The sequence below is a fragment of the Oceanobacillus salinisoli genome (genome assembly GCF_009733865.1).
Taxonomy (GTDB): Bacteria; Bacillota; Bacilli; order Bacillales; family Amphibacillaceae; genus Oceanobacillus; species Oceanobacillus salinisoli.
In genome coordinates, this window is record NZ_WOFB01000002.1 from 57,672 (window position 1) to 115,342 (window position 57,671).

The following is a 57,671-nucleotide window of genomic DNA, read 5'->3' on the forward strand; positions in this document are numbered from 1 at the left end:
AAAAAATTATTTCTTCAAAAAATACATTTTCTATACATTTTCAGATTTTTCCAGGGAATACTACCGAATGTAAAAAATTAACTTACATAGAAAGGTGTGTATTCAACATGAGAAAAAGCGTTATTTTAACAGTGGCTTTAGCACTATTCCTTGGGCTAACCACACAAATGCCATATGCTTCGGCAGAAACAAAGGATCCAGTTTTTGATTCGGTATGGGGATCGAAGGATAAAAAAGAAGAGAAACAGGAACATCATGGACACTTCCAAAGTGATGCAATGGTGAAATTGCATGCAAGAGAACTCGGGATTGAAGTGGAAGGCAAAGATATCGAAACATTAAAGGAAGAGGTTCATGAAGCTTTTGTTAAGAAGGCTGCTGATGAATATGGTATTGAGTCAGAGGGTAAGGAATTAGATGCACTTGAAGAGGAAGTTCGCCAGGCAAAAGTGATGAAGAAAGCGGAAGATCTTGGTATTGCAGTAGAAGGGAAGGACCCTAAGGCGCTTGCTAAAGAAGTTCATGAAGCGAAATTAAAACAAAAAGCGGATGAAATGGGAATTTCCGTGGATGGAAAAGACCATAAAGAGCTTAAAAAAGCAGTAATGGAAACGAAATTGAAAAATGAAGCAGATGCATTAGGCATTTCAACGGAAGGAAAAGATTTGCATGACTTAGCTAAAGAGGTACAGGAAACAAAAGTAATGCAAGCAGCAAATCAACTTGGAATCGATACGGAAGGGAAGGGCGCAGAGGAAGTATTGGATGAGATTGTGACAGATTATTATGATGAAGCAAAGAAACAGAAAGTCTACCCATTTGAAGAAGATATGCATTAGAAACCAGCTGCAGAAAGCTTGGAATCCCCTTGATTCCAAGCTTTCTTTTCTATAAAGGGAATCTTCAATCATCATGCAGCCACTTATCATTCTTGAAGTATCCCGAACAACTTCCCGTTAAGGTTCTTACAGCCAGTTATTTACGTTAAAAAAATAATCACCAAAAAATGCAAATTTAGAATATTTCATAGAATCCAAGAGTATTTATAAAGATATATAAGGATTTTTGGGTTTTGATGCCTATAAGCCCAGATAATCCGAGTTTATTCGGAAATATAAGCGAAAATTAAATTTTCTAAAAAATCAACAATCTGTTAACATTAAATATGTTAGTTTTTCTGACAATTATCCATTCAGAAAAACGCAATAATTGAAGGGGGTTTTTTTATGAGAAATAGAAAATGGAAATTAGGTCTAACTTTATTCATAACTCTAGCCATGGTTTTATTCCTTGCAGCATGTGGAGGTAATGAACCATCTTCTGGTGATGATGCAGATACAAGTGGTGAAGGAAACTCAAGTGAGGAGACAAGCGCCAGTGAAGGGGAATTAGAAGATACGTATACGGTCGTAAGTGATACATCCTTTGTTCCATTTGAATTTCAGGATGAAAATGGAGAGTACACGGGCTTTGATATTGAACTTATTCATGCCATTGCAGAAGAAGCTGGTTTTGAAATTGATTTAGAGACAACTAATTTTGATGGGATTATTCCAGGTTTGCAAACCGGTCAATTTGATATAGCTATTGCAGGTATTAGCATTACAGAGGAAAGAAAACAAGTTATTGATTATAGTGATCCTTACTATGAGTCTGGTTTAGCTATTGGTGTTGCTGTGGATAATGATGAGATTAATGGATTGGAAGATTTAGAAGGAAAAACAGTTGCAACTCGTTTAGGTTCTACAAGTGCCGCATTTATTAAAGAAAATATTGAAGGTGCCAAACCAAACGAATACGAGCAACTTGACCAAGCCTATTTAGCGGTGGAGAACGGCAGTGCAGATGCGATTTTATATGATGCTCCAAATGTTAATTACTACATTAAAACTACGGGCGACAACCTAAAAGTAGTTGGTGACTTGTATCAGGCGGAGGATTATGGAATTGCTATTACAAAAGGTAAAGAAGAATTAGTAACAGCGATTAATGACGCATTAGCAGAATTAAGAGAAAATGGAACGTATGACGAAATTTATAAAAAATGGTTTGGTACGAAACCGGAATAATAATTTTATAGACAATCATAGAGGTATGCTTCGAGACAAATAAAATCCAAATAAGGCTTATCTCATATCAGATAAGCCTTATTTTTATTAAGAGGTGGAAGAATGGAAGGAAGATTTAATTGGGCTGGTGTGATTGAATTTTTACCAGAATTAGGCACTGGTCTCTATTACACGTTACTAATATCAATTGTAGGACTTATTATAGGTTTTATTTTAGGGGCGATATTTGGACTTGGCCGTATTTCCAAGAATAAGATTTTCTATAGTATTACGTCGGTATATATTGAAATTATCCGCGGAACACCAGTACTTGTACAAGCTATCTGGATTTTCTTTGCACTTCCGTTAATTACAGGATTTAACATGGCTTCGGTTACAGCGGGTATCGTTGTGATTGCCATTAATTCAGGCGCATATATTGCAGAAATTGTACGAGGAGCTGTCCAATCTATTGAAAAAGGACAAGTAGAAGCGGGACGTTCACTCGGTTTGACCCATAATCAAACGATGCGCTACATCGTATGGCCCCAAGCATTCAAGCGAATGATTCCTCCACTGGGCAATCAGTTCATTATCAGTATAAAAGATACATCGCTTTTATCTGTTATTCTCGTTCCAGAGCTGATGTTTCAAGGAAGATTAATAGCTTCCAACCACTTTAATGCGGTAGAAATTTATACAACGGTTGCCGTCTTCTATTTATTTATTACCTTAACATTATCCTATGTATTACGAATTATTGAAAGAAGGTTGGATGTCCAATGATAAAAGTACAAGATTTACACAAAAAATTTGGAGACAACGAAGTGCTAAAAGGAATCAATTGTGAAATTCAAGCCCAAGAGGTGGTCTGTGTGATTGGCCCCAGCGGATCGGGGAAAAGTACATTCCTTCGTTGCTTAAATATGCTGGAGTCGATTACAAGTGGAGATGTTACGGTTGATGGGCATAATTTAAAAGATCCCAAAACGAATATCAATATGGTTCGAACCGAAGTAGGGATGGTGTTTCAGCAATTTAATTTGTTCCCCCATAAAACTGTCATTGAAAATATTATGCTCGCTCCAGAGAAAGTACGTAAGATTTCAAGGGACGAGGCAAGAGAACGTGGTTTGAAGCTATTGGATAAGGTTGGATTATCTGAAAAAGCTGATCAATATCCATCCTCTCTATCCGGTGGTCAGCAGCAGCGTGTAGCGATTGCCCGTGCCCTAGCAATGGAACCGAAATTGATGTTATTTGATGAACCAACCTCTGCACTGGACCCTGAATTAGTTGGGGAAGTGCTGGAAGTAATGAAACAACTTGCATTGGAAGGAATGACCATGGTTGTGGTGACACATGAGATGGGCTTTGCTAGAGAAGTGGCTGACCGTGTATTGTTTATGGATGAAGGGATTATTATGGAAGAAGGAAAACCGGAACAAATTTTTTCTAAGCCAACATCCGAACGGACAAAGGAATTTTTAAATAAGGTACTGTAACACCATCATTTCCCAATAGCCAAGTTGAGGAAGATGTGTTATTCTTTAAAAGCGATGAGCTGATTTGTGTAAGTCGAAGGATCATTTTTCATGTGATGTGAACACATGGATTCATTCGCCACAAATATATTGAAGACGTCTATTGATATAGGCGTCTTTTTCGTTATGGGGAATGTTGAGGTAGTCGGATGGGAAGACAGCTTATCCACATAACGATAGAAAAATAGGCTTTCTGTGACTAACATCTGTTTATTTGCTATACTAATTCTGGTTTTTCAATATTACAGGAACCTTAAAACTTGTTATTTTCTTGTAAAATGTAGTAATACAAATCCCATAATTATTCCATATGAATCTCCTAAACTTAAATTCGGTTATACTAACATAAAAATAAAGAATAGGTGTACTATATGATAAACAAAATTTACAGCTTGGTGTTAGCAGCAATTTCTATTCTACTATTTTCCCCTGCAATATATGCGGAAAGCCCCAATCAAGAACCACCAGATATCGTAAGTAAAGCGGCCATTATGATGGAGGCCGATACAGAACAAGTATTATTTGCAAAAAATGAAACAAAGGAAATGTATCCTGCAAGTTTAACTAAAATTGCTACAGCTATTTATGCGATTGAAAATGGTAGTTTGGATGATATGGTTACCATCAGTTCCAATGCAGTAGAAGTAGATGGGACAACCGTCTTTTTGGTAGAAGGGGAGAAAGTTTCCCTAAAAAAGCTTATTCAAGGAATGCTCATTAATTCCGGAAACGATGCTTCTGTTGCGATAGCAGAGCATCTTAGTGGCAGTGTCGAGCAATTTTCAAAAGACATCAATTCTTATTTAAGACAATTTGTTGGTGTGCAGAATACAAATTTTAAAAACCCCCATGGTCTCTTTCATCCTGAACATGTGACCACTGCAGAGGATATGGCAAAAATTACGCAGTATGCAGCCAGGAATAACGTTTTTATGGATATTTTCAGTACAAAGGAACTGGAATGGAACGGAGAAACATGGGATACAACGATTCAAACTCACCATAAATTACTTAAAGGGGAATTTCCTTATGAGGGAGTGACCGGCGGGAAAAATGGATTTGTAAGTCAGTCTGGCTATACCCTAGCAACGATGGCAGAACAGGATGATTTAAATTTAATCGTTGTTACGCTAAATAGTAATTTTAAAGACGAACCCTACCAGGATACAATCAAACTATTAGACTATGGATTCGGTAATTTTGAGAATTCGAAAATTGAGGAAGGTACTAGATTTCAAACCGGGAATCAGGAATACATTACTACAGAAACGATTATCTATACACACGCATCCGATGAGAAGTCCTCGGAGGAAATAAAAGAAGGTGGGATACTTCAGTTAGAAGATGATTTGACAACCTCCACTTTTCCGCTAGAAAAAATAGAGGAAGAAAATGAAAAACAGCTAGATAGTGCATCGGTTGACAATAGCGCTCCAGCTTCTCAAGGAAATGAAAATTCAGGACCAACTATATGGATTTACTTATTGGGTATTGCTGCTGTTACGTGTACTGCTTACGTTTTTTGGAAAAAGAGAGCATTTTAGTGAAAATAGGATCCTTTCGTAACTTTTGTTGGTTTATAAATGATCTAAAATGCGTACGAGGAAATCAAAACTGCGCGCGGATGCATCCAAATCGAGCGTGGATTCTTCCCGATCGAGCGAGCGCCACATAAAGCCGCGCGAGCATACTATTGCTCTTCCCTGGTATTCAAGACTGCAGGAGTAGAAATCAGCATTGCAATCACTTCTCCTAGAAAATAGCAAAAATAAATTGTTCCTATAAAACTGTCACCAGTCAACCTTCTTGATAATATGTTATCAAAGAAGGTTATTTTTTAGGCGGAATAAGTTTAATTTATTTACAGGAGGAATACAAATGTATCCATATTATCCATATATACCTTATGTGATTCAGCCTTACCCAGTTAATCCGTATGATTTTCAGCGGTCTTATTATCCAAATGCTTATACGATGCCATCAGCAAATGAATATCGTCAGCAGCCTATTAGAGGACAAGTAACTTGGACAGAGGGTGGAGAGGTAACCAAATGTGGCATACCTTGGTCGGAAAATGAATATATGACGGCAGCCGTTGGTGAAGATTCCCCATATCAATGTGGTCAATTACTTAAAATAAGAAATATATCTGCGCCATATGGTAGAGAAATCATCGTTATGGTCGTGGATGAAACACCTGGTTTCCCTCCAAACAGAATTAATCTGCACCGAAGAGCTTTTGAAGCATTAGGAGTAAATCCTGATATTGGCGTGTTAAACGTGGAGATTATTCCATCACCTGAATTGGAAGAAGAGCAGTGGGGTAAATATTTGCTGGAAGTTACACAGGCGGCTTATCCCAATTATAATGTAACAGAGTATAATTTGATAGGGAAGACAAGGGTTTCAGAAACACAAATAAGGGAGACATACCAATTTATTGTGCAATCTCCTCAGGAAACATTACGAGTACAGGGAACGGTTACCTATAATACGGAAACGAATCGAATTGTTTCTTTTGATATAAAGGAAGTGTGAGCATGGACTACTCCATGCATCCCTTCTACATAGAAGAATGTACTGAAATGAGGAGGGAAGGATTATCAAAAAAATTTCTTCCCTCCATTTTATAAAAATAAGGTGGGCAAAAGAAGTGAGTAGCAAAGGAGGGGATAAGGAAGCCTATTCTTTTCGTTTAAAATACGCGTTTAACTGACCGCGAAGCATCTCCTCGCGAACATTCCTTTTCTTCTCTTTAAGCATGTCTTTTTTTATTTCAGTGGTCTGCACACCTTCCTCCCGTTTATTCGCGATCTTCATTAACGTTTCAATGTCATGAAATGAATACTTTCTTGTTCCCCGTTTCGTTCTATCCGGAAAAATTAAGCCACGCTCTTCATAATAACGAATTCTCCGTTCCGATAAACCGGTTAACTCATGCACAATTCCGATTGTTATCACCTTTTTATCTTTGTAAGAAGTCAAGTTTTTTCTCCCCTCCACCCGATACTTATAAGCAAATGAAACTTTTTTTATTTAAATTTGCTATAAACCCAGCTTCTTCAAGTTTATTTATGTAGATTTTCTTATTTCTTCTATAGCACACGGAGCAGATCTCCTATCTATCTTAGACACCTCCGATTAAATTAGAATGAACAGAAGAAGATGTTAAATACTATAGATGGAGTGTAAAGTCAAAAACATTTTCAGTTAATGTGAATTTTCCTAACATTCTATAATACTATTTTAGAGTACGTCCCTAACATTGTCACGGGAAATGTAAGAAAATCTAACATGGTTTTTAAAAAATGAAAAAAGCAAGATATCCCAACATTTTAAACAGAAAATAGTAGTGATGGATACGTTAAAATGATATCTTGTTTCATTGTGTTAATATATAGAAATTGTAGAATTGTATCATACAAATTTTTCGTTAAATGAATGGAGAAATGAACTAAAATCATATTCAAAGAAAGAAGGCAGTAATCTCATGTCAGAACACTCCTCCTCTACACAATCTCCAGAAAACATCAATAAAGTAACCATTATGATTGTTTTAATCTCAGGTGCTTTTGTTGCGATTTTAAATCAAACCTTATTAGGAACGGCATTGCCACACATAATGAGGGATCTACAATTAGATGAAAACACTGTTCAGTGGCTACAATCGGTGTTCATGCTTGTTAATGGGATTATGATTCCAGTAACAGCTTTTTTAATTGGCAAATTTACGACAAGAGGATTATTTTTGACAGCAATGATTTTATTTACTCTAGGTACACTGTTGGCGGCAATTTCGCCGGGATTTTCTACATTGCTGATAGGAAGAATGCTTCAAGCATCAGGTGCTGGAATTTTAATGCCCCTTATGCAAACGATTATGATGTTAATCTTCCCGGTTGAAAAAAGGGGAACGATTATGGGGCTGTTTGGACTAGTCATTGCATTTGCCCCGGCAATTGGTCCATCTTTATCCGGATATATTGTGGAACATGCGCCATGGCGTACGTTATTTTATATGATATTGCCTATCGCTATGATCGATATCATAGTGGGCTATTTTATTCTTAAAAATGTAACGAAACAGACGAATCCAAAAATTGATGTATTATCGATTATATTATCTACCTTAGGTTTTGGTTATTTCTTATATGGCTTCAGTATTGCCGGAAGTGCTGGCTGGGGAAGCGTGCAAGTCATTATTTCCTTTATTGTTGGTGCGGTTACCCTCACTTGGTTTATTTTAAGACAATTGAATTTAGAGCAACCTATCTTAGAAATGCGGGTATTTAAATATAAGATGTTTACCTTAACAACAATACTTGGTATGATAACGTTCATGGTAATGATTGGTGCAGCAGTGGTATTACCGCTATACATGCAAAATATGCTTGGTTTCTCAGCGTTTGAGTCGGGATTAGCACTGTTGCCGGGTGCAGTCCTACATGGGATAATGAATCCGATCACAGGTAGATTATTTGATAAGTATGGTGCGAGATGGCTTTCGATTTCAGGTTTGTCTTTAATTGTTGTGACGACGTTTATGCTATCGTTTCTTACTGATCAAACATCCTTCACGTATATTGCGTCTGTTCATGCTATCCGAATGCTTGGGGTTGCTATGGTTATGATGCCAGCTACAACAGCGGGGCTAAATGTTTTACCAATCGATTTAATCTCTCACGGAACAGCGGTAAACAATACCTTCCGTCAGGTTTCCGGTGCGATTGGAACGGCATTGCCAATTACGATTATGACGACAACGGCAATTCCTGATGAAGGTGTCAATGGATTAATCCACGGTGTCAATGTATCCTTTATGGTTGCAGGGATAATAGCAGTTATTGGTCTGGTGGTTACTTTCTATATTAAAGATAGAGTACGTGATGAAGGTCCGAAGATTACTGCTAAATAAGCATAGGAAGAAGACAAGGATTCGCAATAAGAGTCCTTGTCTTTTTTTAGCACGGAGGAGTCTACGTATTCCGCCTACGCTAGTAATGGTTTTCTGATTTATGTATACTATAACCTATAAAAGGGACGTTTGAAGCTCCTTTTCACTGAAGAAAAACCTTACTTTATTATGAGTAAAAAAATACGTACTTCACCAGATTACCCGTTTTTCAACAGCACAGAGATACTCGGAGAAAGAAGGTCTCTTTGTACTGTAGAGAAATCTAATCAAACATCGATTAGCAACCTCAGATAAAAAATAAGACACAAGTAATGATTCATAGAAAGAGGCGAAATGCATGAAAGGACTTAGCGGAAAGAAGGTTGCAATTGCTGCGGCCCGTCAAGCCAATGCAATCGATATACTAATTAAAAAGCATGATGGAGAGGCATTTCACTTTCCTATTCAGGGAGAATATCAACTAAATGAATTAGTCTGCAAACAGGATGTGAAGGAGTTGGTTGATAAATCTTTTGATATGGTCATCCTTACAACGGGCATTGGTGCGGACACATTGGAGCAATCCGCACAGAAACTAAATATTCATGCCCAATTTATCGAGAAACTAAGAATGTCTACGCTGGCAATTCGTGGCAGCAAGACGTGTAAATGGATGAAAAAACATGCTTTAACTCCTCACTATGTTTCAGAGGATGGTACGATGAATAATTTAATCAAGTCATTGCCTGCAGTTGCAAATGAAACGGAAAAAAGGATTTATTTACAGACGTATAACGAGGACGATGTTGAATTAAAAAGCAGTCTTAAGCAACTAGGATATGAGGTTTATTTATCCAAACCATATTCTTATAAAGAACCAGATTCACAGTTATTAGCTGCATTGAAGGAGACGATTTTAAAGCAAACCGTACATGCAGTGATTTTTACAAGTAAAACACAGGTAAGGAATCTGTTTTCATCCAGTGATCGGGACGAATTGGCTGCTGCTTTTAATGATCATGTCTTAGCAGTGGCAGTTGGAAAAGTAACGGCAGCCGAACTAGAGAATAGTGGGATAGAAAATGTACTTCAACCGATGGAACCGAAAATGGGGGCAATGATTGTGGAATTAAGTAAACAGTTTGCGGATCACTAAATGGCCGGATGGAGGTCTAAAAAGGAAAAAACAAAAATTGGTGTTAATCGGTAACGGTATAGTTATTATACGTTGGAAGGTAGAATTTGCAATAATAAAACAACCTCAGATGATGGGGATAAGCCCTTCTTCTGAGGTTTAAAATGATTAATTCGTTACTTCTGTATTATATTTATTAAAGGCACCGTGCATGACTGGTCCAACATATTCATTGAGTTTCCAGCCATGTTTGATTGCTGCATTCACAAATGCTTTAGCATCGGCAACAGAATCTTTTACGGATTTCCCGTTTGCTAAATTCGCTGTAATTGCAGCGGCAAATGTACATCCAGCACCATGGTTATAGGTTGTGTTAATTTTTTCTCCCTCTAGAACGGTAAACTCTTTTCCATCATAGAATAGGTCAATTGCTTTTTCATGCTCTAATGCTTTTCCGCCTTTTACAACCACGTTTTTTGCACCTAGCTTATGAATCTTCACTGCTGCTTCTTTCATTCCATCGATATCTTTAATTGGCCCCTTTGTACCAGCCAATTGCCATGCTTCAAAAAGGTTAGGTGTTGTCACTAGTGCTTGTGGCAAGAGAAGTTCACGCATCGCATCGGTATTTTCCGGCTGTAATACTTCATCTTCGCCTTTACACACCATGACGGGATCAAGAACATATTTATCCAGATTTGCTTCTTTAAATTTTTTTGCCCCTAATTCAATAATCTCAACTGTACCTAGCATCCCGGATTTAGCAGCATCGATTCCAACAGATAAAGCTGTCTCCAATTGTTTTTCAACAAGTTGTAAGTCAACAGGTACGACATTATGATGCCAGCCTTCTGGATCCATCGTAACGATAGTGGTTAATGCCGTCATCCCATACGTATCATGTTCCTGGAATGTTTTTAGGTCAGCTGCAATACCAGCACCGCCACTCGTATCAGAGCCTGCAAATGTTAATGTTTTTTTCATTGTCATGATGAAATCCCCCTAATTTATACGAATAATATAAACCATAGCAAATTGCTAGGATATAAGTGGTTTATTTATAAACTATATACCCTTTTTAAATTAGTGTAAAGATAATAGCGTCAATTTATTCAGATATTTGGTCTGTGATGGATTGGGGCAGCTGAATTATATTTATAATGTATCTGTTCAAAGAAGCACATATTTAGTTCAAAAGCACCTAATCAGAATACGTATATTTTGTTAAAATGATAGTATAATGAGTACAGGGATTAAAGCAGCTGCAACTGCTCCAATCCCTGGCAACTACAACCCAACCGAAGAGCGGTTGACCAAAATATTGCAATTCTCCACATAAGGAAGTAATCGCCAATCCTAGTCATAGCAGGCGGTTACTTCTTTTTGTTTAAATAAACGACAATGGTCACAGTGATAGTAATTACCGCAATGATTGTATTTCCAAATTGCGCAATTAAGCTCAGTGATTCGTATGTCGTCAATCTATCACCTCCCATCAAGAGGGAAGATGATCAACCGCCCACTATCCTTGTAGTTGTCATGGTATATTCTATCATAATAACTCCGTTAATATAATCGGTAATAAGAACTAATGTTCGTATTTTGTTTAAGGAATTTGTTGACTCTACTTATAGAATGCTTCAAATATGCTCATCCTAGTAATAAATTATGTAGTAGGAGAGATAAAATGGATAATCAGCGGGAAAATGTTAATCAGTTAAATGAAGCGAGAGCAAATATATCTTTATCAGAGGAATTAATTTCCCAGGCGATTCAAAAATTCGAATCTGACCCTGTCCTGTATGAAGAAGCCATTCGCCAGGCATCGAGAGAACTCTCCCATGTCCAAACAGTACTGGATCAGTCTATGTTTACAAGCTGAAGTGTAGAGAATGTTCGGGAGTATTAGAAAAAATTTCTAGAAGACAGAGCAGTTTGTGTAAATAGCTTGAAAGGTAACGTAGCGAAGTTCTAGGTGTCTGAATAGAGCATGAAAAAGGTTGAAAGGTAACGTAGCGAGGTTCTAGGTGCCTGAATAGAGCGTGAAAAAGATTGAAAAGTCACGTAGCGAGGTTCTAGGTGCCGGAATAGAGCGTGAAAAAGGTTGAAAGGTCACGTAGCGAGGTTCTAGGTGCCGGAATAGAGCATGAAAAAGATTGAAAAGTCACGTAGCGAGGTTCTAGGTGCCTGAATAGAGCATGAAAAAGATTGAAAAGTCACGTAGCGAGGTTCTAGGTGCCTGAATAGAGCATGAAAAAGATTGAAAAGTCACGTAGCGAGGTTCTAGGTGCCTGAATAGAACATGAAAAAGATTAAAAGGTAACGTAGCGAGGTTCTAGGTGCCCGAATAGAGCGTGAAAAAGGTTGAAAGGTAACGTAGCAGGGTTCTAGGTGCCCGAAGAAAGCGTGAAAAAGCTTGAAAGGTAACGTAGCGAGGTTCTAGATGCCCGAATAGAGTATGAAAAAGAAAGAAAAGTCACGTAGCGAGGTTCTACGTGCCCGCATAGAGTATGAAAAAGAATGAAGGGTAACATAGCCTGGTTCCAGGTGCCTAAAGAGCATAAAAAAAGACAGAAAGGCAATCACTAAAAACTAAGAGAATGTGATTGCCTTTTTTAATTGCAAATTGTCTGACAAATGTACTGGGTTAATATATAATAGAGAGGAATTAGATTCAAACTATTATTGGATGATATAGGAGATCGAACATGGAAAAAATAGATGGAACAAGCCTTGGTATGGTCGAGCGAAATATTCAAAAAATGAAAGAAGTATTTCCCGAAGCTTTTACTGGTACCAAGCTAAATCTTAATAAACTGCTCACACTATTAGGAGAGAATACGGAAGAGAGTCAGCGCTATGAATTTACTTGGCATGGGAAAAATGATGCCATTCGCTTGGCCTATGAAGCCCCGACCAATATGTTAAAACCAAACCGCTCCAAGAGTATCGACTGGGATACGACAGAGAATCTATACATTGAAGGAGATAATCTGGAAGTATTACGCCTTCTGCAGCAATCTCATCTAGAACAAGTCAAAATGATTTATATTGACCCCCCTTACAATACTGGAATGGATTTTATTTATAAAGATGATTTCAGTGAAACTCTCAGCAACTACAAAACAAACAATGACACTACAGAGCTATATGGCAGATTTCATACAAACTGGTTGAATTATATGTACCCAAGATTACTATTGGCCAAAAATCTATTAACAGAGGATGGCATGATTTTTATTAGTATTAGTGATAAAGAACTCTATAATCTGAAGAAAATCTGTGATGAGATTTTCGGTGAAGAAAACTTTGTAACAACGTTTATTTGGGAGAAAAAGAAAAAGCCATCTTTTTTGGATCGAAATATTGGCTGTGTTACAGAATACATTCTCGTCTTTTCAAAGAACAATGAAAAATCGCATGCTCTTTCTATAGAAAAAACGGAAGAAGGGAAAAAATATCCATTTAATAATGCGGGAAATACGTTGGGTGTTTTAACCTTTCCAAAAGGTACAGTAAAATTTCGATTAAAGGATTCAACGATCAAAGCGCAGGATATGTCTGCAGGCAAAATCATAACCGAGCTATTGGATGATGTCGTAATTAAACATGGGGTCAATCAAAATATGTTTCGTCTTAAGGGGGAATGGCGTTACTCCCAGGAAAAGGTAAATGAAATTATTCGAAACGGAGAAGAAATTGTGATTAGTAAAGTTCCCTTTCGACCGAATCACGTAAAACCCGGTGGAGAAGTAAAAAAAATTAAAAACCTGTTTTCCATTACAGGCTATGGATTTCCAACCTATGAAGATGCGGACAAGGAAATAACAGACTTATTTGGGAAAAAATTATTTGATTATTCAAAGCCTGAAAAACTAATTCGCCGGTTAATCCAGTCCCTTTTATATCAAGATGAAAAAGCAATTGTCCTGGATTTCTTCTCGGGGTCAGGTACGACTGGTGAAGCAGTTTGGCGGTTTAATAGGGAATTTGGAGGAAACCACCGATTCATTCTTGTTCAGCTTCCAGAATTAATTGATAAAAAGTCGGTGGCATACAAAGATGGGTTTCGCACAATAAGTGAGCTTGGAAGGGAGCGGCTAATAAGGAGTAGACAAAGATTATTAAATGGCAGAAAAAATAGTGATCTAGGCTTTAAATATTTTGAATTAACGGAGAAGTAGCTTTTGGTTGTGTTAAAATGGAAAATAATGGTGGGGATAAAAAATGAATGTTTTTCAAGCTATTCAGGAAAGAAGAGAGATTACGAAGTATAGTGATCAATTGATTCCGGATGATAAGCTGAAGAAAGTAGAAGATGCTGGATATTATGCGCCAACAGGGAATAATCTGCCTTCGAAGCATATAGTCGTTGTAAAAGACCGTGTAACACTTGATAAGCTCTCGGAAACAACGCCTTATATGAAATGGCTGAAGGAAGCACCTGCTGCAATTGCTGTTACTGGAAATCCGACAGTAAGCAAATATTGGCTGCAGGATGCATCGATTGCTTGTGCTTTTATTTGGCTGGAAGCAGTAGAAGTAGGAATTGGTTCTGCGTTCGGTGCGGTTTATCACTCGGAAGATGAAGAGGAATCCATAAAGAGGGAAAATCATGTTCGTGCGCTATTAAATTTACCAGAAGAGCAGCGAGTGGTTGCGGTACTAGGATTAGGCTATCCGAAAGAGAATCCAAAGCCAAAGAATCATATTCCTAGAGAAGAAGTGGTATCGTATGAGAAATTTAGCTAATGTGGAAGCAGTGAAAGTGTAACCAGATGAGATGGTGTGTCCATTTCATTAGTTTGAAAGAATGTTTTTGGTTTACGAATTACATACATTGGGAATCAGGAAATGCTCCCCATCTGATAAAGTGAATCTTTAATGAAGTGGGGGCATACAGCCAGTAATCAGTGATAAACATGATTCCACCAGCCCAATCAATTCCAGACAACTATGGATAAAGCTGAAAAGATAGAATCTGCCGCATTTACACCTCCCTTTCTATACTTCTGGTGTATAATGCTGGAGCGAATAAGCTGTCTATAAAATTAGATACCATGGTTTAGACGAGTGTAAAGAGGGTATTCTAGAAAAAGGTGTTGTTTGTTTAACGATTCAAGTTAATAAAGAAGTATATGAATAAAGGAGAGATCGCGATGGCAGATTTAAAATACGATATTATCGAAAAGATTGCAGTACTTTCTGAATCACCTAAGGGATGGACTAAAGAGTTAAATCTCATTAGCTGGAATGGCAGAGATCCAAAATACGACTTGAGGGATTGGGCACCAGATAAGGATAAAATGGGAAAAGGTGTCACCCTAACCAAAGAAGAGTTATTAAATTTAAAAGCAACTCTAGCAGAATGGGAGTAATATAACAATCATTGACAAAAGAGTCTTGCAATTCATTTTGGGATATGGTAAAATAAAATAATCGCAATTGGATACGGGATATTAGCTCAGTTGGGAGAGCAGCTGACTCTTAATCAGCGGGTCGTAGGTTCGAGCCCTACATGTCCCATAATAAAAAAAGAGAGAGGTTAGGCTCTAGAGTCTAACCTCTCTCTTTTTTCCTGGAAAATATAAATTTTAGCAAGAAGTCGGTTCAACGTAGTTAAATTTTAACACCCCAAGTATAAGAAAAACGGATAAAAATGTCCTCGCCGTGTTTCAAGATGATTCAGTGAAGTAGCCCCCACGCAAAGCTACATGAAAAAAATTTGAATTCAAGACGTCGCTATGCTAATAGGAGAGCTATGAGTTTTTCTTAGGACGCTGGGTTTTTAAAGGTTAAATTTCATAGTAAAATAATAGAAAAATATACTGGAAGTTGGTAGATTCATATGAAAGAGATTGTGTTGGCAATGGCAGATGCTGTAAATGAGATTCATGATATTCTCATAGATATTTTTGGGTTTCATATGACCGATAAGGAGCTGCATTTTTGGATTATTGGAGTTATTGGAATGTTTACGTTTTTAGTCGTATATTTCTTCTTTAAATGGATTGCAAGAATGAAGTGGAGTATTACGATTTTGTCGTTTATCTATACGTTTACGGGAATGGTTGTTTTAGTATTTGCGATTGAGCTGCAGCAGGCGATAACGAATCGCGGAAACATGGAATTCGCCGATGCGGTTGCCGGGTTATGGGGATTTGTTGTCTTATTTATGATCTATGCGGTGGTTGGTCTGATCATTTATGGATTTAGAAAGTGGATGAATAAGAAAAGAGGCTAATGTTTGAAAAAGAACAGCTGTAAAATTCTGATGTGAATTAGCAGTTGTTCTTTTTCTTTTTATCACATAGTTGAGTAATGGTATTTCTGATGAGTTGCTACTAGTTGCGGAAGATAAAATTTAGCTTTCATGTGAGGAATTCAGCTTTCGCGGAAATAATTCAGCCATCATGCAGAGAATTCAGCTTTCGTGTGAATAATTCAACTGTTGCGGGGCATCAAACAGCTTTCGTGTAGTCTGGATTTATTACCAGATTATGGTAATAAGATACTAACTGTAATATGAAGTATTAATTATGTATACACTGTTAAAATAACGCTATTCTTACATATTTAGTAACGTGTCAGAAAATGATTCAGGGGGCACAGCAATGTTAAAGCTAAAAGAGATGGCTAAAAAACAGAAAGGGAATCTTATACTTTTAGGGGTTTATGCTTTCTTCTCGGGTGCTTCCATCCTTGGACAAGCCTATTTATTCGCTACAATTATTGACGGTGTATTCCTTAAGGGTGTTCCTTTTTCTGACATCACTACATTATTAGCCGGATTGCTGTTTGTTCTTTTTGCAAGAACGTTATTTAACTATCTTATAGGGAAAACAGGGATAAAGATGGCTTCGAGGGTGAAAAGAGGTCTTCGTCAATTTCTTCTTCGTACTTATTCCAATACAACGCTTCAGTCTTCTATCCACGGACAATCTGGACAAAAAGTAAGTGTCCTGTTGGATGCAGTAGATAAAGTGGATAGCTATTTTAGCAAATATATCCCGAAAATCTTTCAGGCAACCATCATTCCAGTATTGATCTTCATCGTTATATTTTTTGAGCATGTACCGACAGGAGTGATTATTCTAATTACTGCACCATTTATCCCAATATATATGGTGGTTATCGGTTTTAAAACGAAGGATAAATCAGAAGAACAGCTACATAAAATGGCAGCTTTTTCAGGGAAGTTTCTCGATACATTACAAGGTCTGACTACATTAAAATTATTTGGCCACTCTCAAAAACAAAAAGAAGAAATCAGAAAAAGCAGTTTGGAGTTTCGAGATGCTACGATGGATGTATTAAAAATTGCCTTTCAAAATTCTCTAATATTAGAGTTTGTTTCTATGTTAAGTATTGGATTGATTGCATTGGAAGTTGCGATTCGAATGATTATTTTTCAGGATTTGAGCTTTTATACAGGGTTTCTCATGCTCATATTGGCACCGGAGTTTTATAATAAGCTGAAAGAATTGGGCAGTGCATTTCATACAGGAAAAGGCAGTATAGGTGCAGCTAATGTGATAGAAGAGGAGCTGGAAAATACATTTGCTCCTGTTACGTGGGGAGAGGAGCACTTAGATGAAAAAACACCGCCAACTATCGTTTTAAGTAAAGCTGGTTTTCGTTATGGGGATGCTGGATTTAGTCTGACAAACATAAATCTTGTCATCCATCCTTATGAAAATGTGGCAATTGTCGGCAAAACCGGTTCTGGTAAAACAACGTTATTGCATGTTCTTGCTGGACTATTTCCATTAACGGCAGGAAAAATACTCATTAACGGAAATCCTCGGGATATGTACAAGGAAGAAGAATGGTTTGGAGGTGTAAGCTATATTTCCCAATCTCCTTATTTGTTTTCGGGAACGATTGCTGAAAATATTGCTGTCGGTTCTCGGCATTCTACGACAATGGAAGAAATCGAACATGCTGGGGAAAAAGCCGGAATAGCTGAAGTAGTACGGTCTTTGGCAGATGGTTATGATACGAAAATCGGGGAGGTAGGGAGAGGACTTTCTGGTGGAGAAAAACAGCGGATTGCGATTGCCCGAGCTTTTTTAAAACGGCCATCTGTCATTTTATTTGATGAGCCTACAACAGGATTAGACCTTTATACGGAGCGGATTTTACAGGAATCGCTGGATGAATTATCGAGGAATGCCACCGTTATTACTGTGGCCCATCGGCTGCATACGATTCAGCGTGCAGATAAAATTATGGTGATGGAGGACGGAAAAATCATTACAGCTGGTACCCATCAGGAGCTATTGAATCATGCGTTATACAAAAGGATGGTTTCTGTTCAGCAGGGAGGTGCTTAACGTGAAAGATTTAGGAACGATTGTCAAAATCATGTTTCGTGAGAAAAGGGATATCTATTTATCAGTACTGTGTGGTTTTATTGCGGGAATAACTGCAGTTGGTCTCTTTGCATCGAGTGGATATTTAATTTCCAAATCTGCATTTGCCCCGCCAATCTATACGCTAATGATTCTAGTTGCATCGGTAAAGCTGCTGGGAATTATTTCTGCAGTAAGCCGCTACGGGGAACGTTATTTTTCCCATCGCGGAACGTTTACGATGTTAAGCAATTTACGTAGTTCCTTTTATGAAAAAATCGAACCATTGGTACCCCGTGTATTTCATCAATATCGAAGTGGAGATCTTTTAGCGAGAATAGTAGGGGATATTGAAACGTTGCAGAATTTCTTCCTGTTGGTTTTTTATCCGCCAATCGTAACCGCTCTTATCTTTGTTTGCACCATTTTTATTGCTATGTTTTTTTCAATGGAAGCAGCGCTCATTATTTTTATTGGATTTATTTTGACGACAATTATTGTACCAGCGCTTTTCTTACTAAGGCAACGAAAGTTTCAGCTTAAAGTAAGGAACAGTCGCAGCAGATTTTCAATCGAGATAACTGAATTTCTTTATGGATACCGGGATTTGAAAATATATCAGCAAGTAGAAGGGAAGGAGCATCAGCTAAATCTGTCATCTGATGCGTATTTAAAGGAACAGGAAAGAGAAGAAATCCATCATTTGTTTGGCGAATCTGTCAATACCTTTCTATCCTTAAGTATATCGTTTATCGTTTTAGGAACTGGAGCTTATTTGGTTAGTGAAGGACAGCTGGATGGAATCTTCCTGGCCATGCTCGTCATGATATCTTTAACCGTTTTTGAAAATGTTACGACAATTGCAGCGTTACCTGGTCATTTAGAAGATAACAAACAAGCAGCTGCTCGCTTAAATAAGGTTGTAAGTTATGAGGAAGTGCAGGAATCAGATGTTGGGAAAGCTAAGCTAATCATACAAAGTGCTCCTTCCTTGGAGGTAGAAAATCTGACATTTACTTTTCCTGATCAGTCGAGAAAGGCGCTTTCCAATATTTCGTTGAGACTTCCTGCAGGTTCGAAAACCGCAATTGTTGGTCCAAGTGGGTCCGGAAAGTCAACACTCATGCAATTAATCATGTATTTATATCCAATCGCTGATGGGGAGATTCGTATCAATGATCAGCCCTACCGTCAACTAAACAAGGAAAGTATTTGGAAACATACGAACATCGTGCTTCAGGAAAATCATTTCTTTTTCGGAACAATTCGCGATAATTTACTGTTAGATGCAAAGACAGCGGATGATGACATCCTTCAGGTATTGGAAAAAGTAAAACTTGGCCATTTTTCTTTGGATGATTCTGTATTAGAGAAGGGGGAAAATCTTTCAGGGGGCGAAAAGCAGCGTTTGGCCATTGCACGGATTTTTTTGAAGAAAGCACCCTTATGGCTTCTTGATGAACCGACCTCCTCCTTGGATGCTATTACAGAGGCGGAAATTTATCAGCATCTTTTTTCTTTAGCAGAAAAGGATACGCTTGTCCTGATTAGTCATCGATTACAGGGATTAGAAGAGATGGATCAGATTGTCGTAATGGATCGAGGAAGAATTGTGGAGATGGGGAATTATCATGAATTGATGGAGATGAGAGGCTATTTTTACGGGATGAAGCAAATTGAAAAGAGTGTGTTTACTTGGGGAGTTACTTGAATCCTGAATAGCGGGGGCTTCTCACGCGATATTTGCAGAAAGTCGTGCACAGAAAATAATAGGAGCTGAATTATCAGCTCCTATCCCTGCTTAATACCCCTCTTGATCTCCTTCTTTAATGGATGCTGCAGCTGAAATATCCTCTTCTTCCACTCTTTCCAATTTATCTGCTTGACCGGCATTTTCAATGTCACCTGTTGCTTTGTATCCCGCAATTTCGGTATTGGAAGTAGTTCCGTAAAGTCCCATTCCACCAAGTTTGACGTTAATTTTTTCATTCGTTTTTTCTTTGTTGTTCTTTGCCATTTATTCCACCTCCTATCGGTAATTTAACCAAAGGAGTTGAAAATTATAGATGTTAAATAGGGCAACATGGATTCACTCGTCTTCCTCTATAGCAGGTGAATCTTTTAGTGCTGCCCAGAAAGAAATGACAATGGCCGCAATGGTAATAATAATTGGAGCAACAAAAATTAAAAAGTCATCAAACAAATCCTTCACTCCTTTTGTTCCTTCGTTCCTCGTACATAATTTTTATTGAATAAAAACAGTTTTAACACAAGATATAAAGAAGGCAGTAGTAAGGCCAGGCCGAGAATAAACACAACCACCAGCGAGATAGCCATCGCTCGATTTGTAAACCCTTCGTGAATCGTCAAATGTGGGTAGAGTAGGTATGGATAATGGGAAATGCCATATGCGTAAAAAGCAAGTGCAAATTGTCCAAATAAGAGCCAAACTGCTGTCCCATAATTTTTGCGTTTCCAGATGAACCAAACGGTTAGTGCCCAGAGCAAAAAGGATAATCCAAACACCCACCAAAGGTCCACTAATCTCTCATAGTGCTCAGGATTATGAAAACGTAATTCATATACAATACCACCAGCTGTTACAATCAAAGGCAATGCCCAAATCAATGCATACCGGCGCATGAGTTTTGTTGCTTCGTCATCGCCTGTCTGGTTAGCATACCAAGTAAGAAACACAGCGGAAATATATAAAACTGCAACAATGCTCAATATGACAATTGACCATGATAATGGACTGGTAAACAATGCCCAGTAATCAAGAACGGGATTTCCGTCTTCGATAAAGACAAACCCACCTTCTGAAATCGCCAGTACGGTAGATAAGGCTGCAGGAATCAATAATCCTGTTAATCCATACAAAAAAGCATAACCCTTATGTCCCTTGGAACCATATGTTTCAAAAGCATAATAGGACCCACGGATGGCCAGCAAAATGAGTCCAATACTTCCAGGAACAAGGAAAATGGTTCCGATATAATAAGCAGTTTGTGGAAAAAAACCAACAATACCCACGAAAAAGAATACGAAAAATACGTTGGTAATTTCCCATACTGGTGAAAGGTAACGCTGGATTACTTTTGATAAAATATGCTCTCTACCGGTGATGATACTATATGCATTAAAGAAACCTGCACCATAGTCAATCGAACCGATGATCACATAACCAAACAGAAATGTCCAAAGTACTGAAATTCCCAAAATTTCTAAGCTCATGACGGATCAGCCCCCTGTTCGATTCGTTTAAGTTCAGCCTCAATTGGGTTTTGTTTAAATATACGGCGTAAAACTACGATGGTACCGACACCAAGGATGATATATAACAATCCAAAGAGAAGAATCATGACATGGACATAATCACTGGTCGTTGCTGCTTGATCCACTGTCATAATACCCCGTAATATCCATGGCTGTCTTCCAACTTCAGCCATCCACCAACCGAACTCAATAGCAAGGAGGGATAATGGACCGCCAAGGACAATAATCCAGCGGAACCCTTTTGATTTGATAAAGGCCCAGCCCCGTTTGATTCCAATCCAATATACAAAGGATAATAAAATCATGAAAACACCGATAGTTACCATCGAATCAAAGAAATAATGGATAATTAATGGTGGGGTTTCTTCTTCAGAAAATTCATTTAATCCAATAACCTCGGCTGACGGATTTCCGTGAGCGAGTATGCTTAGGGCAAAAGGAATTTTTATTGAATATTTGACTTCCTGATTTTCATCCAGCACGCCATACATAAGAAGGGGGGCATAGCCTTCTGTTTCAAAATGCCATTCAGCAGCAGCTAATTTCTCCGGCTGATATGCGGCAAGATATTTTCCAGAAAAATCCCCATTAACCGCAGTCGCAATTGAAAAAATAAGACCAATTTTCATCGTTAAGTATAGTGCTTTTTTATGATAAGGATGTTTCGATCCTTTTAATAATTGGAATGCGGCAATGGATGCAAGTACAAATGCTGCCGCCATATAGGCAGTAACCACGACATGGAAGACCTTGGTTACCATTGCAGGATTAAACATCGCTGCAATGGGGTCGGCATTGACAAGCTGTCCATTCACCATATCAAAACCAGCAGGAGAGTTCATAAAAGAATTGACAATGGTGATAAAGAATGCCGACATTCCTCCACCAATAGCAACGGGAATAAGCAATAGTAAATGCTTGCGCTGATCAGCAAATCGATCCCATGTGTAGGCATAGATTCCTAAAAATATAGCTTCAAAGAAAAATGCAAATGTTTCCATAAATAAAGGAAGGGCAATGATTTGACCTGCCAGTTCCATGAAGTTTGGCCAGAGTAAGGACAACTGCAGTCCAATAATGGTACCTGTTACAACCCCCACTGCTACGGTTACAAGATAACCCTTGGACCAGCGTCTTGCCATCAGAATGTAGTGTTCATCATTTTTACGGATTCCCAGCCAATGGGCAATGATAATAAGCAATGGAACTCCAACACCAATCGTTGCATAAATCACATGAAAGGTCAGGGTCATTAACGTTAAAAAACGGCTGGCTAGAACCGGGTCTTCCAATATCATCATCGTCTCCTCCTTTAACTCGTCCCGGGATCTATCGCATTTAAAAAAATAAGTTGATAAAGTAATTCGCAGGCACAAAATATAGGTTTAGTGTTTGCGATTTCTAATTAATTATTATGTGTTTTATGGATTTAATCCCATTTTAAGCTAAAGGCTCTATTGTCAGTTTTGTTACTTTTAATTGTAGTTGATATAAATTGCGCGCGAGCACGAGTCAAGTCGCTCGAAAACGCAACCAAATCGAGCGGGCACACAGTCGAGTCGCGTGGGCACGAAACCAAATCGCGCGAGCGCCACATCAAATTGAGCGAGCAGGCAACCAAATCGAGCAAGCACGCAATCCAGTCGCGCAAGCCCGCAACGAAATCGCACGACCACCACATCAAATCGCGCAAGCAGGGGTGCACAATTGCCCGGAGACTAGAATTGGGCAAAGCAGTCCTTATGTCGCAGTTTATCAAATTAGAGAAAACCACCAATTAAAAAAAGAATCTAAAAAAATGCAGGAGCTCTACTTGCTCCTGCATTTTATTCTCTATTCAATGGGGAATGTATATTGTTTTTCTCTTTGGAATTCTCCGTTATGGTAAGTTCGCTCGTGAAAAGTAACCTTATTTTCTTTGTCAATCAGTAAAACCGTTGATGACCTTGTTCCATATTCGGGGGACTTAATAAATAAAGAGGAAAGCATTCGTTCCAGCTCCAGTCCAACTCCAGTATCAGGTAGATCATTATCCGGTGCTTTCTCCGAATCGGAAATTATTTTAAATAATTCATTTACATCCAGGTTATTATTTTCTCTTATGTAATTATGCAGCATGTTTTTCCCTTTAATGACTTTTGGCCATGGTGTGTTCAACGTGTGATTACTTAAGCCATGGGTGCCCGGAGTAATGGTATGTAGCTCATCCAATATGTTATTGTAATGGAATAATTGTTCCTGATTACCAATGAGGACATTAAACCCGGCATATTGATCCTTATTTTTTTGCAGTGTATCCAGACATTCTTCCGGTGTTTGACCACCAGCTAAATAGGTACGTACAATCTCTCCACGTGATATTTTACCGGTTTCAGATAAATTAGGGTCACGATAATTCGTTAATGCTGCAAAACGACCTTGTTTGGTTACACCAAGCCATGTTCCCATTTGCAGTAAATCACGGCCAGCAAGAATGTTTGGGTCATCCTCCCAGTATGAAGCAGGAGCAGTTGGCCGCTTATAAAACTCATCCCGGTTTGCAGCCACAATCAGTTTATATGTTGGATGATCATGAAAATGGAAATTTATTAAACACATTCGTATCTTCTCCCCTTTTGTCATATTATACGAATTGGTAAGCCCGAATACAAAAATAATACCTCGTATGTCCGAAGAAAAGCATGTTGAAGGTTGGAACGGCATACAGGGATATGTCAGGAATTGCCAATCATCGACAAGAGCACGCCATGAAGCGTTAGGGTACATCCGAAAGTTCAGATAGTACATACAACATATATCAGTTTTCCTTCATTGTCCCTGAAAAAAATTCAATTTAAAAATAATTTTCCCTATTGACATATCCCCCTTTTCTATCCATAATAAATTACAATAATACTTTGAACGTTAACGAAGGAATAGTATGTGAACCTTGCAGTGTCAGAGAGTGGAATTTATTGAGCTGAGAGATTCCGCCACGGGCAACTCACAGAACCTGCCTTTATCAGTCCCATGCTAAAACATGGGCGTTTCTTCAGCGTTATTTGAAGGAAAGCGGGATGTGTAAACACACATCCAAAAATGGTGGTACCGCGGAAGCAGAAGCTCTTTCGTCCTTTAAATGAAGGATGACTGGGCTTTTTTTGTTAGGGAAATTTAAGCAAAAGTTTTCTTCATAAGTTTGATTGCTTTTTAATTCTGAAATGATGACATAATCATGATCGACAAATTATCTCCCGCTTGGAATTCGCACCATTTAGCGAAATTACTCTTTTTTTACTTATCTTTTATCTCAAAAAATTTTAAAATAGGAGTTAAGAATAATGGCAAAGGAACGCATTGTTGTTAAAATCGGAAGCAGTTCACTGACAAATGAAAAAGGGGAAATTGACCTGGTGAAATTGGAAGACCATGTCCATGCCATCGTTGCATTGAGACAGAAAAATCATGAAGTGATTCTTGTTTCATCCGGGGCAGTTGCTGCAGGTTTTAAAAAGCTTGGCTACTCCTCCAGACCCGTTACGATAAAAGGGAAGCAGGCAGCTGCAGCAGTAGGGCAAAGTCTGTTGATCCAAACGTACTTGGAAAAGTTCCATTCCTATGATATAACGGCTGCTTTGGTTTTGCTTACCCGTTCGGATTTTTCCAATCGGGAAAGGTATAAAAATGCATTTGCTACGTTAAGTGAGCTACTGGATCGGGGAATTTTACCAATTATAAATGAAAATGATACCGTTTCGGTGGATGAGTTAACGTTTGGAGACAATGATATGTTATCAGCATTAGTTAGTGGATTTGTCCATGCCGACCGATTAATTATTTTAACGGATATAAATGGAATTTATGATGGGAACCCTCGAACCAACCCGAATGCAAAGAAATTCGACTATTTGGAAACCATTGACGAGGAGATGTTCCAGGCAGCAGATTCCACCGGATCCAAAGTAGGAACAGGAGGAATGAAATCCAAACTGCTGGCAGCTAAAACCGCACTTTCGCTGGGAGTTCCAGTATTTATTGGCGAGGGAAAAGGAACAAAAAAACTGCTTGACGTGTTAGAGGGTCATGGAAATGGTACGTACATTGCAAATCAGGATTTAAGTTGGGTGAATACGAAAAAACAATGGATTGCCTTGCATTCTGAAGCCTCAGGGAAAATTTATGTGGACCAGGGAGCGGAGGAAGCAATTTTATATCATGGAAGAAGTTTACTTTCACCAGGAGTGTTTAAAGTGAATGGGATGTTTGAAAAAGGGGATGTAGTGGAGGTATTGAGCACCAGTGGTTTTCTTGGAAAGGGCCAGGTAAAATGCTCGTCCAGTGAACTGAGACAGCAAATTGAAAGGAGTGGGGTTGATTTTCGGCCACCAGCAATGGAAGTGATTCACCGGGATCAATGGGTGAAAGCGGAAAAAATAAGGGAGGAGATTGAATGAGCGAAGTTCAGTTTAAAGGAAAAAAGGCGCAGGAAGCAAGTTATGAAATGACAGGATTAACAACAGAGGATAAAAATGAGGCATTGAGCTTGATTGCAGATCAAATATTAGAAGACAGTTCAGTCATTTTGGAAGAAAATAAAAAAGATATGGAAGATGGGAGAGAGAAGGGACTTACTGATTCCATTTTGGATCGGATTTTTCTTAGCCCAGACCGCATACAAGCAATGGCAGAAGGAATCAGGCAAGTGATGGAATTGTCAGATCCAATTGGTGAAACACTGGAAACGATTGAAAAGGACAATGGATTAGTTATCCAAAAAAGAAGAGTACCAATTGGTGTGGTCGGCATGATATATGAAGCAAGGCCAAATGTAACGATTGATGCCGCAGCACTAACATTAAAAACAGGGAATGCCGTGATTTTAAGAGGAAGTTCTTCTGCAAAATATTCAAATATCGCACTGGTCAAATCGATTCATCTTGCACTGGAAAAAAGTTCTGTGCCAGTTGATGCGGTACAATTAATTAACGATACGAGCAGAGAAACGGCAAAGGAGCTTTTCCGTTTAAATGAGTATTTGGACGTCCTCATTCCAAGAGGCGGCAAAAATTTAATTGATGCGGTCGTTCGCGAATCAACGGTACCAGTTATTGAGACTGGTGCAGGTAATTGCCATGTTTTTATCGATGAAACAGCGAAACAGGATATGGCTGAGGAAATTGTTTTGAATGCCAAATTACAGCGCCCGTCTGTATGCAATGCAATTGAAACCATCTTAATTCATCCGGTTTGGTTTGAAAAATATGGGGTCACCCTGCTGGGAAAATTACATGAAAACAAAGTAGAGGTATATGCAGACGAAAAAGTATGTCATGCATTTTCCGAAGCAAAAGCTGCAACCGAAGAGGATTGGCATACGGAATATCTCGGGTTAGCTGTTAGTGTGAAGGTAATAGATAGTGTAGAGGATGCGGTAAAACATATTAACCAATACGGTACAAGACACTCTGAAGCCATTCTTACAGAAAATCATGCAAATGCGGCACTCTTTCAGCAGGCGGTTGATGCTGCTGCCGTTTATCACAATGCGTCCACGAGGTTTACAGATGGATTTGAATTTGCCTACGGTGCTGAAATTGGTATCAGTACTCAGAAGCTTCATGCAAGAGGCCCAATGGGTCTTCCGGCACTTACTTCAAGCAAGTTTTATATCAAGGGAAATGGCCAAGTAAGAAAATAAGAAACAAAAGCTATCACGGTTGTGATGGCTTTTTCTGTATTTGGAGTGGAAATCGGTAAATTGTATGAGGCCGCTGAATGGGGTACACTAAATGTAACAATTTTAAACGAGAGGTGATAATGTTGGAACAAATGATAAAATGGGATGGGGAATTTACATTTTCCGGGGTTACTCCATCTGGTCATGAAATGAAAATGGATGTAGCGGAAGAATTTGGTGGATCAAATACCGGTGCCAGACCAACAGAACTGCTGTTAAATGCTGTTGCAGGGTGTACCGGAATTGATATTATTTCGATTTTAAAAAAGATGCGATTGGAACCAGACTCATTTGAAATGGTTGTTAACGGACGGCGTGCAGATGACCATCCAAAACGTTTTACTACCGTTCATATTCACTATGCAATAAATGGAGATTTACCTGAAGATAAAGTCGTTCGAGCTATTCAGTTATCGATGGATAAATATTGTTCCGTATCCCATTCATTGAATGCAGAAATTCTTGCAAGCTATTCCCTTAACGGGGAAGATGAAATAAAATTATAAAGAAAGCATGGGGACGGTTCTTTTGCTTTTAGAAAACCTGGTGTTCGCCAAGCTTAGGCGAATGCCTTAGTTGGACTTATATAGATAAGAAAACTGTCAAAAAAGGCGAACGGTGTAACCCCGTTCGCCTTACCATTTATCCCTACTGTTCACCAAATACGTCTTTCCATTCCTCTCTTTTTGCAAGCATCTCGCGTGCGAGTTCCTGGGCGCCTTCCAAACTGTGGCTTGCTGCCCAGCCGCATTGCACTTCATTACACGCAGGAACTTCGTCTGCTTTTTGTACATCTTCTAACGTTTTCTCCACCGTATCGAGAATTTTATCATAATTATCATCGTTAAGTACGGTTAAGTAGAAACCAGTTTGGCATCCCATCGGACTTAAGTCGACGATTGTACTGTGGTGGTTACGGATTAACTCTGCCATTAAGTGTTCTAAAGAATGTAAAGCTGGCATTTCCATATGTGCTTTATTAGGTTGTTTAAACCGCAAGTCATATTTATGAATGACATCACCATTCGCACCTTCCGTTACACCAGCTAAACGAATATATGGTGCTTGTACTTTTGTATGATCAAGGTTAAAGCTTTCCACGTTCATTTTTTTAACCACTTATATCCAACTCCTAAACTATGAAATAATCATTCTATGTAAAATAGTAACATATTTAGTGGTTCCTGTAATGTAGGATTTTCGAGTCTAGAATGACTGGAAGGTTCGGATAGGAAGATTAAGGGCAGGTGTGTGGTTATAAGAAGGGAAGGTGGGCTCCATGATGAAGGTGAACAGTAAAGTGAAGGAGGTCCACTTATAAAAGATCGTTCACAAGAACCGTTTGAAAAGGAAGAGAAACAATTTCCTCATAACCCTTCATTCGCCTGAAATTATAATTTAAATTATAATAAATTCAAATATAATAAACATCAGGAGGCCATGAGATTGACAATACCTTTAAATAAAATAGTCTTAAGAAAGCTGAAAATGCGGTTAAAGGATCCATTCGTAACTAGTTTTGGCAAAACACAGGATAAGGAATTTTTTATTATCGAAGCTAAAGACCCTGATAGTAATGCTGGATATGGGGAATCGGTTGCTTTCACAGTTCCATGGTACACGGAGGAGACGGTAAAGACATCTAAGCATATCATAGAAGACTTTTTAATTCCTATATTAAAAAGTAGTATCATTCATCACCCTAATGAGGTTACCGAACTTTTTCGTCCAATTAAAAGAAACAACATGGCTAAAGCGGCGATAGAAGGGGCGATATGGGATTTATATGCGAAGAGAGAAAATATCCCCCTTGCTGAAGCACTTGGTGGAGAGAATGGATCCATCGATGCAGGAATTAGCATTGGTATAAAGCCATCCACCCAAGCCCTCATACATACAATAGAAAAGGCGCTGGAGGAAGGATATAAACGAATTAAATTGAAAATCAAGCCAGATGCAGATGTAGAAGTGTTAAAAGAGGTTCGAGCCCATTTTCCAGATACGCCTATTATGGCGGATGCTAACTCCGCATACACATTGGAAGACATAGACCACCTAAAAAAACTGGACGACTTCAACCTGATGATGATTGAACAGCCCTTGGCGCATGATGACATCGTCGATCACGCCAAGCTACAGGCACACCTTAACACGCCAATATGTCTGGATGAGAGTATTCATTCTGTTGAGGATGTCAGAAAAGCTTATGAGTTAGGGAGCTGCAAAATAATTAACGTGAAAATCGGCCGTGTCGGGGGACTGACAGAAGCAAAGCGCATCCACGATTTTTGCAGGGAACATGAAATGGAAGTATGGTGTGGCGGTATGCTGGAAGCGGGGGTAGGTCGAGCCCATAACATCGCACTTTCCACACTGCCACAGTTCGTGCTGCCTGGCGACACGTCCAGTTCATCCCGGTATTGGGAAAAGGATATCATCATGCCGGAAGTCGTTACAAAACATGGCGTCATCGAAGTTCCTGATAAACCAGGGATTGGCTATGATATCGATGAGGAAGCAATCGAATCATTTACGGAATGGGTAAAGGAGTTTCCGATGTAAAGAAAAGCGAACAGCCACAAATAGCTGTTCGCTAACTTTTTATCCCCAAATCTCTTTAGAAATATCAACAATGTATTTCAATTTCGCCCATTGCTCATCTTCCGTCAAAATGTTTCCGTGATGCGTGGAAGCGAATCCGCATTGTGGGCTGATGCATAACTGTTCTTTAGGCACATATTTTGTAGCTTCTTCTACACGTGCTAAAATGTTTTCTTTATTTTCCAGTTCCCCATGTTTTGATGTGAACACACCTAATACAACTTGCGGACCGCCATTTGGAATGTATTCCAATGGTTTAAAATCACCAGAACGGTCGTCATCATACTCCAGGAAGAACCCATTTACTTGTTCCTTAGCAAATAATGTTGGTGCGATTTTTGCATAGCTGCCTTCAAATGCCCAAGTTGAACGATAGTTTCCACGGCATAGGTGCGTAGTCACAACTAAATCTTTGGGTTTACCTTCCAGTACTCCATTGGCCACGCGAAGTGCCAAATCAATTAATTCTTCACGAGAGTAGCCACTATCATTAAATGGAATTTCCGGTGCATTAAGTCCTGCAATATACACGTCATCTAATTGTAAGTAGCGGCATCCTGCATCGTAAAATGCTTTAATGGCATCGCGATATGCTTGAATAATATCATTTGCATATTCCTCAATGTCAGGATAAATTTCTTTGTCGCGAATACCCGCATTAAAGAATTGGTTTGGACTTGGGATGGTTTGTTTTGCAACAGCACGGTCACCGACAATTTCTTTAAACTCAATAAAATCTTTTACATGTGGATGATCTGGGTTAAAGGAGATTTTTCCAACAGTGCGAACATCATATCTTTCTGTTTCCTCTCCAGCAAATTTATATCCCTGCTTTGGAACAAATCCTTCCACTCCATTTAAGTGTTCCATGAAATCCAAGTGCCACCATGTACGGCGGAATTCTCCATCTGTTACAGCTTGAAGGCCAATGTCAATTTGCTTGTCAACGATTCGCTTAATCTCTTTTGTTTCTACTTCACGTAATGTTTCGGCTGAAATGGTCCCTTCTTTAAATTCCTTTCTAGCCTTATGTAGATTCTCCGGGCGTAAAAAACTTCCAACATGATCTGCTCTAAATGGAGCTTTTACTAATGTTTTTGTCATTTAAAATCTCTCCCTATTTTTTTATTTGAACTAAAATTTATTGCCAAACTTCTTTAGCGACATCGACAATAAATTTTAATTTCTTCCACTGTTCTTCTTCAGTTAATGTATTTCCATGGTGAGTCGATGAAAAGCCACACTGCGGGCTTAAGCATAACTGCTCTAATGGGATAAAATTAGTTGCTTCTTTAATGCGTGCCTTGATTGCTTCTTTATCCTCTAATTCACCCGTTTTGGAAGTTACAACTCCTAAAACAACCTGCGCCCCATCATTTGGAATATGTTCTAATGGTTTGAAATACTGATCGCTCGTCATCGTATTCCAGGAAAAATCCATCCACTTTTTCCTTTGCGAAAAGGGTAGGAGCAATTTTGTCATAGCTGCCCTCGAATGCCCAGGTAGACCGATAGTTTCCACGGCAAAGGTGAGTAGTTACAATGAAATCGTCTGGTTTATCTTCCAGTACCCCATTTGTCACCCGCAATGCCAAATCAATCAACTGCTCCCTTGAATAAATGTTATCCAGAGACGGCCCTTCTGGAGAAGAAAGTCTTGCAAGATATACATCATCCAGTTGTAAGTAGCGGCAGCCTGCATCGTAAAAAGCTTTGAATACATCACGATAAGCTTGAATAATATCATTTGCATATTCTTCAATATCTGGGTAAATTTCCGGATTACGTATACCAGCAACAAATAGCTGGTTAGGACTTGGAATCGTTTGTTTAGCGATAGCACGATCACCAACGATTTCTTTCAGTTCCACAAAATCTTTGACAAAGGGGTGATTCGGGTTAAATGAAATTTTTCCTGTATTGCGAACACTATGTTTCTCTGTTTCTACCCCGGCAAAGGATTGACCCTGCTCTGGTTCGTATCCATCCACCCCGTTTAAGTTTTCCAGAAAATCATAATGCCACCACGTACGCCGGAATTCTCCATCAGTCACTGCTTTTATCCCTACTTCAATTTGCTTATCCACGATACGTTTTATTTCTTCCGTTTCCACTTCACGCAATGCTTCAGTAGATATTTTTCCATCTTTGAAATCTTGCCTTGCCTTTCGCAAATTTTCCGGACGAAGAAGGCTTCCTACATGGTCTGCTTTAAATGGTGCTTTAGGTAATGAATTGGACATATATCTCTCTCCTTTTCAATAGAATGAAGTTCATTATGGTAATATAGCAAAAGAACGGACATGGAATCCTGTTGCCTTTTCCGGCTTAGGACTCACCCTTAAATAAATAAAGCAAAAAACCCTCTTCCGTAAATAAGAAGAGGGTTAGATTATGTAATTAACTAGCTCTCTTCTTATCTTCTAGCATCTTGCTACTGGAATTGGCACAGTACTATTAAAAGTCCGCTGCCGAGGCTTCAAAGGGCCAGTCCCTCCACCTCTCTGGATAAGAAAAATTTCGAAATATTAAATTATAACCATTAATATACACCTCTTAAAAATGATTGTCAACACTGGAATTTTAAAAATTTAATTAAATCTTGCAATACACATATCTTGCATTTGAAAGCGGTAAAGTTAAAATTGTATTATAACAACGAAAAGCTGAAGCTGGACATAATTATAAAAAGAGGAGAAAGTACATGCTATCGCAAATAACCGATCACATACATAAATTAGTCGTAACATTTCCTATGGGCATGGGAGATGTAAATAGTTATTTAATAGAGGGGAAAAAGGGATATACCGTTATAGACACAGGAGCAAATCTAAAGGAAGCGATGGAAATCTGGCAGCGTTTTCTGGATTCAGGGATAACTCTAGAAAAAGTGGTCATCACCCATACACATGAAGATCATGTCGGACTGGCAAAATGGTTTCAGGAAACTATCGGTGTTCCTGTTATCATCCCTAAATTAGGGTTAACGGAAATGGAAAAACGAAGAAATTTGACAGTAGAGCAATTTAATCAACTTATAACTAAGTTTGGTGGTCCTGGTCTTCCTGAGCATTTTCGGGACGATACATCGATTTTTGATTTTATACCAGATGATACATTTGATAATCATCAGGAAATCCAGCTTGGTGACGATATGTATGAAACCATTTGGACGCCAGGTCATGCTTATGATCAATTTTGTTTTTATAACAAAGAGAAGAACATAATGATTGTTGGCGATCATATTTTAAAAGAAGTGTCACCAGTAATTGGATTATGGAACGGGGAGGAACAAAATCCGCTACGTGACTATTTGAAATCGCTTGAAATCATAAAGGAATACTCACCGGATATTGCATTGCCAGGGCACGGAGATTCTATCTATCATTTTCAGGACCGTGTAGTAGAACTGCAAGATCGACATGAACACCGGCTGGAACAAGCGTATGAGGCAGTAAAATACGAATACAAAACAGCGAAGCAGGTTACAGAGGAGATTTACGGTACATTAAATATTATTATTGAATTAAGTGCATTGATGGCTACGATAACAAGATTTCTTTATTTAGAAGATATCGGAAAAATAGAGCGAAAAGTAAGTGATGGAAAAGTTTTATTTCGTGCAAGCAACAGTTTATAACGTTGTTCATTGATACGCTTAAAGGAAATGGAGTTCGATTCTGAAATCATCACGTGATTAACTGGCTGTAAGATCTCCACTAATTGAGGATTCACTTTGTTTGCTTTATAATATTATTTATCGCTAAAACAACTTTTAGGGGAAATTTTATGAAGAATTCTGATGTTTTTCTAGCAACATTTAATCGTATTGAAAAAGAGTTAAAAACATTGCTCATACATAAAGACGTAGGGTTTTCCAGAGCAGTAAAAATTTTGCGAAACTCCAATTCGCTTGTAAAAAGATATAGTGACGACCTTTTGGAATTTGCTGAATTGCGAAATGCCATTGTACACAACAAAACGGATGCAGCCTATGCGATTGCAGAACCACATGATTCGATTGTTGATAATATCGTTAATATAGAAAAGGAACTGACAAAGCCAAGAATTGTTTATTCTGTTTTTGCGCGGAAAGTCTTCACTTTTCAAGAGAATGAAACAGTTGGATCACTCTTGAAAATTATCCGTGAAAAAGAGTTTACAAAGTTCCCCATTTATAGGGAGAAGGTATTTCAGGGATTAATCACTCAAAAAGGGATTACCAATTGGCTCGCCAACTCTATCGGTCAATTGAATGATGACCTTCTGGAAAGCCCATTATCTGATGTTTTGCGGTATGGAGATAAAGAAAATTATAAGTTCATATCGGGCAATAGTTCGATATATGAAGCGGTAGAAATTTTCAAAGAACAAATTGGCAACGGGAACCGCTTAGAAGCCATTTTGATTACCCAAAATGGTGATCCAACCGAGTCTCTCGTAGGAATCATCACCAATTGGGATATAATGCGGGTGAATACGTAAAGGGGGAACCGGCAATGAATTTTGTATCGATTGACTTCGAAACGGCAAATGAAAAACGCCACAGTCCATGTGCTATTGGTGTAGTGGTTGCGAATGAAAATGAGATAGTGGACGAGTTTTATAGTCTAATTAATCCAATGATGGAGTTTAGCTCCTTTCATACATATGTACATGGAATACATGATCAGGATGTAATAGATGCCCCGACATTTAGTGAGCTTTGGCCAAAGATGAGTGAATATTTAACAGAGCCTCTCGTGATTGCTCATAATGCCAGCTTTGATATGAGTGTCATTCGGAATACTTTGGATTATTTCAAGCTCCCATATCCAGAAATGGACTATCTCTGCACGGTCAAATTATCGCAAAAAACCTGGCCCGATTTGGAAAATCATAAGTTAAATACGTTAGCAGCCTATCATGGGTTTGAATTGGAACATCATCATGCTCTAGAGGATGCTCGGGTTGCAGCACAAATTTTAATGAAAGTCTTAAAGGAACATCAGACAGACTCAATTGAAACAGTATTGGAAGCTTGCAGCATGTCAAAGGGTCGAATTTTTGAACGCGGTTATATAGCACCAAAGGTAAAGAAAACGAGAAAAAAACAGAAGCTTTATCTTAAATAAAAAAGTACACATGAATGTTGTGTGCTTTTTTATTTAAGCTCTTTAGCGCCAGTTTTGTTGTCATAATTCTTCACCATTGAGCTAAAATGCGCTCAAGCATCCAAATTGCGCAATCACCAAGTCAAATCGAGCGCGCACCAATCCAAATCGCGCCAGCACCACCTTAAACGGAGCAAACACGCATCCCAACATTTAGCAATATCCGATTTTTCATATCCATGTGTTACATACTATTTCCAACTTTAACACAATTTAATGTTAAGCCAGGTGAAACGTTGGAGGTGTCGGGGTGGAATTATTAAAAGAAATGGCTGTCTTACTGGGACGAGTGGTTACGATTTTACCATTATTGCTGCTCATTACATTGTATATGGGAAGGAGGTCGATTGGCGAATTACCTATTTTCGATTTTCTCATTTTACTTGCTTTAGGTGCAGTAGTTGGTGCAGATATTGCGGATCCGACGATAGGTCATATCCATACAGCGGTTGCTATTATCTTAATTGGAGTACTGCAAAAAGTTGTAGCAAAGTGGAAAATTCGTAATCGAAAATTGGGAAATCTTATTACTTTTGAGCCTGTTGTGGTGATCAGTGATGGAAAATTTATCATTAAGAACCTGAAAAAAACGCACTTTTCCATTGATAATATATTAATGATGCTCAGACAGAAGGATGTATTTGATGTTAATATTGTAAAACTTGCAGTGCTTGAAGCGAATGGGGACTTATCCGTATTAAGGAAAGGGAGCAAATCGCCGGTTGTGTTGGAGGATTTGAATATACAGAATAAGCAGCCAGATTTTGCACTTCCAGTTATTGTAGAAGGAAAAATCTATGAAGAAGTACTCGCTGACCTGCAATTGGATGCCATCTGGATAGAAAAGGAATTACAAAAATTAAGTATTACCGATGTTAATAAAGTCTTCTATGCCGCAGTTGACAATAATAAAACATTACATGTGTCCCTGAAAACAGAAGCTGTTGATATTCCGAAAATTTATCACTAAAGCACAACAAAGGATTGTGCTTTTTATATTGCTAAATTCTTATATCTGAATTAAACTAATGGAAAGAAAATTCTATAAATGTTTAATTATAATTCCAGAGGAGTGATAAAATGACCGTTAATATGCATGGTGAGTTACATAAGAAACTGGAACGGGCAAGACGAAATACACTAGGTGACCTTTTAGAACGAACGAAGGACCGAAGTCCAAACAAAATTGCAATCGCTTACAAAAGTGTGCGGCTGACTTATAAACAACTCGATGACAAGGTAAATCAAACAGCACAAGCTTTTACATCTCACGGGATGAAAAAAGGTGATATGATTACAGTTATGTCAAAGAACAGTTTGGATTTTGTGATTACCAATTTTGCCTTAGCCCGTGTTGGTGCGGTAATGATTCCTGTAAATTATATGCTTACCATAGATGATGTAAAGTATATTTTAGAGCATGCTGGAGTAACAGGTTTGATCGCTTCCGAGGAATATGCATCTGTCCTGGACCAGGCTGCTGGTAAGCTGGATATAAATTTTCGTTACTTAATGGATACGGATGGGAGTAAACGGGAAGAACTTGTTTCATGGAAACCTTTATCATCAGTACGGAATGGGCAATCTACAGAACTTGTAGATGTAGACATTGCCGATGATGACTTGGCTCATGTGCTGTATACGAGTGGGACAGAATCCAGACCAAAAGGTGTCATGTTAACACATAAAAGTCTTATTAGCGAGTATGTAAGTACGATTGTCGATGCAAAAATCGAGACCAAAGATGTCGTCGTCCATGCATTGCCACTCTATCATAGTGCCCAGCTCCATGTATTTTTAGGTCCAAGCATTTATGTTGGTTCCAGTGGAATTATCCTTGGTTCAGCAACACCTGAGGCTATTTTAAAAACAATTGAAAATGAAAAAGTAACATCACTATTCTGCCCGCCTACCGTTTGGATTGGTTTGCTCCGTCATCCTGATTTTGATAAATGGGATTTGTCCTCCTTACGAAAAGGGTACTACGGTGCAGCCATTATGCCGCGGGAAGTAATCAAGGAATTAAGTGAACGTCTGCCAAATGTAGAGCTATGGAACTGTTATGGGCAAACAGAAGTAGCACCACTAGTAACCGTCCTACAGCCAGAAGATCAATTAGATAAGTTAGGCTCTGCTGGAATGCCCGTCTTAAACTGCCAAACAAAAATTGTAGATGAAAATGATCAGGAAGTTGACCGTGGTGAGATTGGAGAAATCGTTCATCGGACTCCGCACGCCATGAAGGGATATTTACATGATCCGGAAAAAACGGCGGAGGCTTTTCGAAATGGCTGGTTCCATAGCGGTGATTTAGGTGTTATGGATGAAGACGGGTATATCACCATTATTGATCGGAAAAAGGATATGATTAATACTGGTGGTGTCAATGTTTCGAGCCGGGAAGTGGAGGAAGCTATCTACCAAATGGACGGTGTTTCTGAAGTTGCAGTTATCGGTATACCTGATGCGTATTGGATTGAAGCGATAACTGCAATTATTGTTCCAAAAGACGGATATACATTTTCACATAATGATGTGATGGATTTTTGTAAACAGAAACTGTCAAAGTTTAAAGTTCCTAAATATGTTGAATTTACAACGAAATTACCAAAGAATCCAAGTGGGAAGGTCTTAAAACGTACATTAAGAGATGAATATGAAGACTTGACGAACAAATAGCTTGAAGGAGCGTTACCAATATAGGTATCGCTCTTTTTTTTTTCTTATTATAAAAGTCATATATACATACATTGATAAATTATAGAAAAACTAAAAATGGAGGTGTTTATATGACAGATAAAAAAGCCAGAAACAAGCGTGTCAATTCAAGCATTAATCCCCAAGGTTTAACAGAGGATGTGGCTGATCAGCGTCCAAAATCACAATTAGAACAGCGGGCAAAGAAGAAAAATACAAAGATTTGAACAAGAGGTGAAACGTCATCGACAATACACTAAAGTATTTACGCGAATCCTTAGCCAATTATAGTGAAAATGAAGTTTGTCAGCATATTCTTAAAAAAATAGAACAAAGTCATTATGAGAATGAAGAAGAATTTGTTGAGGATTTAGATGAAGAGGAAATGGCATACTTAGACAATGTTTTAGAAAATGAACTGAACTATGCAAAGAATGTCCAAAGTGATGAAAGAGTACAGCAGCTGACAGAAGTTTTTGAGTTATTATTCTAAAACATTGGTAGGAATTTACTATTGTCATACTGGGTGAGAAAGTGTAATATATAGGTACAAGCTACATTGTTCGTATTTAATTAAGTTTTAACCTCTAATTGGATAATAGGGAGTTTTACATCGGAATCCTAATGCCGTGCCGTCGTACTAGAGCGGAAGGCAGGAAGATTTCTGCGAACACCCACTTTGTGAAGTGGTGGTTTAAAACTTTTTATTATATAAATACGGCAATTGTGGCTGTACTACATAGGTAAATGTTAAGGCCAGTTTCCTTTTTGGAAGCTGGCTTTTTTGCACGTACGGATTTTAGCTAAGATGTTGGTTCGACTTAGCTAAAATTTTTACGTCCCAAGTATTAGAAAACAACAAAAATGTGATCGTCGTGCTGCAAGGCTATTCAGTGAAGCAGCACATCCCAACATAAAAGGATACTAGTTCTTTTCACAACCATTTTTATAACAACCTTTGCTAATTGAACAAAAAATTAGCGACGCATTCCCCTTTAAAATCATTGATTTAGTGTGCTTAATCTCTAAGGTCTTTCCTTCTCTTGTTCGATGTATTTTTTATAACATCATTGGTTGCTCCGCCAGTTCTTAAAATCATATAATTTCTGCTCCAAAAATATGGTTTCCAATCATACTTTTTTAAATGCGTTTCGAATTCTTTTATTTAGTTGAAGAGGTTCACAAGGTTGTTCCTCTAAGGTAAAATGAAATTGCAAGGAATATTACAAAAAATAGGAGGGGAATGGTGTGAAGGTATTTATCCAATATTCAGTTATCTTTGGTATTTTCGTGCTTCTTTTTACATCTATTGGTCTTCAAAACCTAGACGCTGCATCACAGTCAACCACAATTGATCCGTTAATTGAAGAGGGTATAGGAGAAGGATTAAGTGAATTTGAAGTAATCATAACCTTTCATGGAGATGAAGAACCGACAGAAGAAAATATAATTTTACTAGAAAGTATAGGTATTACTGAAGGGGTTTCGTTGTCTTCCCTTCCAATGGTAGCGGCAATATTAACCGGAAATCAGATTAGAACACTACAAAATCATGATTCAGTTCGATCTATTTATTTAAATTCAGAACTAGAATACTTCAACGAGGATTCAACGAATATTACCGGGGTAGATAAAGTACGAACGGATAATGACTTCCGAGAACAAAATGGGGGGATGCCTGTATATGGTGAAGGTATAGGTGTAGTTGTTAATGATAGTGGAGTCGATGGAACTCATCAAGATCATGCTTTTGGTAATCATCTAGTTCAAAATGTTATGGCGAACGTGAATCTGAATAGTCTATCCCCTGAACTATTACCTATCACCTATTTGGAGAATGTACCAAACACTGACACGAATTCAGGACATGGTACACATGTAGCAGGGACAGTGGGTGGAACAGGGGAGATGTCAGGTGGAAAGTATGAAGGTGTAGCTCCTGGTGCAGACTTAATTGGTTATGGATCAGGCGCAGCCCTGTTTATATTGGATGCCATTGGAGGTTTTGATTATGCTATAACCCATCAAACAGAGTATAACATCCGTGTCATTACCAATTCGTGGGGTTCTTCTGGAGACTTTGATCCAGACAATCCTATAAATATTGCAAGTAAGAAAGCGCATGACCGTGGTATTACAGTTTTATTTGCAGCTGGAAACTCTGGTCCTGGGGAAAATACACATAATCCCTACGCAAAAGCTCCATGGGTAATATCTGTTGCTGCAGGAGATAAAGATGGAACATTAGCAGACTTTTCATCACGTGGAACAAAGGATGCTGGTGGTACTTTTGAAATGAATGGTGAAACTTGGACATGGAAGGACGAACCGACTATAACTGCACCAGGTGTTGATATAATCTCCACAAGAGTAATAGCACCTGTTTCTACACTAGCAATAGACAAGGATGCAGAATTAATCGATCCTGCACATGTACCGTATTATACAACAATGAGTGGAACATCCATGGCAACCCCCCATGTGGCTGGTATTGTTGCGTTGATGCTGGAGGCGAATCCATTATTATCTCCGGCAGAAGTGAAAGAATTACTACAACAAACAGCAACAAATATGCCAGGATATGAATCTTGGGAAGTTGGTGCCGGATATGTTAACGCTTATGCAGCAGTAGATGTAGCATTTGATACATCAAAAGACTATGGAAGCACAGTTAATATGTTTCAAACGTTTAACAGTGATGTAGAATCTAGTACATCTACAGAAGAATTTGAGGTAGATTATAATCCTTTGACAGATGTTTCAGATAATCAGTACACATTTGAAGTAGAAGAAGGATTAGGTAGTCTTATAGCAAAGGTAGATGCAGAGGGGTTACTTAGTCTGACAGGTAACCCGGTTAATTTAGTATTAATCGCCCCGGATGGAACAGAATATAGTTCAGGAATAAGTATCCTATTTACACTCTATGGGGATAGAACGGTGTCAGTGAATGCGCCTATGGCTGGCACGTGGAAAGTTGAACTCCGCGGTCTAAGAGGTATTGAGGACAATCCTTTTGGTACTGCTTTACCTGAAACAGTTCAAGGTACGTTAGCCTTTACGGAGGTAAGTGGTTATTCAGGATTAGATGATATAGAGGGACATCCTGCTTCTGCAGCAATTAAAATGGGAGTATCAGAGCGTCTTATTGATGGGTACTCCAACGGTAAGTATAAGCCAGATCACATTTTAAAAAGGGGGGAATTGGCACAATATTTAGTAATGGGAGCTGGAATTCGCCAATCCCTCACCAATGAAGAAGGAGAATCTCCATTTATATCATCAGTTCTTATACAAGGTGCAGCATTAAAAGATGCAGAACAAGACCAAGATGGGGTTATGTTGTCGAACAGTAACGAAGATTTCAATGAGAATCAAGGTGTCATCAGAGCAGAACTTGCTTATTCTCTTGTGCAAAGTCTTGGACTTCAGAATATGGCTCAAGAAACGGACGGTGAAGTTACGGTACAATATGGGGACGAAAGAGTTGTTATTGAAGACGCAGCGGATATACCGGAAGAATTAAAAGGATATGTACAAGTTGCATTAGATTTGAATATTATAAATGCATATTTTGATGTGGAACAAAATCCTTATGACCTTGAACCGACCGTTACAGCAACTTTTTCACCGCTTGAGGAAGTCACACGTGGAGATTTTGCCGTAGCGATAACACGCTTTTACAATGCATTTTTGAATAATTAATGTTTCTAAGACCAGCTTTATTAGAAAATTGCTGGTCTTTTCTTTTTACCTGTAGATATTATTTCTAAACTGTAGCAGGAATAATTAACAAGGTCTGCATAATAAGTTATTCTTTTCAGTTATGATAATCAATTTGTATTATCTTTCCAAGAAACTCGGTGCTATGCTTTACATGAGGAGGGGAAAGATATGAGTTTTCGCTATGTATGTATTGATCATGTTCAACTAGCTGCCCCGGCTGGCGGTGAGGAAGCAGCGAGAAAATTTTATCAGGATTTACTTGGTTTTCAGGAAGTAGAAAAACCTGCTTTATTAAAGAAAAATGGTGGGGTATGGTTCCAGGCAGGAACAGTACATATTCATATTGGGATGGAGAAGCCATTTACACCTGCTAAAAAGGCACACCCAGCCATACGAGTTAAAAACATTGAAAAGATGAAAGCATACCTAATAGAGAATCAGATTGAATTTCAAGAGGATCATAAATTGCCTGGAACTGTCCGTTTTTATTTATCAGATCCATTTGGGAACCGAATGGAGTTTTTAGAATGAGAGCAAGATTAACTCATCGCTTTCAGATGAAGACAGCAGCATTAGTATTCAGCATGTATGTTGATTGGTTTAATTGTTGGGACAATTGTAGCTGCATTTATGGGGGAAAGTTGATTTTACTGCTGTAACAGTAGCGTCCTATTTCCATATGGCACAGCCATTCCGGTAATTGTCATTCTATTCAGATTGGTTTTGAAATAGAGGTAATCCATACTTTAGACAGGAATATACTAAATTAAGGTTAACTTTATAGTGGGGAATAGAATGAGAAAAAGAATTTTGAAGATAATAGCTATCATTTTTGCAAGTATTATTACTGCTTATCTTGGCTGGATTGATATAATTAATAGAGAAATATAATGTGGATAATATTATTATTTTACACGGAAATTCTATGGTGCTTCCACTGTACTGTTGACAAGTGGAGAAGGATCTGCCACCCGAGGTAAAAAGGCATCATAGCAGATAATAGCTATACAACCGTCAAAGAAGAGTTGCCCTTTCAATTAATACATCTTTATAATCTGCCAGCATTTCCATTACTTGATTTGACAAGCTGGATGACCAAGATTCGGTCAGGCTTTAAGTTTGACGAGGCATCAGTAATTGATCAAGTTAAAAATAATACGTTGCCATTTCTCATGTTCATGGGGAAGAGAATGAACTAGTTCCAGTAGATATGGCTTACCAATCGTATGAAGCAGCGGGTGGAGATAAGGAACTTTGAATTGTTCCTGGAGCAGGTCACACGGACGCATGTGAAGTGGCTACAATAGAATATCAGGAAAGGTTATTACACTTTTTAGAGAAACTAACAGATTAAAAAACTGCTAATCCATTGATTAGCAGCCCTAATTACCACTAGAAACCTTCTTTATGGTGAGTACCTTTTTCCGGTTTTTAAATGAGGAATTCATACTATGTAGGATCATTCCGACAATCACAAGCCCCATTCCAATGAAGGATAATAAGCTTGGTATCGGCAAACTTAAAAATAACACTTCCCCAATTAAGGCAAATATTACTTCCCCGGACTGTGTTGCCTCTACGCCAGCGAGTTTCTGATTATCATGACGAACCAGTTCTGTAGCATAGAAGAATAAGGCCGTTGCGACTATACCGGAAGATACAGCAACGATCAACGTTTGCATTATTTGACTAGGAGTGGGCAGCCCATGGGCAATTCCTCCGTAGATGGATAAAAGCACCCAAAACGGAAGCGATGCAATCGTCATCCCAAGAATTCGCTCAAATGTATTTAACTCTCCGTTAACGACTTGCATCATTTTTCGATTACCAAGTGGATAGGCAAATGCAGAAATGATTAATGGAACCACACATAAGATAACACTTATGATTGTCACCGATGAAGTATGGTCCATTTGCATAATGAATACACCGATTAGAATGATGAAGGAGATTAGTATACTTTGAACAGGTATTCGTTGCTTTTTGTTTTTATCCAAAAAAGGAACGAGCAGAGACCCCGCAACAATCGTTAGCTGAAAGGTTGCTGCCACAAGCCATCCTGGACCATACACTGTTGCGAACGTCAGTGGTGCATAAAATAGACCGAAACCCACTGTACTCCAAACAAGCCATGGTAATGGATTATTTTTTAAATGCAGTAATACGGTTTTGACATTTTGCTGATATCCGACAATGATCAGTAGAATTGGCAGCATAAACATAAATCGTAATGATGCACTCCACACCCAGCTGCCACCTTCCAATTCCATGGAACGGTTCAGTACAAACGTCACAGAAAAAAACAATGCCCCTAAAAGTCCAATTAAAATTGCCTTCATACAATCACCCCACAAATAAAGCAGCTATTACCTATCATAGCAGAAATTGGAGTGGAATGATGGAAAATTGCCAAAATTATATATTAAATTTTAAATACATACATAAAGGATGCTCTTGTTTTCATATAATGGAAAGAATGTGCGTATGCCCTGATAGAGAGTGTTCAAAAAGTCCGGTGAAAAGGACACATCTATATAGGGGACCTTCTACTAAAACCGCCCACGTCCTTGAAAAAGAAAAACACTTTTTCTGCGTGCGATGTACCGCTGACGAAGTGTTCCTTGTCCTGTGGGCAACGTAGAAGTCACCACAACACGCGCAAGCTCGTTGGCTCGCTTTTCCGTTGCTCACGTATTAACTGCATACGTTCCGCTACTCAAAGCTTCGCCGCCTCGAACTTCTCGGTCCTTTTCATCCTCCTTTTTGAACACACACTTATAGGCTGTATTTATAAAAGAAAATGCAGGAAGATAGAGATTTTTGACGAATAATATAGATATAGTTCTACAGGCGCATTTCAGGGAAAAGGAGCGTGTAACCATTGAATAGTATGTCGGAAAGTTTTTGGAGTCTATATATTACTATTTTCTCACTAGCATTCATAACTAGCGTGGTTTACTGGGTTATCCGAAGATATAGTCCATTAGCAGCTATTGCGTTAATATTATCCCCACTTTTACCATTAGTAGCCTTTGTCTATACGGTGCAGAGAACCTCAGGAAACGAATATGAATATTTGAGGGAGCAACTTCAATCAAATGATTGGCTCGCTATTTCTTTAACTGTCGGATATGTTTATATCGCATCATGGTTACTATTCGTCCTCGTAGATGTATGTATAAAAATAGGCAAGATACCATACGTGAATGAAAAGCTAAAATGGTTTTGGAATAAATGCCATTATTATGTAGACCTTGTTTTTCATTGGATTCGTGATAAGTGGCCCGGTATGAAAAAAACAGAGAAGGAAACGTATGAAGAACCAAAAAGAGAAAGTCAATGAAAGAAGGTAGCATACTAATGAAAAATCCAACACTTCCATTAACACAAAGAGAACGAACAAATTTACGGAAAGCAAAAGTGAAGTTAGCGGAAATTGCTGATATAGAACTGGATCTCCTAAAAGCAGTTTTGGATACGACGCTGAATCGTGCAAAAGAACTTAAGGCACTTGCTGTTTTTCAGCGCATTCCGTCCATTGGCTATCATCTTGCAGATAAACTTGTATATCAGGTGAATCTGTATTCACTGGAAGAAGTAAAGACAAAGGATGCTGCAAAATTATTGGATCAACTGGAAATAAAATTAGGTGTATGGACAGATCCTTGTGTGGAAGATCAATTACGCTGTGTTATTCATTATGCTAATCATCCGGACTTCCCGAAACCTTGGTATGAATTCACAGGAGAAAGAAAGCGTTTTCGCTCATTGAATGGCTATCCGAGCACCAGACCGGCCAAAGCATGGAATGAATAGTTCTCTAATAAACGGTACTTAGAATAGAGGAAGGTCTTGCTTCAGGTGAAGAGAAACTTATAGAGGATGTTCAAAAAGTCCGGTGAAAAGGACACATCGATAGAGGACCTTATACTAAAACCGCCCACGTCCTGTGGGCAACGTAGAAGTCACCACATCCTGTGGAAGCTCGTTGGCTTGCTTTTCCGTTGCTCACGTATTAACTGCATACGTTCCGCTACTCAAAGCTTCACCGCCTCGAACTTCTCGGTCCTTTTCATCCTCCTTTTTGAACACGCACTTATAAATGTTTACACTGATAGGAAGTTTTACTTTATTGAATCTATCGAGATCTTAAGACGGGTTCTTGAACTTTGCCGCGAATGAGTGCAAGGGCTATAAGCCAATTATATGAGTTCATCTCATATTGTGTGGGAAACCGGTAAGGCATTGCAGATGGTTACTTGGCAGTTAAGTTAGGAGGATAACATGCGATATATATCGGAGTTTACCTTTTCATTTATGGTTACTTTCGTTTTGTTGTTATTCTTTAATGACCTTATATTCACTGTTCTATCTGCACCTTTTACTTTCTTATTAAATGTATTAGAAATAGATGTTGGATCGGAAGCAGGTATCTTTTTTCAGCTATTATTTTTAATTGGGCTGTTTGCTTTTTTGTATATCGTGATAAAAAAAATAAGATGGTTTATGGATAGACAAAAATTCCCCTTATTTTGGTTGAATTTTGCCAACCTTATTATTCTACTAGTCATTACTCATGCTATGGCTGCTCCGTACTTTTATACAGATAACTATCTAAAAGCTAAAGGAAATGAGTTAGTTCATGATTATTATCAATTATTTGAGGGAGGCATTACGGATGCAGAGATGGCTGAAATTGCAGAAAAGACACTTGTCATGGGAAAAAGGAGAACAATTGAGTATGACTATCCAACAACTGCATTACAGAAAATTGAAGATGAAGATATTACACGAAAGCCTCATCATTTTCTCTATCATGTTGTTCTTACTGAAGTAGTCGATACCGGAAATGGACCTAAAGAGCATACCGTAGAATACATCTTTACGATTAAATGGGAGAAATACCGATTTCTAATTAATGGGATAGAATATGTTGGATAGTCCACTGTTTACTGAATCACTTCCTTATAAAGGCAAACATACAATAGATAAACGGCAAAAGGAGTGTATATAGTGGTAAGGTATGTGTGGGGTGTGGACTCGTCGACCAATGTAACACCAGAGCTATTAAGCTGTGTTGAAAATAATTATGGGAGGCCGGTATTTTGGGCGCGGTATTTGACAACCGTACCAAATGCATCAGAAGGACTTACGACAGAAGAGATCAATTTTTTAAGGGGAGAAAACATTAAAATACTCCCTATATACAATGACTTTAGGGAAGCTGTTGGTTACAGACAAGGAGCAGTAGCATCTGCAAATGCAACATTTCATGCTGCGAGGTTAGGGTTTCCTAGGGGAACTTATATTTTTGCAAATGTAGAGAGATTTTTTAATGTAGATCCTGCTTGGATAAGAGGATGGGTGGAATCCATGTATAACAGTGGATACAAAGTTGGAATCTACAACGACCCGGTAGAAGGTGATTTTGATGAAGCATTCTGTCAGGCTGCAAGAGAAAATAACCAAGTTCAAATCCAGTCTGTTTTATGGAGTGCAGAACCGGAGATTGGAACCACCTCGCCAAACCAGGCTCCTTCCTTCAATCCCGAAACTCCAAACTGTGAAAGCAATGTATGGTTATGGCAGTATGGAAGAGATTCAGAAGCATGCCCTATTGATACCAATCTTGCAGATGATCGCATATTGCCTTCCCTTTGGTAGTGGCAGTCTAAAGCTGTGCAATGGGTTAAACAATCCAGGTAAGCCTCTGATCAGATATCATCTATCTGGTTCAAATTTACTATACGTGCGTGTTCAAAAAGGAGGATGAAAAGGATCGGTCGGCTAAGATCGCAACGTCCTGGGACTGCGGTTACTCGTTCCACCGAAAACATTTGTTGCGAACGCCGACACTAGCACGTCCTGTGCGCCCTAAAGTTCGAGGTGGCGAAGCTTTGAGTAGCGGGCCCCGAGCGTGTTGTGGTGACTTCTACGTTGCCCACAAGAAAGGAACACTTCGTTAGCGATACATCGCACGCAGAAAAAGTGTTTTTCTTTTTCAAGGACGTGGGCGGTTTTAGTAGAGGTCCCCTATATAGATGTGTCATTTTCACCGGACTTTTTGAACATCCTCCATACGGAAATAATGGCTTGTTCCTGGATTGTTTTCGCTATAAGACGGACAAGGTATAGAAGCTACAAAACCGAGAACACTAAAGATGTTTTGTAAGGTAAGTTATGTCATAAACAGGCGGATAAAGTAAAAAAAATTAATCCTCAAACGACAGAAATAGACCTATCATAACGAATTAAAATAATAGATGAAATGATACTCATTGGAGAAATCCAGAATATAGATAGTGAGTGATATTTTTGTGTGAAAAAGTAGTGTCCTTTCCTCCTGTATTGCCGGAACACCCTAAAGTACTTATCCTGGGTTCGATGCCAAGTGTTCAATCACTGGAAAAGCAACAGTATTATGGAAATCCCCGGAATCATTTTTGGCCGATATTATTTGAATTGTTTGGCGTTGAGGAAATAAAGGAATATGATAAACGAATTGAATTTGCAAAGCAACATGGAATTGCTTTGTGGGATACGATTGCTGCTTGTTACCGGGAAGGGAGTTTGGATGCTTCGATTTCAGATGAGGAACCAAATGATATTTTAGGGATCGTAAAGAATTATCCAACCTTGCGACTGATTGCCTGTAATGGGACAAAGGCCTATGAAACCTTTCAAAAGAACTTCGATACCAAAGAATTGGAACAGGTTCACGTCATGAAAATGCCTTCCACGAGTCCGATCCCTGGGCGTTATACTAAAACCTTTGCTGAAAAAGTACAAGCCTGGCGGGAGATTTTAAATCATATATGAGCAGGTTCCTCAATAAGATATATAGTGTGTTAAAATAATGCGGCGGGGTACAGGAAACGAGCCGTAAGTTCCGCCAACTTACGGCTCGTACAGAGTCCTGCAACATTAGGCTACTCGTTTATCAGGGTTTCCCGAAAAAAAGTAATCACTTAAACCAGACGGTAAATAGTGAATTACTTTTTTTCTTGGCTGTTCACAATTAACAACACGAGCGTCGCAAATCCCAGCATTAACTCAATGGTTTTGTCAATTGGAATCAATCGCTTCAACCCCTTTCATCAGGGTTTAAGCAACCAAATGTTTTTTATCTTGCAGGACCTGTTCTATATATTATACTATATCTAACTTAATAACTGTTTAAATAATCAGAAAATGAGAGAATAATACTAGGAGAAATCTTGCAAAGCAATGTTAACAATAGAGAAATTTCCTAGTAATTTTTGGTTTCTGTTATAAAATGCCTACCAGAAATTAGGAGATTTGGATGTGTCTTAGCTGATTATGTTATCTTAATAGCATCCTATCACTTTGGAAGGTATAAAGTTTTTTCCGCATGATGTCCACTTTTAATCCAGTGATTCCACTTGGGTGACATTCTAATAGCTTCGTCGGAAGAACACCAATTCCTGCTCAAGCCTAGCCGTCCATTTACCTTTAGTAATCGATTGCTTTCCGATCCAATCAACAATCTAAATAGCAATGATAATAATATAAGTTGATTAGTTGAAAATCTAGCTTAGTGAATTTACGGAGCGGTAGAGAAGATACACCCATCATCTTGTTTTCTTATTGCGATGAATAGGAGATTTACGTATAATCAGGATAAATTTAAGTTCAGTTAGCTAAATAAAAGGGAATATGACAGTAATGGGAGGTTTTCAAATGAGGAAACATATCGTATTACAGACTGATTTTGGTTTAAGTGATGGTGCAGTTAGTGCAATGTATGGTGTTGCCTTATCGGTGGATCCTTGGCTCCAATTATTTGACTTAACACATGATATTCCTCCTTTCCACATTTGGGAAGCTTCCTACAGACTATACCAAACCATTGATTATTGGCCAGAAGACACGGTGTTTGTATCGGTTGTTGACCCAGGGGTAGGTACAGATCGCTTAAGTGTTGTAGTGAAAACAGAAAAGAATCAATATGTTGTTACTCCTGACAATGGTACGTTAACCCATATTAAGGATAGCGTAGGAATTATGGAAGCACGTGTGATTGATGAGAAAGTGAATCGATTGCCAAACTCTGGAGAATCCTATACTTTTCATGGCCGGGATGTCTATATTTATACTGCCGCCAGACTTGCCTCTGGAATCATTACCTTTGAAGAGGTTGGGCCTGAACACGATGTTAAAGATTTGGTTTTGCTTCCACTTAATGAAATGGCAGTGAAGGATGGGGTCATTACAGGCAATATTGATATTTTGGATGTTCGATTTGGTAACCTTTGGACAAATATAGATCGGCATGTATTTAAAGAGGCTGGCATTCACTATGGGGATTTTTTGGAAGTAACGATTGAAAATAATCAACGGCATCTATATAAAAATATGATCAAATTTGGAAGGTCGTTTGCTGACAGTCGTTTAGGGGAGCCACTTTTGTTTGTGAATTCCCTTGATAAAATTGGTGTCGCCATTAATCAGGGATCATTTGCCAAGGCATATCATATAGAAACAGGGGCGAACTGGAAAATAAGTTTTCGGAAAGTGGAAATGTAATAAGACATTTCCTTAGTGTAGGTACAACACCAACTTAGCATTTAAAGTTAGTCAGGAATTGATATCTAATATAGCATAAAATTCCTCTGAAAAAACTTCAATCTTATAGAAAAACAGTCATCAAAAAGCTAAACTCTCTGCATATGCAGGGGGTTATTTTATTGCAAAAAAGTCAATGATTATTACTATAAACTACCATTTATAATGCCTTTCACTTGTCGAATTTTCTAGTATAATGGAACTATAATGCATTGAAGGGGGCGGATTGGTGAAAAAGAAATTTTGGGCTAGAATATTTATTGGACTATTAATTATTTTATTCATCATAAATTTTGCGATTGGTTTTTATTTATATGATTTAGCCATTGAAAGAAATGTAAAAGACTTCCTTGTTGGTAATGAAGATTTGGAAGTTTCGGCGGAAGCAATGGAAGTATTTACAGCAGGCGGTTGGCGGGATTGGGTAAGAGACCAGGATTTTGAAGAGTGGGAAATGGAGTCCTTTGATCATCTCACCCTTCAAGGTTATTTTCTTGAAGCAAAAGAGCCTACCAATAAAACAGTAGTATTCACTCACGGCTACTTGGGACGTGCGAGCGACATGGGGTTATTTGGCCAATATTATTACGAAAACCTCGGATATAATATGTTTACTGCTGACATGAGAGGGCATGGCAATAGTGAAGGAGATTACATTGGATTCGGCTGGCATGATCGACTGGATTTGGTTGATTGGGTAAACCGTATCGTTGATGAACTGGGAGAAGATACGGAGATAGTCCTCCATGGCGTTTCTATGGGAGCAGCAACGGTTTTAATGGCAAGTGGGGAAGATCTTCCTGATAATGTAAAAGCGATTGTAGCAGATAGTCCTTATTCCAATGTATATGATCTGTTTGCTTACCAGCTGGAACGGATGTTTAACTTGCCGGAAGTGCCTATTTTACCAACAACGGGACTTGTTACAAGTATCAAAGCTGGGTATAACTTTAAGGAATCTTCCGCATTGAATCAAGTAAGGAAAGCAGAAGTTCCAATATTATATATCCATGGCGGCCGAGATTCATTTGTTCCAACCGTAATGACAGAAGAATTACTAGCAAATACGAATAGCGAAGCAGAGTTATTGATTGTTGATGGTGCGGGTCATGGAGAGTCGATTGTATTGGACAAGGAAACGTATTTAAAGAAGTTAACTGGATTTTTGAATACGTATGTAGATTGACGAAAAATGTTTTTTTGATTTAATTAACTGGCTCTAAGGTCCCCGCTTTAAGAATTCAGGATACTTCAAGAATGATAAGCGGGGGACGTCAGGCAGTAAACTTTAAGTACAATTAGTCACAGATAAATTACATATGAGCTCTATATAATAATCCTGGAGTAACTATAAATTTATAATTTCAGCAAAATTGCTAGTATGTTCTTTTTTTACGTTAGGAAAGCCCTTTTCGTAAGTTTTGCTGCTTTTTATATTCGCAGTTGATATAGACTCCTGACTAATGAAAATTCCTATCATGATGATCTCGCTTGTTCTAATGATGATAGCGTGCATTCATTCGCTCCGGCAGAATACTTACGGTTCGTGGGCACGACCTAAAGTCTCATCAAGGAAAACCGTAAGTGCGCCTCTAGTCTTCTATTAACGCTCCGTAGTTGGCTTCCTCGGCGCAAGGGAACAAAGGAGATTACTCAAGTAGTACCCGCGCTGCTAAAGTCTAGACACGAGTGATAAATGCCATCTAATGGTTGATATCCCGCATACACTGGTTGAAATGTGCTTTCTTTGTGTTGATATTTTGCACAACGGTCGACATCTGCTTCTTTATGGTACCCGCAGAAGTCGCAGTGTATTTCCGCAGCCGTAGTATTATCTCAAATTAAACTAATTCGCATTCTATATATTTAGTGAAAAAACAACAAACTTTTAGAATAACGGACAGGCACACAGAATTAGTTAAAATCTTAAAGTCCAAAGTATAAAAACTATATCAAGTATAAATTTAAACGCATGGGTTTCATTCACCTTGCGTTTTTTATATTATTCATTTATCCGCTATGTTCGTTTGTGTATTCGGTTTTATACATGTTTTATGCAAAGGTATAAGATTTTTTCCAAAATTTTATGCATAAATATAAATATTTTTTTATAAATATACTTGCATAAATAAACAGATAAAACTATAATAATGAATAATTCAAAAAATCGAAAGGGAGTTTATACATTGAAGAATGTAGCAATTATTGGTGGAACGGGATATGGTGCAGTTGAATTAATTCGATTACTTCAATCACACCAGTTTATGCATATAAAAAAAATTATTTCGAATTCACAGCATGGCGAGCAAATTGCATCTTTTTATCCACATTTAACGGAATTTTTTGATGATCCGATGGAAGAATTAGAGATTGAAAGGTTAAAAGAAGAAGCAGATATTATCTTTTTTGCTACCCCAGCTGGTGTTGCGAAAGAGCTGGTACCACAATTCCGTGGATCAAATGTACAGTGCATTGACTTATCCGGAGATTTGCGGTTAAACTCCCGTGATGAATATCAAAAATGGTATGGAAAGGAAGCAGCACCACAGGAAACATTGGATGAAGCAGTGTATGGGCTGGCGGAAATTTATAAGGAACAGATTAAACATGCAAAAATTATCTCCAATCCAGGGTGCTTTCCAACATCTGCATTGCTCGGACTGATTCCGGCAGTTGAGCATCAACTTATTTCGAAACAATCGATTGTTATTGATGGGAAAACAGGGGTATCTGGTGCAGGAAGAAAACAATCAGCAATGACCCATTATTCTGAGACGAATGAGAATGTGAAGCCATATAAAATTGGGAAACATCAGCATATACCAGAGATTGACGCTTATTTATCTGAAGCTGCAAATGAATCGATTACTACAACTTTTACGACCCATCTCATTCCAATGACACGTGGATTGATCTGTACGATGTATGGTCAACTGAAGAAACCTATGACAACCGCTGAGGTTATCGATTTATATCAATCTTTCTATGAATCTCACTCATTCGTACGGGTAAGAAAAGAGGGCGTATTCCCAACCACGAAGGAAGTTCATGGAAGCAATTTTTGTGATATTGGGATATATGTGGATGAACGTACGAATCAATTAATCATTGAATCTGCCATTGACAATCTAGTAAAAGGGGCAGCAGGGCAGGCAATCCAGAATGCAAATGTTATGAATGGTTGGGATGAGGAGCACGGAATTTATCACATTCCAATTTTTCCATAAGAGGAAAGGATGAAAAACTTGATTGAAGCAAAAGCAAAAAACATGATTGTTCTGAAGGATGGTCATGTTACAAGTCCAAAAGGTTATATTGCTGGGGGAGTACATTGCGGGTTACGAAAGAAAAAACTGGATTTCGGCTGGATTCATTCTGAAGTGCCGGCAGCGGCAGCGGGGGTATATACGGTAAATGCCTTTCAAGCTGCACCATTACAAGTTACCAAAAATAGCCTGGAGAAAATGAATACAATTCAAACGATCATTGTTAATTCGGCAAATGCCAATTCCTTTACAGGCGAACAAGGATATCAGGATGCCTTGGAGATGCAAAAGCAGGCTGCAGAGAAAATGATGGTTGAAGTGGATCATGTTGCAGTCGCATCCACTGGCATTATTGGCGAAACATTGCCAATGAACAAAATCCATGAGGGGATAGACTCGATGGTAGAGTCCAGTCACTTGGCGGCGGAAAGGTTTGAACAGGCAATTTTAACGACGGATACGGTAACGAAGCATATTGCTGTGGAATTGGAAATTGACGATAAAACGATTACCATTGGCGGGGCAGCCAAAGGTTCAGGAATGATTCACCCGAATATGGCGACAATGCTTGGATTTATAACAACCGATGCAGCAGTGGATGTAAACAGTTTACAGCATGCATTACGCAATACGACGGATGATACCTTTAATATGATTACCGTTGACGGTGATTCCAGCACGAATGATATGGTACTTGTTTTAGCTAATGGAATGCAGGGCAACCAAGTATTAAATGAAAACCATCCACAATGGGGCGAATTTGTGGAAGCATTGCAATTTGTTAGTCAAGAACTAGCGAAGAAAATTGCCAAGGACGGAGAGGGAGCAACGAAACTGATTGAGGTAAATGTATCAGGTGCCGTTTCCGAAACAGCTGCAAGACAAGTGGCAAAAGCAGTGATATCTTCCAATCTCGTGAAAACAGCGGTTTATGGGTCTGATCCAAACTGGGGACGAATTATATGTGCAGTTGGATACAGTGAACAGCCGGTACTGCCTGATAAGATATGTGTTTCTCTTGGAGACATTGAAGTGGTGAAAGATGGTGCTGTTCTGTACTTTGATGAAACGGAGGCAAGTCAATATCTGCAGCAAGAAGCGGTAACAATTAACATTCATTTGCAACATGGAGAACATGAAGCAACTGCCTGGGGCTGTGACTTAACTTATGATTATGTCAAAATAAATGCTTCGTATCGGACGTGAGGTGAGAAAAAGTGGATACTATCATACTGAAAATAGGTGGCAGTGTTTTTGAAAAGCTTTCAGCAAGCTTTTACAAGACAGTGGTTGATTTGAAACAGTCCAAGGTTTGTCATCCCATCATTGTTCATGGTGGAGGACCGGAGATTAATCAGGCATTAAAACAGGCCAATGTGGAAACTCCTTTTGTGGACGGTCTGCGTGTGACAACAGAAGAAGTATTGAAAATTGCGGAAATGGTCATGAGCGGTTCCATTAATAAACGAATGGTTGCCAAGATTCAGCAAGCAGGTGGTACTGCATTTGGATTAAGTGGAGTAGATGGATCACTTTTACAAACAGAACCAGTGGATCATTCTGGGAAATTAGGCTTCGTAGGCCAAGTGAAGAAAGTAAATGATGCCTGGCTTAAGTTAATCATGGACCAGGGAGGAATTCCGGTAATTTCGCCGATTGGGGTGGATGAATCAGCTACTCGCTATAACATCAATGGAGATATGGCAGCTGCAGGAGTAGCAAGTGTGATGAAAGGTAAACTGATTTTTATTAGTGATATTCCAGGCGTCATGGAGACGATCCAGGATAAAAAAGTTATTCATTCGAAACTATCCAAAACTCAAATCGATTCGATGATTTCCTCCGGGGTTATCTATGGCGGCATGATTCCAAAAGTGCGTTCGGCTGTAAATGCCTTATCTGGTGGCGTTACAGAATCTGTTATTATCAATGGTTTATCACCGAATGATTTGAAGGATTATATGAAAGGCCAAGTAGTCGGGACAAAAATTATGATGGGAGAGGTCCAGCATGTCTAATCTAGCTGTAGAAAACAATCAGTCAGCAATCATGAACACATACAGCCGATTTCCAGTAAAATTGGTAAAAGGAAAAGGCAGCTATGTTTGGGATGATAAGGGGAATACATTTTTAGATTACACGTCCGGTATTGCAACCTGTAATCTTGGGCATGTTCCAGAACAGGTACAAAGTAAACTAAAAGAACAGCTGGATTTGCTTTGGCACTGTTCGAATTTATATGGAATCCCAAACCAGGAAAAATTGGCAGAATTATTAACCACGAACAGTACTTTTGATCAAGTCTTTTTCTGTAATAGTGGTGCAGAAGCGAATGAAGCGGCAATTAAGCTCGCTAAGAAGTATGCAAAAGACCAGGGGAATCCGGAGCGAACGGAAATCGTTACCTTTAAAAATTCGTTTCATGGACGTACGGGAATAACGATGGCAGCAACGGCACAGGAAAAAATCCATCAAGGGTTTACCCCATTAACACAAGGATTTCGCTATTTATCTCTTAATGATTATCATGCATTAAGTGAGATAGACAATGGAAAAACAACCGCTGTCCTACTTGAAATGGTTCAAGGGGAAGGTGGAGTTCTTCCTGCCGATAAAAACTGGATGAAGGAACTTGAAAAAGTGTGCAAAGAAAATGACATTCTGCTTATGATTGATGAGGTTCAAACAGGAATGGGCCGAACAGGTTCATTATTTGCTTACGAACAGTATGGAATCGAAGCTGATGTGATGACATTGGCAAAAGGATTAGGTTCAGGGGTACCGATTGGCGCTATGCTCGCTAATAACAAAGCAGGAGCGTCGTTTCAACCGGGAACCCATGGCAGCACATTTGGTGGAAATCCACTTGCAGCAAGTGCTGGCATTGCAACGATGGAAAGTCTCCTTAAAGAAGATTTTCTTACAGAAGTGAAAGCAAAAAGCAGCTGGTTTTATGATGAATTGACTAAATTACAACAAGACTTTCAGGTGGTTGAGGAAGTACGAGGACTCGGCTTCTTAGTTGGCATACAACTGTCAGAAAAAGCGGGACCTTGGATAAAACAATTTCGGGAAAAGGGCATTTTAGTGTTAGCAGCAGGTGCAAACGTATTACGCGTTTTACCTCCACTAACAACAACAAAAGAAGAATTGAAACAATTTGTGAATACTTTCCATGAATTATTAACAGAAACGGAGGAAATTACTTCATGACAAAAGGATATCTCGTGTTAGAGACAGGTGAAGTATTCGAAGGGGATTGGCTTGGAGCAGAAAGTGATACAGAAGGTGAAGTCGTTTTTAATACGAGTATGACTGGATACCAGGAAATGATGACAGATCCATCCTATGCAGGGCAAATTTTAACATTCTGCTATCCGATTATCGGCAGCTATGGCGTGAATGAGGTAGATGATGAGAGCGCAAAGCTTACTGTTTCAGCAGTCATTATCAATGACGTATGTGAAGAGCCGAGCCATTATCAATCTACTTCATCCGTTTCAGAGCAATTGAAAAAAGCAGATATTCCAGGGTTAGCCAATGTGGATACCCGCTCCCTTGTCGCTGCTATACGAAAGCATAAGACAGTGAAGGGGAAAATTACTCAAATAAAAGAAAAGCATATGGAACTGAAAGATTGGAACAACAAGGATACCGTCAAATTGGTTGAGGATGTTTCCGTAAAAGAGTCTGAAATACATGGAGATGGTGCGTATCATGTTGTCCTTGTAGATTTTGGTTACAAGAAATCAATCATAAACGCGTTGCTAAAGGAAGATTGTAAAGTAACGATTGTTCCATATAACACTTCTTTTGAAACCATTCAATCACTAAAGCCGGATGGAATCTTACTAAGCAATGGACCAGGGGATCCGATGGAACTAAAACATGTATTTCCAACGGTCAAAGCATTAACAGAAAACTTTCCAACGCTTGGAATTTGCCTTGGGCACCAGCTTATTGCTTTAGCATATGGGGGAAAAACAGAGAAACTGCCATTTGGACATCGTGGAGGAAATCATCCAGTCAAGGATTTACAAACTGGAAAGGTACGGATGACCTCGCAAAACCATGGTTATGTTGTGGTAGAAGAGAGTTTAGATAAGAATGCATTCCAAGTTCTATTTAGAAATGTCAACGATAAATCTGTGGAAGGAATAAAACATATTCATTTGCCTGTTCTATCTGTTCAGTTCCATCCTGAGGCACATCCAGGGCCAAGTGATACAGAATATATTTTCATGGAATTCATTCATCAGGTAATTACTTCTGGAGGGAAGAAATATGTCGAAGCATAACACATTAAAGAAGGTTCTTGTGATCGGATCAGGACCAATTGTCATCGGGCAAGCTGCAGAATTTGATTATGCAGGTACGCAAGCTTGCCTAGCACTGAAAGAAGAGGGAATTGAAGTCGTACTGGTTAACAATAATCCGGCAACAATTATGACCGATGAAAGCATCGCCGATCATGTTTATATGGAACCATTAACTGTTCCATCATTGGAAAAGATTATTTCCAAAGAAAAGCCAGATGGTCTAATTGGTACGCTGGGTGGCCAAACTGGATTAAATCTTACGGTACAGCTTCATGAAAAAGGAATTTTAGAAAAATACAATGTAGAGTTGTTAGGTACTTCGGTTTCCTCCATACAAAAGGGAGAGGACCGGGAAA

General features: G+C 38.7%; 52 protein-coding genes, 1 tRNA gene, 1 other RNA gene, 1 pseudogene and 1 riboswitch (1 of these 56 only partly in view). Of the genes and pseudogenes, 43 read left to right on the forward strand and 12 right to left on the reverse strand.

Annotated elements, in window-relative coordinates; translation table 11 throughout:
* Positions 1 to 107 precede the first annotated feature (107 nt).
* From GMJ66_RS02150 to GMJ66_RS02175, 6 genes are all read left to right on the forward strand, one after another.
* Positions 108 to 839 (forward strand): hypothetical protein, encoded by a 732-nt coding sequence (locus GMJ66_RS02150; protein WP_156288707.1) that lies wholly within the window; start codon positions 108 to 110, stop codon positions 837 to 839.
* 387 nt (positions 840 to 1,226) lie between these two features.
* The gene (locus tag GMJ66_RS02155; protein WP_156288708.1) at positions 1,227 to 2,069 is read left to right on the forward strand and encodes a transporter substrate-binding domain-containing protein; all 843 of its coding nucleotides are present in this window, start codon (positions 1,227 to 1,229) and stop codon (positions 2,067 to 2,069) included.
* 102 nt (positions 2,070 to 2,171) lie between these two features.
* Positions 2,172 to 2,834 (forward strand): amino acid ABC transporter permease, encoded by a 663-nt coding sequence (locus GMJ66_RS02160; RefSeq protein ID WP_156288709.1) that lies wholly within the window; start codon positions 2,172 to 2,174, stop codon positions 2,832 to 2,834.
* Positions 2,831 to 3,553 carry an amino acid ABC transporter ATP-binding protein gene (locus tag GMJ66_RS02165; RefSeq protein WP_156288710.1) on the forward strand — a complete coding sequence of 241 codons (723 nt, stop codon included), beginning with the start codon at positions 2,831 to 2,833 and terminating at the stop codon, positions 3,551 to 3,553. The genes GMJ66_RS02160 and GMJ66_RS02165 overlap by 4 nt, the downstream gene beginning before the upstream one ends.
* Positions 3,554 to 3,963: 410 nt before the next feature.
* Positions 3,964 to 5,136 (forward strand): D-alanyl-D-alanine carboxypeptidase family protein, encoded by a 1,173-nt coding sequence (locus tag GMJ66_RS02170; protein WP_156288711.1) that lies wholly within the window; start codon positions 3,964 to 3,966, stop codon positions 5,134 to 5,136.
* A gap of 334 nt (positions 5,137 to 5,470) precedes the next feature.
* Positions 5,471 to 6,130 carry a DUF3889 domain-containing protein gene (locus tag GMJ66_RS02175; RefSeq protein WP_156288712.1) on the forward strand — a complete coding sequence of 220 codons (660 nt, stop codon included), beginning with the start codon at positions 5,471 to 5,473 and terminating at the stop codon, positions 6,128 to 6,130.
* A gap of 144 nt (positions 6,131 to 6,274) precedes the next feature.
* Here the strand turns inward: GMJ66_RS02175 and GMJ66_RS02180 are convergent, their stop codons facing one another.
* Positions 6,275 to 6,577, reverse strand: coding sequence for a MerR family transcriptional regulator (locus GMJ66_RS02180; RefSeq protein ID WP_156288713.1), 303 nt, complete (start codon positions 6,575 to 6,577; stop codon positions 6,275 to 6,277).
* Between the two features lie 505 nt (positions 6,578 to 7,082).
* On the opposite strand from GMJ66_RS02180, the gene GMJ66_RS02185 reads away from it, so the two are divergent.
* Positions 7,083 to 8,507: a DHA2 family efflux MFS transporter permease subunit gene (locus GMJ66_RS02185; RefSeq protein WP_156288714.1), complete on the forward strand. Its 1,425-nt coding sequence runs from the start codon at positions 7,083 to 7,085 to the stop codon at positions 8,505 to 8,507.
* Between the two features lie 337 nt (positions 8,508 to 8,844).
* Entirely contained in the window at positions 8,845 to 9,642 is a 798-nt protein-coding gene (locus GMJ66_RS02190) for a uroporphyrinogen-III synthase (protein ID WP_156288715.1), read from the forward strand.
* Positions 9,643 to 9,789: 147 nt separating this feature from the next.
* Here GMJ66_RS02190 and pdxK read toward each other — a convergent pair whose 3' ends face one another.
* Both pdxK and GMJ66_RS20550 read right to left on the reverse strand, forming a co-directional pair.
* Positions 9,790 to 10,611: a pyridoxine/pyridoxal/pyridoxamine kinase gene (pdxK, locus tag GMJ66_RS02195; RefSeq protein ID WP_156288716.1), complete on the reverse strand. Its 822-nt coding sequence runs from the start codon at positions 10,609 to 10,611 to the stop codon at positions 9,790 to 9,792.
* A gap of 383 nt (positions 10,612 to 10,994) precedes the next feature.
* Complete coding sequence (locus GMJ66_RS20550; RefSeq protein WP_231514787.1) at positions 10,995 to 11,102, reverse strand: putative holin-like toxin; 108 nt, start codon at positions 11,100 to 11,102, stop codon at positions 10,995 to 10,997.
* A gap of 206 nt (positions 11,103 to 11,308) precedes the next feature.
* Between GMJ66_RS20550 and GMJ66_RS02200 the strand changes: the two genes are divergently transcribed.
* From GMJ66_RS02200 to cydC, 8 genes are all read left to right on the forward strand, one after another.
* Complete coding sequence (locus tag GMJ66_RS02200; RefSeq protein WP_156288717.1) at positions 11,309 to 11,503, forward strand: hypothetical protein; 195 nt, start codon at positions 11,309 to 11,311, stop codon at positions 11,501 to 11,503.
* An 826-nt stretch (positions 11,504 to 12,329) separates the two neighbouring features.
* The gene (locus GMJ66_RS02205; RefSeq protein ID WP_156288718.1) at positions 12,330 to 13,805 is read left to right on the forward strand and encodes a site-specific DNA-methyltransferase; all 1,476 of its coding nucleotides are present in this window, start codon (positions 12,330 to 12,332) and stop codon (positions 13,803 to 13,805) included.
* Positions 13,806 to 13,848: 43 nt separating this feature from the next.
* Positions 13,849 to 14,373: a nitroreductase family protein gene (locus GMJ66_RS02210; protein WP_156288719.1), complete on the forward strand. Its 525-nt coding sequence runs from the start codon at positions 13,849 to 13,851 to the stop codon at positions 14,371 to 14,373.
* Positions 14,374 to 14,780: 407 nt separating this feature from the next.
* Positions 14,781 to 14,999 (forward strand): YdbC family protein, encoded by a 219-nt coding sequence (locus GMJ66_RS02215; RefSeq protein WP_156288720.1) that lies wholly within the window; start codon positions 14,781 to 14,783, stop codon positions 14,997 to 14,999.
* 75 nt (positions 15,000 to 15,074) lie between these two features.
* A tRNA-Lys gene (locus tag GMJ66_RS02220) sits at positions 15,075 to 15,147 on the forward strand.
* Positions 15,148 to 15,469: 322 nt separating this feature from the next.
* Entirely contained in the window at positions 15,470 to 15,865 is a 396-nt protein-coding gene (locus GMJ66_RS02225; RefSeq protein WP_156288721.1) for a hypothetical protein, read from the forward strand.
* A 370-nt stretch (positions 15,866 to 16,235) separates the two neighbouring features.
* On the forward strand, positions 16,236 to 17,957 hold the full coding sequence (gene cydD, locus GMJ66_RS02230; protein WP_156288722.1) for a thiol reductant ABC exporter subunit CydD: 1,722 nt from the start codon (positions 16,236 to 16,238) through the stop codon (positions 17,955 to 17,957).
* A 1-nt stretch (position 17,958) separates the two neighbouring features.
* Entirely contained in the window at positions 17,959 to 19,686 is a 1,728-nt protein-coding gene (cydC, locus tag GMJ66_RS02235; RefSeq protein WP_156288723.1) for a thiol reductant ABC exporter subunit CydC, read from the forward strand.
* Positions 19,687 to 19,776: 90 nt separating this feature from the next.
* Here the strand turns inward: cydC and GMJ66_RS02240 are convergent, their stop codons facing one another.
* From GMJ66_RS02240 to GMJ66_RS02255, 5 genes are all read right to left on the reverse strand, one after another.
* Positions 19,777 to 19,992 (reverse strand): hypothetical protein, encoded by a 216-nt coding sequence (locus GMJ66_RS02240; RefSeq protein WP_156288724.1) that lies wholly within the window; start codon positions 19,990 to 19,992, stop codon positions 19,777 to 19,779.
* A gap of 72 nt (positions 19,993 to 20,064) precedes the next feature.
* Positions 20,065 to 20,178: a cytochrome bd oxidase small subunit CydS gene (gene cydS, locus GMJ66_RS21125; RefSeq protein ID WP_407939182.1), complete on the reverse strand. Its 114-nt coding sequence runs from the start codon at positions 20,176 to 20,178 to the stop codon at positions 20,065 to 20,067.
* 5 nt (positions 20,179 to 20,183) lie between these two features.
* Positions 20,184 to 21,209 (reverse strand): cytochrome d ubiquinol oxidase subunit II, encoded by a 1,026-nt coding sequence (locus GMJ66_RS02245; protein WP_156288725.1) that lies wholly within the window; start codon positions 21,207 to 21,209, stop codon positions 20,184 to 20,186.
* The gene (locus tag GMJ66_RS02250) at positions 21,206 to 22,549 is read right to left on the reverse strand and encodes a cytochrome ubiquinol oxidase subunit I (RefSeq protein WP_156288988.1); all 1,344 of its coding nucleotides are present in this window, start codon (positions 22,547 to 22,549) and stop codon (positions 21,206 to 21,208) included. The genes GMJ66_RS02245 and GMJ66_RS02250 overlap by 4 nt, the downstream gene beginning before the upstream one ends.
* A 535-nt stretch (positions 22,550 to 23,084) precedes the next feature.
* The gene (locus GMJ66_RS02255) at positions 23,085 to 23,849 is read right to left on the reverse strand and encodes an NRDE family protein (RefSeq protein WP_156288726.1); all 765 of its coding nucleotides are present in this window, start codon (positions 23,847 to 23,849) and stop codon (positions 23,085 to 23,087) included.
* Between the two features lie 722 nt (positions 23,850 to 24,571).
* Here GMJ66_RS02255 and proB point away from each other — a divergent pair.
* The 3 genes from proB to GMJ66_RS02270 all read left to right on the forward strand — a co-directional run bounded on the left by proB (position 24,572) and on the right by GMJ66_RS02270 (position 27,473).
* Positions 24,572 to 25,684 carry a glutamate 5-kinase gene (gene proB / locus GMJ66_RS02260; RefSeq protein ID WP_156288727.1) on the forward strand — a complete coding sequence of 371 codons (1,113 nt, stop codon included), beginning with the start codon at positions 24,572 to 24,574 and terminating at the stop codon, positions 25,682 to 25,684.
* Positions 25,681 to 26,928, forward strand: coding sequence for a glutamate-5-semialdehyde dehydrogenase (locus GMJ66_RS02265; RefSeq protein WP_156288728.1), 1,248 nt, complete (start codon positions 25,681 to 25,683; stop codon positions 26,926 to 26,928). The genes proB and GMJ66_RS02265 overlap by 4 nt, the downstream gene beginning before the upstream one ends.
* A 119-nt stretch (positions 26,929 to 27,047) precedes the next feature.
* The gene (locus tag GMJ66_RS02270; protein WP_156288729.1) at positions 27,048 to 27,473 is read left to right on the forward strand and encodes an OsmC family protein; all 426 of its coding nucleotides are present in this window, start codon (positions 27,048 to 27,050) and stop codon (positions 27,471 to 27,473) included.
* Between the two features lie 142 nt (positions 27,474 to 27,615).
* On the opposite strand, the gene GMJ66_RS02275 is transcribed toward GMJ66_RS02270, so the two are convergent.
* Positions 27,616 to 28,074, reverse strand: a complete 459-nt coding sequence (locus tag GMJ66_RS02275) for an S-ribosylhomocysteine lyase (protein WP_156288989.1) — start codon at positions 28,072 to 28,074, stop codon at positions 27,616 to 27,618.
* Positions 28,075 to 28,419: 345 nt separating this feature from the next.
* Between GMJ66_RS02275 and menC the strand changes: the two genes are divergently transcribed.
* The gene (gene menC / locus GMJ66_RS02280; protein ID WP_156288990.1) at positions 28,420 to 29,529 is read left to right on the forward strand and encodes an o-succinylbenzoate synthase; all 1,110 of its coding nucleotides are present in this window, start codon (positions 28,420 to 28,422) and stop codon (positions 29,527 to 29,529) included.
* Between the two features lie 39 nt (positions 29,530 to 29,568).
* Here the strand turns inward: menC and GMJ66_RS02285 are convergent, their stop codons facing one another.
* Positions 29,569 to 30,672: a 5-methyltetrahydropteroyltriglutamate--homocysteine S-methyltransferase gene (locus GMJ66_RS02285; RefSeq protein WP_156288730.1), complete on the reverse strand. Its 1,104-nt coding sequence runs from the start codon at positions 30,670 to 30,672 to the stop codon at positions 29,569 to 29,571.
* Between the two features lie 37 nt (positions 30,673 to 30,709).
* Positions 30,710 to 31,811, reverse strand: a pseudogene (locus tag GMJ66_RS02290) (5-methyltetrahydropteroyltriglutamate--homocysteine S-methyltransferase).
* A gap of 170 nt (positions 31,812 to 31,981) precedes the next feature.
* A riboswitch (SAM riboswitch) is annotated at positions 31,982 to 32,083 on the reverse strand.
* 189 nt (positions 32,084 to 32,272) lie between these two features.
* Here GMJ66_RS02290 and GMJ66_RS02295 point away from each other — a divergent pair.
* The 10 genes from GMJ66_RS02295 (at position 32,273) to GMJ66_RS02340 (ending at position 41,675) form a co-directional block, all read left to right on the forward strand.
* A complete protein-coding gene (locus tag GMJ66_RS02295) occupies positions 32,273 to 33,208 on the forward strand; it encodes an MBL fold metallo-hydrolase (RefSeq protein ID WP_156288731.1) in 936 nt (311 codons plus the stop codon).
* Between the two features lie 149 nt (positions 33,209 to 33,357).
* A complete protein-coding gene (locus tag GMJ66_RS02300; protein ID WP_156288732.1) occupies positions 33,358 to 34,053 on the forward strand; it encodes a CBS domain-containing protein in 696 nt (231 codons plus the stop codon).
* A gap of 14 nt (positions 34,054 to 34,067) precedes the next feature.
* Positions 34,068 to 34,682 (forward strand): 3'-5' exonuclease, encoded by a 615-nt coding sequence (locus GMJ66_RS02305; RefSeq protein WP_156288733.1) that lies wholly within the window; start codon positions 34,068 to 34,070, stop codon positions 34,680 to 34,682.
* Between the two features lie 289 nt (positions 34,683 to 34,971).
* Positions 34,972 to 35,691 (forward strand): DUF421 domain-containing protein, encoded by a 720-nt coding sequence (locus tag GMJ66_RS02310; RefSeq protein WP_231514788.1) that lies wholly within the window; start codon positions 34,972 to 34,974, stop codon positions 35,689 to 35,691.
* A 110-nt stretch (positions 35,692 to 35,801) separates the two neighbouring features.
* Positions 35,802 to 37,400 carry a fatty acyl-CoA synthetase gene (locus GMJ66_RS02315; RefSeq protein WP_156288734.1) on the forward strand — a complete coding sequence of 533 codons (1,599 nt, stop codon included), beginning with the start codon at positions 35,802 to 35,804 and terminating at the stop codon, positions 37,398 to 37,400.
* A 110-nt stretch (positions 37,401 to 37,510) separates the two neighbouring features.
* The gene (gene sspL, locus GMJ66_RS02320; protein WP_156288735.1) at positions 37,511 to 37,645 is read left to right on the forward strand and encodes a small, acid-soluble spore protein L; all 135 of its coding nucleotides are present in this window, start codon (positions 37,511 to 37,513) and stop codon (positions 37,643 to 37,645) included.
* A gap of 17 nt (positions 37,646 to 37,662) precedes the next feature.
* Positions 37,663 to 37,911 carry a sporulation protein gene (locus GMJ66_RS02325; protein WP_156288736.1) on the forward strand — a complete coding sequence of 83 codons (249 nt, stop codon included), beginning with the start codon at positions 37,663 to 37,665 and terminating at the stop codon, positions 37,909 to 37,911.
* A 55-nt stretch (positions 37,912 to 37,966) separates the two neighbouring features.
* A non-coding RNA gene (ssrS, locus tag GMJ66_RS02330) (6S RNA) lies at positions 37,967 to 38,155 on the forward strand.
* A 511-nt stretch (positions 38,156 to 38,666) separates the two neighbouring features.
* A complete protein-coding gene (locus GMJ66_RS02335) occupies positions 38,667 to 41,123 on the forward strand; it encodes a S8 family serine peptidase (protein ID WP_231514789.1) in 2,457 nt (818 codons plus the stop codon).
* Positions 41,124 to 41,312: 189 nt separating this feature from the next.
* Positions 41,313 to 41,675, forward strand: a complete 363-nt coding sequence (locus GMJ66_RS02340; RefSeq protein WP_156288737.1) for a VOC family protein — start codon at positions 41,313 to 41,315, stop codon at positions 41,673 to 41,675.
* 851 nt (positions 41,676 to 42,526) lie between these two features.
* On the opposite strand, the gene GMJ66_RS02345 is transcribed toward GMJ66_RS02340, so the two are convergent.
* Positions 42,527 to 43,483, reverse strand: a complete 957-nt coding sequence (locus GMJ66_RS02345) for a DMT family transporter (RefSeq protein WP_156288738.1) — start codon at positions 43,481 to 43,483, stop codon at positions 42,527 to 42,529.
* Positions 43,484 to 44,025: 542 nt separating this feature from the next.
* Between GMJ66_RS02345 and GMJ66_RS02350 the strand changes: the two genes are divergently transcribed.
* From GMJ66_RS02350 to carB, 13 genes are all read left to right on the forward strand, one after another.
* Entirely contained in the window at positions 44,026 to 44,487 is a 462-nt protein-coding gene (locus tag GMJ66_RS02350; RefSeq protein ID WP_156288739.1) for a hypothetical protein, read from the forward strand.
* 17 nt (positions 44,488 to 44,504) lie between these two features.
* The gene (locus GMJ66_RS02355) at positions 44,505 to 44,960 is read left to right on the forward strand and encodes a helix-hairpin-helix domain-containing protein (protein ID WP_231514790.1); all 456 of its coding nucleotides are present in this window, start codon (positions 44,505 to 44,507) and stop codon (positions 44,958 to 44,960) included.
* 468 nt (positions 44,961 to 45,428) lie between these two features.
* The gene (locus GMJ66_RS02360) at positions 45,429 to 46,085 is read left to right on the forward strand and encodes a hypothetical protein (protein WP_156288741.1); all 657 of its coding nucleotides are present in this window, start codon (positions 45,429 to 45,431) and stop codon (positions 46,083 to 46,085) included.
* Between the two features lie 72 nt (positions 46,086 to 46,157).
* Complete coding sequence (locus tag GMJ66_RS02365; RefSeq protein WP_156288742.1) at positions 46,158 to 46,808, forward strand: glycoside hydrolase domain-containing protein; 651 nt, start codon at positions 46,158 to 46,160, stop codon at positions 46,806 to 46,808.
* Between the two features lie 642 nt (positions 46,809 to 47,450).
* Complete coding sequence (locus GMJ66_RS02370) at positions 47,451 to 47,963, forward strand: DNA-deoxyinosine glycosylase (RefSeq protein ID WP_331279652.1); 513 nt, start codon at positions 47,451 to 47,453, stop codon at positions 47,961 to 47,963.
* Between the two features lie 882 nt (positions 47,964 to 48,845).
* A complete protein-coding gene (locus tag GMJ66_RS02375) occupies positions 48,846 to 49,691 on the forward strand; it encodes an SAM hydrolase/SAM-dependent halogenase family protein (RefSeq protein WP_156288744.1) in 846 nt (281 codons plus the stop codon).
* 265 nt (positions 49,692 to 49,956) lie between these two features.
* Positions 49,957 to 50,916: an alpha/beta hydrolase gene (locus tag GMJ66_RS02380; RefSeq protein WP_407939183.1), complete on the forward strand. Its 960-nt coding sequence runs from the start codon at positions 49,957 to 49,959 to the stop codon at positions 50,914 to 50,916.
* A 1,000-nt stretch (positions 50,917 to 51,916) separates the two neighbouring features.
* On the forward strand, positions 51,917 to 52,957 hold the full coding sequence (argC, locus tag GMJ66_RS02385; RefSeq protein WP_156288746.1) for an N-acetyl-gamma-glutamyl-phosphate reductase: 1,041 nt from the start codon (positions 51,917 to 51,919) through the stop codon (positions 52,955 to 52,957).
* Between the two features lie 9 nt (positions 52,958 to 52,966).
* Entirely contained in the window at positions 52,967 to 54,202 is a 1,236-nt protein-coding gene (argJ, locus tag GMJ66_RS02390; protein ID WP_156288747.1) for a bifunctional ornithine acetyltransferase/N-acetylglutamate synthase, read from the forward strand.
* 11 nt (positions 54,203 to 54,213) lie between these two features.
* A complete protein-coding gene (gene argB, locus GMJ66_RS02395) occupies positions 54,214 to 55,014 on the forward strand; it encodes an acetylglutamate kinase (protein WP_156288748.1) in 801 nt (266 codons plus the stop codon).
* Entirely contained in the window at positions 55,007 to 56,209 is a 1,203-nt protein-coding gene (locus tag GMJ66_RS02400) for an acetylornithine transaminase (RefSeq protein ID WP_156288749.1), read from the forward strand. The genes argB and GMJ66_RS02400 overlap by 8 nt, the downstream gene beginning before the upstream one ends.
* Positions 56,206 to 57,294, forward strand: a complete 1,089-nt coding sequence (locus GMJ66_RS02405; RefSeq protein ID WP_156288750.1) for a carbamoyl phosphate synthase small subunit — start codon at positions 56,206 to 56,208, stop codon at positions 57,292 to 57,294. The genes GMJ66_RS02400 and GMJ66_RS02405 overlap by 4 nt, the downstream gene beginning before the upstream one ends.
* A protein-coding gene (carB, locus tag GMJ66_RS02410; protein WP_156288751.1) for a carbamoyl-phosphate synthase (glutamine-hydrolyzing) large subunit crosses the window boundary here: on the forward strand, positions 57,281 to 57,671 show its 5' portion. The gene runs 2,834 nt beyond the window's last position; only the first 391 of its 3,225 coding nucleotides appear in the window; the start codon lies at positions 57,281 to 57,283; the stop codon falls past the right edge of the window. The genes GMJ66_RS02405 and carB overlap by 14 nt, the downstream gene beginning before the upstream one ends.

Coding starts and splice junctions, on each gene's coding strand:
- pdxK (WP_156288716.1), bottom strand. CDS start 10,611: ATGACAATGAAAAAAACATTAACATTTGCAGGCTCTGATACGAGTGGC.
- sspL (WP_156288735.1), top strand. CDS start 37,511: ATGACAGATAAAAAAGCCAGAAACAAGCGTGTCAATTCAAGCATTAAT.
- GMJ66_RS02165 (WP_156288710.1), top strand. CDS start 2,831: ATGATAAAAGTACAAGATTTACACAAAAAATTTGGAGACAACGAAGTG.
- cydD (WP_156288722.1), top strand. CDS start 16,236: ATGTTAAAGCTAAAAGAGATGGCTAAAAAACAGAAAGGGAATCTTATA.
- GMJ66_RS02400 (WP_156288749.1), top strand. CDS start 55,007: ATGTCTAATCTAGCTGTAGAAAACAATCAGTCAGCAATCATGAACACA.
- GMJ66_RS02285 (WP_156288730.1), bottom strand. CDS start 30,672: ATGACAAAAACATTAGTAAAAGCTCCATTTAGAGCAGATCATGTTGGA.
- proB (WP_156288727.1), top strand. CDS start 24,572: ATGGCAAAGGAACGCATTGTTGTTAAAATCGGAAGCAGTTCACTGACA.
- GMJ66_RS02155 (WP_156288708.1), top strand. CDS start 1,227: ATGAGAAATAGAAAATGGAAATTAGGTCTAACTTTATTCATAACTCTA.
- GMJ66_RS02205 (WP_156288718.1), top strand. CDS start 12,330: ATGGAAAAAATAGATGGAACAAGCCTTGGTATGGTCGAGCGAAATATT.
- GMJ66_RS02170 (WP_156288711.1), top strand. CDS start 3,964: ATGATAAACAAAATTTACAGCTTGGTGTTAGCAGCAATTTCTATTCTA.
- GMJ66_RS02295 (WP_156288731.1), top strand. CDS start 32,273: ATGCTATCGCAAATAACCGATCACATACATAAATTAGTCGTAACATTT.
- GMJ66_RS02245 (WP_156288725.1), bottom strand. CDS start 21,209: ATGAGCTTAGAAATTTTGGGAATTTCAGTACTTTGGACATTTCTGTTT.
- GMJ66_RS02305 (WP_156288733.1), top strand. CDS start 34,068: ATGAATTTTGTATCGATTGACTTCGAAACGGCAAATGAAAAACGCCAC.
- GMJ66_RS02360 (WP_156288741.1), top strand. CDS start 45,429: ATGCGATATATATCGGAGTTTACCTTTTCATTTATGGTTACTTTCGTT.
- GMJ66_RS02405 (WP_156288750.1), top strand. CDS start 56,206: ATGACAAAAGGATATCTCGTGTTAGAGACAGGTGAAGTATTCGAAGGG.
- GMJ66_RS02215 (WP_156288720.1), top strand. CDS start 14,781: ATGGCAGATTTAAAATACGATATTATCGAAAAGATTGCAGTACTTTCT.
- GMJ66_RS02300 (WP_156288732.1), top strand. CDS start 33,358: ATGAAGAATTCTGATGTTTTTCTAGCAACATTTAATCGTATTGAAAAA.
- GMJ66_RS02160 (WP_156288709.1), top strand. CDS start 2,172: ATGGAAGGAAGATTTAATTGGGCTGGTGTGATTGAATTTTTACCAGAA.
- GMJ66_RS02345 (WP_156288738.1), bottom strand. CDS start 43,483: ATGAAGGCAATTTTAATTGGACTTTTAGGGGCATTGTTTTTTTCTGTG.
- GMJ66_RS02340 (WP_156288737.1), top strand. CDS start 41,313: ATGAGTTTTCGCTATGTATGTATTGATCATGTTCAACTAGCTGCCCCG.
- GMJ66_RS02210 (WP_156288719.1), top strand. CDS start 13,849: ATGAATGTTTTTCAAGCTATTCAGGAAAGAAGAGAGATTACGAAGTAT.
- GMJ66_RS02270 (WP_156288729.1), top strand. CDS start 27,048: ATGTTGGAACAAATGATAAAATGGGATGGGGAATTTACATTTTCCGGG.
- GMJ66_RS02185 (WP_156288714.1), top strand. CDS start 7,083: ATGTCAGAACACTCCTCCTCTACACAATCTCCAGAAAACATCAATAAA.
- GMJ66_RS02315 (WP_156288734.1), top strand. CDS start 35,802: ATGACCGTTAATATGCATGGTGAGTTACATAAGAAACTGGAACGGGCA.
- GMJ66_RS02265 (WP_156288728.1), top strand. CDS start 25,681: ATGAGCGAAGTTCAGTTTAAAGGAAAAAAGGCGCAGGAAGCAAGTTAT.
- GMJ66_RS02355 (WP_231514790.1), top strand. CDS start 44,505: ATGAAAAATCCAACACTTCCATTAACACAAAGAGAACGAACAAATTTA.
- GMJ66_RS02255 (WP_156288726.1), bottom strand. CDS start 23,849: ATGTGTTTAATAAATTTCCATTTTCATGATCATCCAACATATAAACTG.
- argJ (WP_156288747.1), top strand. CDS start 52,967: ATGAAAAACTTGATTGAAGCAAAAGCAAAAAACATGATTGTTCTGAAG.
- GMJ66_RS02250 (WP_156288988.1), bottom strand. CDS start 22,549: ATGATATTGGAAGACCCGGTTCTAGCCAGCCGTTTTTTAACGTTAATG.
- GMJ66_RS02240 (WP_156288724.1), bottom strand. CDS start 19,992: ATGGCAAAGAACAACAAAGAAAAAACGAATGAAAAAATTAACGTCAAA.
- GMJ66_RS02175 (WP_156288712.1), top strand. CDS start 5,471: ATGTATCCATATTATCCATATATACCTTATGTGATTCAGCCTTACCCA.
- GMJ66_RS02150 (WP_156288707.1), top strand. CDS start 108: ATGAGAAAAAGCGTTATTTTAACAGTGGCTTTAGCACTATTCCTTGGG.
- GMJ66_RS02275 (WP_156288989.1), bottom strand. CDS start 28,074: ATGAACGTGGAAAGCTTTAACCTTGATCATACAAAAGTACAAGCACCA.
- GMJ66_RS02375 (WP_156288744.1), top strand. CDS start 48,846: ATGAGGAAACATATCGTATTACAGACTGATTTTGGTTTAAGTGATGGT.
- GMJ66_RS02190 (WP_156288715.1), top strand. CDS start 8,845: ATGAAAGGACTTAGCGGAAAGAAGGTTGCAATTGCTGCGGCCCGTCAA.
- GMJ66_RS02200 (WP_156288717.1), top strand. CDS start 11,309: ATGGATAATCAGCGGGAAAATGTTAATCAGTTAAATGAAGCGAGAGCA.
- GMJ66_RS02225 (WP_156288721.1), top strand. CDS start 15,470: ATGAAAGAGATTGTGTTGGCAATGGCAGATGCTGTAAATGAGATTCAT.